Origin of the sequence: Flavivirga aquimarina, assembly GCF_030540835.1 — a bacterium.
Taxonomy (GTDB): Bacteria; Bacteroidota; Bacteroidia; order Flavobacteriales; family Flavobacteriaceae; genus Flavivirga; species Flavivirga aquimarina.
On record NZ_JAUOEK010000101.1, the window covers coordinates 57,672 to 115,342 of the forward strand.

General features: G+C 32.2%; 53 protein-coding genes. 25 read left to right on the plus strand and 28 right to left on the minus strand.

What is annotated here, in order from left to right; genetic code table 11:
- Positions 1–70 precede the first annotated feature (70 nt).
- From Q4Q35_RS08985 to Q4Q35_RS08995, 3 genes are read left to right on the plus strand one after another with little or no spacing between them, the layout of a single operon-like run.
- Entirely contained in the window at positions 71–1,480 is a 1,410-nt protein-coding gene (locus tag Q4Q35_RS08985) for a M20/M25/M40 family metallo-hydrolase (protein ID WP_303277636.1), read from the plus strand.
- Positions 1,481–1,488: 8 nt separating this feature from the next.
- Positions 1,489–1,812 carry a hypothetical protein gene (locus Q4Q35_RS08990; protein WP_303277637.1) on the plus strand — a complete coding sequence of 108 codons (324 nt, stop codon included), beginning with the start codon at positions 1,489–1,491 and terminating at the stop codon, positions 1,810–1,812.
- 1 nt (position 1,813) lies between these two features.
- Complete coding sequence (locus Q4Q35_RS08995; protein ID WP_303277638.1) at positions 1,814–2,371, plus strand: DinB family protein; 558 nt, start codon at positions 1,814–1,816, stop codon at positions 2,369–2,371.
- A gap of 176 nt (positions 2,372–2,547) precedes the next feature.
- Here the strand turns inward: Q4Q35_RS08995 and Q4Q35_RS09000 are convergent, their stop codons facing one another.
- From Q4Q35_RS09000 to Q4Q35_RS09010, 3 genes are all read right to left on the minus strand, one after another.
- Positions 2,548–3,126, minus strand: a complete 579-nt coding sequence (locus tag Q4Q35_RS09000) for a Type 1 glutamine amidotransferase-like domain-containing protein (RefSeq protein WP_303277639.1) — start codon at positions 3,124–3,126, stop codon at positions 2,548–2,550.
- A 333-nt stretch (positions 3,127–3,459) separates the two neighbouring features.
- A complete protein-coding gene (locus Q4Q35_RS09005; protein WP_303277640.1) occupies positions 3,460–3,759 on the minus strand; it encodes a type II toxin-antitoxin system RelE/ParE family toxin in 300 nt (99 codons plus the stop codon).
- Positions 3,752–4,003, minus strand: coding sequence for a type II toxin-antitoxin system ParD family antitoxin (locus Q4Q35_RS09010; RefSeq protein ID WP_303277641.1), 252 nt, complete (start codon positions 4,001–4,003; stop codon positions 3,752–3,754). Before Q4Q35_RS09010 ends, Q4Q35_RS09005 begins: the two co-directional genes overlap by 8 nt.
- Positions 4,004–4,262: 259 nt before the next feature.
- Here Q4Q35_RS09010 and Q4Q35_RS09015 point away from each other — a divergent pair, with 259 nt between their 5' ends.
- Both Q4Q35_RS09015 and Q4Q35_RS09020 read left to right on the plus strand, forming a co-directional pair.
- Complete coding sequence (locus Q4Q35_RS09015; RefSeq protein WP_303277642.1) at positions 4,263–5,474, plus strand: C10 family peptidase; 1,212 nt, start codon at positions 4,263–4,265, stop codon at positions 5,472–5,474.
- Between the two features lie 4 nt (positions 5,475–5,478).
- Positions 5,479–5,958 carry a hypothetical protein gene (locus Q4Q35_RS09020; RefSeq protein ID WP_303277643.1) on the plus strand — a complete coding sequence of 160 codons (480 nt, stop codon included), beginning with the start codon at positions 5,479–5,481 and terminating at the stop codon, positions 5,956–5,958.
- Between the two features lie 49 nt (positions 5,959–6,007).
- On the opposite strand, the gene Q4Q35_RS09025 is transcribed toward Q4Q35_RS09020, so the two are convergent.
- The 3 genes from Q4Q35_RS09025 to lysA form a co-directional block, all read right to left on the minus strand.
- Complete coding sequence (locus Q4Q35_RS09025) at positions 6,008–6,193, minus strand: hypothetical protein (RefSeq protein ID WP_303277644.1); 186 nt, start codon at positions 6,191–6,193, stop codon at positions 6,008–6,010.
- A gap of 84 nt (positions 6,194–6,277) precedes the next feature.
- Positions 6,278–7,465: an acetyltransferase domain-containing protein gene (locus Q4Q35_RS09030; RefSeq protein WP_303277645.1), complete on the minus strand. Its 1,188-nt coding sequence runs from the start codon at positions 7,463–7,465 to the stop codon at positions 6,278–6,280.
- 215 nt (positions 7,466–7,680) lie between these two features.
- Positions 7,681–8,922: a diaminopimelate decarboxylase gene (lysA, locus tag Q4Q35_RS09035; protein WP_303277646.1), complete on the minus strand. Its 1,242-nt coding sequence runs from the start codon at positions 8,920–8,922 to the stop codon at positions 7,681–7,683.
- Positions 8,923–9,121: 199 nt separating this feature from the next.
- On the opposite strand from lysA, the gene sucC reads away from it, so the two are divergent.
- The gene (gene sucC, locus Q4Q35_RS09040; protein WP_303277647.1) at positions 9,122–10,312 is read left to right on the plus strand and encodes an ADP-forming succinate--CoA ligase subunit beta; all 1,191 of its coding nucleotides are present in this window, start codon (positions 9,122–9,124) and stop codon (positions 10,310–10,312) included.
- Between the two features lie 47 nt (positions 10,313–10,359).
- Here the strand turns inward: sucC and Q4Q35_RS09045 are convergent, their stop codons facing one another.
- A complete protein-coding gene (locus Q4Q35_RS09045; RefSeq protein WP_303277648.1) occupies positions 10,360–10,620 on the minus strand; it encodes a DUF1456 family protein in 261 nt (86 codons plus the stop codon).
- Positions 10,621–10,984: 364 nt separating this feature from the next.
- Between Q4Q35_RS09045 and Q4Q35_RS09050 the strand changes: the two genes are divergently transcribed.
- Positions 10,985–11,392 (plus strand): TerB family tellurite resistance protein, encoded by a 408-nt coding sequence (locus tag Q4Q35_RS09050; protein ID WP_303277649.1) that lies wholly within the window; start codon positions 10,985–10,987, stop codon positions 11,390–11,392.
- Between the two features lie 71 nt (positions 11,393–11,463).
- On the opposite strand, the gene uvrB is transcribed toward Q4Q35_RS09050, so the two are convergent.
- From uvrB to Q4Q35_RS09080, 6 genes are all read right to left on the minus strand, one after another.
- Entirely contained in the window at positions 11,464–13,467 is a 2,004-nt protein-coding gene (gene uvrB / locus Q4Q35_RS09055; RefSeq protein ID WP_303277650.1) for an excinuclease ABC subunit UvrB, read from the minus strand.
- Between the two features lie 22 nt (positions 13,468–13,489).
- A complete protein-coding gene (locus tag Q4Q35_RS09060; protein WP_303277651.1) occupies positions 13,490–18,682 on the minus strand; it encodes an FIDD domain-containing protein in 5,193 nt (1,730 codons plus the stop codon).
- A 180-nt stretch (positions 18,683–18,862) separates the two neighbouring features.
- On the minus strand, positions 18,863–23,752 hold the full coding sequence (locus tag Q4Q35_RS09065) for a T9SS type B sorting domain-containing protein (RefSeq protein WP_303277652.1): 4,890 nt from the start codon (positions 23,750–23,752) through the stop codon (positions 18,863–18,865).
- Positions 23,753–23,900: 148 nt separating this feature from the next.
- Positions 23,901–26,654, minus strand: a complete 2,754-nt coding sequence (locus Q4Q35_RS09070; protein ID WP_303277653.1) for a T9SS type B sorting domain-containing protein — start codon at positions 26,652–26,654, stop codon at positions 23,901–23,903.
- 28 nt (positions 26,655–26,682) lie between these two features.
- Positions 26,683–27,516 carry an ABC transporter permease gene (locus Q4Q35_RS09075; protein ID WP_303277654.1) on the minus strand — a complete coding sequence of 278 codons (834 nt, stop codon included), beginning with the start codon at positions 27,514–27,516 and terminating at the stop codon, positions 26,683–26,685.
- Between the two features lie 19 nt (positions 27,517–27,535).
- Positions 27,536–28,432 (minus strand): ABC transporter ATP-binding protein, encoded by an 897-nt coding sequence (locus tag Q4Q35_RS09080; RefSeq protein ID WP_303277655.1) that lies wholly within the window; start codon positions 28,430–28,432, stop codon positions 27,536–27,538.
- A gap of 127 nt (positions 28,433–28,559) precedes the next feature.
- Between Q4Q35_RS09080 and Q4Q35_RS09085 the strand changes: the two genes are divergently transcribed.
- Complete coding sequence (locus Q4Q35_RS09085; protein ID WP_303277656.1) at positions 28,560–29,621, plus strand: hypothetical protein; 1,062 nt, start codon at positions 28,560–28,562, stop codon at positions 29,619–29,621.
- 6 nt (positions 29,622–29,627) lie between these two features.
- On the opposite strand, the gene Q4Q35_RS09090 is transcribed toward Q4Q35_RS09085, so the two are convergent.
- The 6 genes from Q4Q35_RS09090 to Q4Q35_RS09115 all read right to left on the minus strand — a co-directional run bounded on the left by Q4Q35_RS09090 (position 29,628) and on the right by Q4Q35_RS09115 (position 34,476).
- Positions 29,628–30,140 (minus strand): IS1096 element passenger TnpR family protein, encoded by a 513-nt coding sequence (locus Q4Q35_RS09090; RefSeq protein WP_303277657.1) that lies wholly within the window; start codon positions 30,138–30,140, stop codon positions 29,628–29,630.
- A 39-nt stretch (positions 30,141–30,179) separates the two neighbouring features.
- Positions 30,180–31,196 (minus strand): COX15/CtaA family protein, encoded by a 1,017-nt coding sequence (locus Q4Q35_RS09095; protein WP_303277658.1) that lies wholly within the window; start codon positions 31,194–31,196, stop codon positions 30,180–30,182.
- An 84-nt stretch (positions 31,197–31,280) separates the two neighbouring features.
- Positions 31,281–31,733, minus strand: coding sequence for a GNAT family N-acetyltransferase (locus tag Q4Q35_RS09100; RefSeq protein WP_303277659.1), 453 nt, complete (start codon positions 31,731–31,733; stop codon positions 31,281–31,283).
- A gap of 1 nt (position 31,734) precedes the next feature.
- Complete coding sequence (locus Q4Q35_RS09105) at positions 31,735–33,153, minus strand: CCA tRNA nucleotidyltransferase (protein WP_303277660.1); 1,419 nt, start codon at positions 33,151–33,153, stop codon at positions 31,735–31,737.
- Between the two features lie 91 nt (positions 33,154–33,244).
- Positions 33,245–33,805, minus strand: a complete 561-nt coding sequence (locus tag Q4Q35_RS09110) for an L-threonylcarbamoyladenylate synthase (protein ID WP_303277661.1) — start codon at positions 33,803–33,805, stop codon at positions 33,245–33,247.
- Between the two features lie 11 nt (positions 33,806–33,816).
- Entirely contained in the window at positions 33,817–34,476 is a 660-nt protein-coding gene (locus Q4Q35_RS09115; RefSeq protein ID WP_303277662.1) for a class I SAM-dependent methyltransferase, read from the minus strand.
- Between the two features lie 87 nt (positions 34,477–34,563).
- Between Q4Q35_RS09115 and Q4Q35_RS09120 the strand changes: the two genes are divergently transcribed.
- Positions 34,564–35,412 (plus strand): FkbM family methyltransferase, encoded by an 849-nt coding sequence (locus Q4Q35_RS09120; RefSeq protein WP_303277663.1) that lies wholly within the window; start codon positions 34,564–34,566, stop codon positions 35,410–35,412.
- Here the strand turns inward: Q4Q35_RS09120 and Q4Q35_RS09125 are convergent.
- Positions 35,398–36,474 carry a glycosyltransferase family 4 protein gene (locus Q4Q35_RS09125; RefSeq protein ID WP_303277664.1) on the minus strand — a complete coding sequence of 359 codons (1,077 nt, stop codon included), beginning with the start codon at positions 36,472–36,474 and terminating at the stop codon, positions 35,398–35,400. The two genes, Q4Q35_RS09120 and Q4Q35_RS09125, sit on opposite strands and share 15 nt — an antisense overlap.
- Before the next feature lie 84 nt (positions 36,475–36,558).
- On the opposite strand from Q4Q35_RS09125, the gene Q4Q35_RS09130 reads away from it, so the two are divergent.
- Positions 36,559–37,326, plus strand: a complete 768-nt coding sequence (locus tag Q4Q35_RS09130; RefSeq protein WP_303277665.1) for a lipopolysaccharide kinase InaA family protein — start codon at positions 36,559–36,561, stop codon at positions 37,324–37,326.
- Here Q4Q35_RS09130 and Q4Q35_RS09135 read toward each other — a convergent pair.
- From Q4Q35_RS09135 to Q4Q35_RS09145, 3 genes are all read right to left on the minus strand, one after another.
- Entirely contained in the window at positions 37,323–38,078 is a 756-nt protein-coding gene (locus Q4Q35_RS09135) for a glycosyltransferase family 2 protein (protein ID WP_303277666.1), read from the minus strand. The genes Q4Q35_RS09130 and Q4Q35_RS09135 overlap by 4 nt on opposite strands.
- A 99-nt stretch (positions 38,079–38,177) precedes the next feature.
- Positions 38,178–39,221, minus strand: a complete 1,044-nt coding sequence (locus Q4Q35_RS09140) for a glycosyltransferase family 9 protein (RefSeq protein WP_303277667.1) — start codon at positions 39,219–39,221, stop codon at positions 38,178–38,180.
- A gap of 78 nt (positions 39,222–39,299) precedes the next feature.
- The gene (locus tag Q4Q35_RS09145) at positions 39,300–40,115 is read right to left on the minus strand and encodes a 2,3,4,5-tetrahydropyridine-2,6-dicarboxylate N-succinyltransferase (protein ID WP_303277668.1); all 816 of its coding nucleotides are present in this window, start codon (positions 40,113–40,115) and stop codon (positions 39,300–39,302) included.
- A gap of 329 nt (positions 40,116–40,444) precedes the next feature.
- On the opposite strand from Q4Q35_RS09145, the gene Q4Q35_RS09150 reads away from it, so the two are divergent.
- The 7 genes from Q4Q35_RS09150 (at position 40,445) to Q4Q35_RS09180 (ending at position 45,042) form a co-directional block, all read left to right on the plus strand.
- Complete coding sequence (locus Q4Q35_RS09150; protein ID WP_303277669.1) at positions 40,445–40,756, plus strand: hypothetical protein; 312 nt, start codon at positions 40,445–40,447, stop codon at positions 40,754–40,756.
- Between the two features lie 173 nt (positions 40,757–40,929).
- Positions 40,930–41,340, plus strand: coding sequence for a Holliday junction resolvase RuvX (gene ruvX, locus Q4Q35_RS09155; protein WP_303277670.1), 411 nt, complete (start codon positions 40,930–40,932; stop codon positions 41,338–41,340).
- 84 nt (positions 41,341–41,424) lie between these two features.
- On the plus strand, positions 41,425–42,015 hold the full coding sequence (gene def / locus Q4Q35_RS09160) for a peptide deformylase (RefSeq protein ID WP_303277671.1): 591 nt from the start codon (positions 41,425–41,427) through the stop codon (positions 42,013–42,015).
- A 53-nt stretch (positions 42,016–42,068) separates the two neighbouring features.
- Positions 42,069–42,503: a DUF5606 family protein gene (locus Q4Q35_RS09165; RefSeq protein WP_303277672.1), complete on the plus strand. Its 435-nt coding sequence runs from the start codon at positions 42,069–42,071 to the stop codon at positions 42,501–42,503.
- 96 nt (positions 42,504–42,599) lie between these two features.
- Positions 42,600–43,271, plus strand: coding sequence for a Crp/Fnr family transcriptional regulator (locus Q4Q35_RS09170; protein ID WP_303277673.1), 672 nt, complete (start codon positions 42,600–42,602; stop codon positions 43,269–43,271).
- A 74-nt stretch (positions 43,272–43,345) separates the two neighbouring features.
- A complete protein-coding gene (locus Q4Q35_RS09175) occupies positions 43,346–44,239 on the plus strand; it encodes an anti-sigma factor (RefSeq protein ID WP_303277674.1) in 894 nt (297 codons plus the stop codon).
- 242 nt (positions 44,240–44,481) lie between these two features.
- Positions 44,482–45,042, plus strand: a complete 561-nt coding sequence (locus Q4Q35_RS09180; protein WP_303277675.1) for a TlpA family protein disulfide reductase — start codon at positions 44,482–44,484, stop codon at positions 45,040–45,042.
- A 79-nt stretch (positions 45,043–45,121) separates the two neighbouring features.
- On the opposite strand, the gene rho is transcribed toward Q4Q35_RS09180, so the two are convergent.
- Complete coding sequence (rho, locus tag Q4Q35_RS09185) at positions 45,122–46,783, minus strand: transcription termination factor Rho (RefSeq protein WP_303277676.1); 1,662 nt, start codon at positions 46,781–46,783, stop codon at positions 45,122–45,124.
- Between the two features lie 191 nt (positions 46,784–46,974).
- Between rho and Q4Q35_RS09190 the strand changes: the two genes are divergently transcribed.
- A complete protein-coding gene (locus Q4Q35_RS09190; RefSeq protein ID WP_303277677.1) occupies positions 46,975–47,385 on the plus strand; it encodes a DUF4293 domain-containing protein in 411 nt (136 codons plus the stop codon).
- A 181-nt stretch (positions 47,386–47,566) separates the two neighbouring features.
- Here the strand turns inward: Q4Q35_RS09190 and Q4Q35_RS09195 are convergent, their stop codons facing one another.
- A complete protein-coding gene (locus tag Q4Q35_RS09195) occupies positions 47,567–48,061 on the minus strand; it encodes a metallophosphoesterase family protein (RefSeq protein ID WP_303277678.1) in 495 nt (164 codons plus the stop codon).
- Positions 48,062–48,229: 168 nt separating this feature from the next.
- On the opposite strand from Q4Q35_RS09195, the gene truA reads away from it, so the two are divergent.
- Both truA and Q4Q35_RS09205 read left to right on the plus strand, forming a co-directional pair.
- Entirely contained in the window at positions 48,230–48,979 is a 750-nt protein-coding gene (gene truA, locus Q4Q35_RS09200; protein ID WP_303277679.1) for a tRNA pseudouridine(38-40) synthase TruA, read from the plus strand.
- Positions 48,972–50,738 carry an ABC transporter ATP-binding protein gene (locus Q4Q35_RS09205; protein WP_303277680.1) on the plus strand — a complete coding sequence of 589 codons (1,767 nt, stop codon included), beginning with the start codon at positions 48,972–48,974 and terminating at the stop codon, positions 50,736–50,738. The genes truA and Q4Q35_RS09205 overlap by 8 nt, the downstream gene beginning before the upstream one ends.
- Positions 50,739–50,861: 123 nt before the next feature.
- On the opposite strand, the gene Q4Q35_RS09210 is transcribed toward Q4Q35_RS09205, so the two are convergent.
- Genes Q4Q35_RS09210 through folP form a run of 3 tightly spaced genes read right to left on the minus strand, consistent with a single transcriptional unit; the run spans position 50,862 to position 53,175 of the window.
- The gene (locus Q4Q35_RS09210; protein ID WP_303277681.1) at positions 50,862–51,647 is read right to left on the minus strand and encodes a diadenylate cyclase; all 786 of its coding nucleotides are present in this window, start codon (positions 51,645–51,647) and stop codon (positions 50,862–50,864) included.
- Between the two features lie 35 nt (positions 51,648–51,682).
- Positions 51,683–52,348 (minus strand): hypothetical protein, encoded by a 666-nt coding sequence (locus Q4Q35_RS09215; protein ID WP_303277682.1) that lies wholly within the window; start codon positions 52,346–52,348, stop codon positions 51,683–51,685.
- Between the two features lie 2 nt (positions 52,349–52,350).
- Positions 52,351–53,175, minus strand: coding sequence for a dihydropteroate synthase (gene folP, locus Q4Q35_RS09220; protein ID WP_303277683.1), 825 nt, complete (start codon positions 53,173–53,175; stop codon positions 52,351–52,353).
- A 105-nt stretch (positions 53,176–53,280) separates the two neighbouring features.
- Between folP and Q4Q35_RS09225 the strand changes: the two genes are divergently transcribed.
- The 5 genes from Q4Q35_RS09225 (at position 53,281) to tpiA (ending at position 57,615) form a co-directional block, all read left to right on the plus strand.
- Positions 53,281–53,820: a DUF1599 domain-containing protein gene (locus tag Q4Q35_RS09225; RefSeq protein ID WP_303277684.1), complete on the plus strand. Its 540-nt coding sequence runs from the start codon at positions 53,281–53,283 to the stop codon at positions 53,818–53,820.
- Between the two features lie 104 nt (positions 53,821–53,924).
- Entirely contained in the window at positions 53,925–55,238 is a 1,314-nt protein-coding gene (locus Q4Q35_RS09230; RefSeq protein ID WP_303277685.1) for a BT_3928 family protein, read from the plus strand.
- Positions 55,239–55,241: 3 nt separating this feature from the next.
- Positions 55,242–56,318 (plus strand): ABC transporter permease, encoded by a 1,077-nt coding sequence (locus Q4Q35_RS09235; RefSeq protein WP_303277698.1) that lies wholly within the window; start codon positions 55,242–55,244, stop codon positions 56,316–56,318.
- Between the two features lie 16 nt (positions 56,319–56,334).
- On the plus strand, positions 56,335–56,817 hold the full coding sequence (locus Q4Q35_RS09240) for a TlpA family protein disulfide reductase (RefSeq protein WP_303277686.1): 483 nt from the start codon (positions 56,335–56,337) through the stop codon (positions 56,815–56,817).
- Positions 56,818–56,865: 48 nt separating this feature from the next.
- Positions 56,866–57,615 (plus strand): triose-phosphate isomerase, encoded by a 750-nt coding sequence (gene tpiA, locus Q4Q35_RS09245; RefSeq protein WP_303277687.1) that lies wholly within the window; start codon positions 56,866–56,868, stop codon positions 57,613–57,615.
- Positions 57,616–57,671: the final 56 nt, after the last annotated feature.

Below are 57,671 nucleotides of genomic sequence, written 5' to 3' on the forward strand. Positions count from 1 at the left end.
ACGTAATTTTATATTTGAGTAAGACTTATAGTTTCATAGAAGTATTATCTTTAACTTCAAAAAATAACCTATGAGGATTTTAAAGTCTGCCATTCTATTATTTTCGCTTTTATTATTTTTTAATGCTGGTTCTCAAACAGATGAAAACGTTATTAAAGAAATCTACAAACAGTCTTTAACTAACGGAAAGAGCTACGATTGGCTAAATTATTTGTCTAATCAGATAGGCGGACGATTATCTGGCTCTTTAAATGCAGAAAAAGCAGTAGCTTATACTAAAGAAGAACTAGATAAATTAGGATTGGATAAAGTCTGGTTACAACCGGTTATGGTTCCAAAATGGGTACGCGGTTTTAAAGAATATGCTTTTATTGAATCTGAAAAAGGAAAGACTACGACAGTTAATATCTGTGCTTTGGGAGGTTCGGTTGCGACTCCAGCACTTGGTTTAAAAGCACATGTTGTAGAGGTTAAAAATTTCGAAGAATTAGAAACGCTTGGTAAAGAAAACGTAGAAGGTAAAATAGTGTTCTTTAACAGACCTATGCAAGCTGATTTAATTAGCACTTTTCAAGCTTATGGTGGATGTGTCAACCAGCGATACAAAGGAGCTGTTGAAGCTTCAAAGTATGGTGCTGTTGGTGTTATCGTGAGATCTATGAATTTAAGATTAGACGATTTGCCACATACAGGAAGTATGACCTATGATGATTTACCGGTTTCAAAACGTATCCCGTCTGCAGCTATCAGTACTAATGATGCAGACTTGTTAAGTACCATGTTAAAGCTTAACAAATCCACGAAATTTTATTTTAAACAAAACTGTAAACAACTAAAAGATGTTTTGTCCTATAATGTTATTGGACAAATAACAGGAAGTGAATTCCCAAATGAATATATGATAGTTGGCGGCCATTTAGACTCTTGGGATTTAGGTGATGGCTCTCATGATGATGGTGCAGGTGTTGTACAATCCATGGATGTATTGCGTTTATTAAAAGAAACTGGAATAAAACCTAAAAGAAGTATTAGAGTCGTATTATTTATGAATGAAGAGAATGGGTTACGAGGAGGAAAAAAATATGCAGAAGTTGCAAAACAAAAAGGAGAAAATCATGTATTTGCTTTAGAAAGTGATGCAGGTGGATTTACGTCTCGTGGGTTTTCTTTTGATTGTAGTGACGCCAGTTTTAATCAGGTGTTAAGTTGGCAACCGCTTTTTAAACCATATTTAATTCATTATTTTGAAAAAGGCGGTAGTGGAGCAGATGTGGGGCCTCTTAAAACGAATACGAATGTTTTGGCAGGATTAAGGCCGGATTCACAACGCTATTTTGATCACCACCACGCGAGTAGTGATACATTTGATGCAGTAAATAAACGCGAATTAGAATTGGGAGCAGCTACTATGACAGCTTTGGTTTATTTGTTTGATAAATATGGTGTTCCAGTAACAAAGAAAAGCCAATTGAAAAAATAATTAGGAGAATGTGGGAGGAAAAATTAAAAATTTACGACCAGCTTATAAGCAAATGCTCCAAATTTAAAAGAAAAGGAAAAACAATGCCTTATACTTCTGCCAATGGATACATGTTTTCTCTCTTTAATAAAGATTGCGAAATAGGGATTCGATTTTCGAAAGAGGTACAAGAAAAGTATATTAAGGCATTTAACTCATCCATATATAAATCTTACGGAGCCATCATGAAAGGCTACGTATTAATTCCAGAACATATGCTAGAAGATTTAGATAATGTAGCTCATTATTTAAATGAAAGCTACGATTATGTCATGTCACTAGAACCAAAATAAAATGAATAGACTTATCACAATTTTCACCTTATTAGTATCAACATTTGTAATAGCACAATCTGAAAAAGAAGTGTTGCCTTATTACGAAATACCGAGTCATCCAGAAAGTTACACCGCAGGAACAGTAGCTTCTAGAATGGTAGATGGATTGGGGTTTCGTTATTATTGGGCTACAAAAGGTTTGCGTAGTGAAGACTTAGCATATAAACCTGGTGAAACTAGTCGTACCAGTGCAGAGACGGTAGATCATATATTTGGACTTTCAAATTTCATTCTTAATTCAGTATCTGAACAAGGAAAAAAGAAAGATCAAGAAGATCTCTCTTTTGAGGAAAAAAGAAAGCAAACCTTATTGAATTTTAAAAAAGCGTCAGATATTTTAAGAACTATGGATGATGTGTCTCAATTTGATAATGACAGATTCCCATTTTGGAATATTATTAATGGTCCTATAGCAGATGCTTTATGGCATTGTGGACAAGTAGTCATGCTACGTCGTGCTTCTGGTAATCCATTTAATTCTAAAGTAAGTGTTTTTACAGGTAAGGTTAGGGAATAAGTAAAGATTGTTTACAGCAGTTTGTGCAACATTTTAAGCACTTCTATTTTTAACAAGCTAATAAACTTTTACATTCTTGCTCCATCAAGTTTCGTTTTTTATGGGCATGAACACATATATTTTATTAGTTACCTTTTCACAATTATTACGTCTCCATCTCTTAGAGCTTTAAATAATCATTTGTTATCTATACATTTTTGAATTTCTTTTCCTATTGCTTCTGACTCAAAATGGTCAGAATCATAATGTGGCATAAATGAATAATTAAAGACTCCTAATCCCTCATATATAGGTTCATTTATTCCTTTGTATGGAAAATTATTTGAGTCATCAACAATTTCGATTGATTTTAAAGACTCTGATAAAACACAAATTCCAGCACTATAACCTCCATAAAGGAAGTCTTCTCTATTTATTAGTTTTTCGAAAATTTCATCAAATCCACTTAATTTCATAGCCATTCTCAATACAAATGTATTTCCACCACTTACCCAAATTCCTCCTAATGAAGTTAGTTTTATGTTTAGTTCGTCAGTCTTATCGAAGTATTCTTTTAAATCTAATGGTTCAGCTTTGAACCCAATTTTATTTAATAATTCAATTTCTTCTTGTTGGTCTTTGTTAGCTCTTTCGGAGTCTGAACCAACCCAATCTCTTGAATTATTAATATGACCAATTTTATTGTTTTTAGGAATTAATTCCTTTAACTCTTCAATTTTATTACCAAATTTATATGATGACAAGTAGTATTTCATATTTTATTTTTTTCATTATTCTGACTAACGTCCTCCAGAGGAATTAATTTGCCAAGGGAAAATAGATGTTTTTTTTAATATCAAGACCATTGTTTAGTCCATTAATTTTAGGAATTCACTAGGAACGTATAATAATTCTTGGTAGCACCAACTATTTGGACAATCATCATTTAGTTCCGAGTGTTTAGCAATTCTTATCCTTATTGCATCATTACCTTGGTCAGTTCCTGTATAAACTTCTCCAATCTCAAAAGCCCGTTCAATTATTCCAATAAGTAAGAAGATTATTTACAAACGGTTTGTGCAACGATTATCAATATTGGGTATGATTTTTTATTCGGTTATTCTGTTTTTTAGATCCATTCTTCCATGTAAAATCCTTGTTATTTCTACTGGCTTGCTTTCTAAAATTCGATAAAAAATTATGTGGCGATTTGTTTTAAATCCGAATAATTTTGTGGTAATTCCATCATGATTTTTGCCCAAATCGGGGTTATTTGCAATTTCTTGACAATTATCAAGTAGCATATTGTAGTAACTATCCGCTTGCTTTTCAGACCATTGTTCAAAAGTATAGTCCCAAATTCTATTTAAGTCTTCAACTGCTTTGTTAGTCAGTCTATATTCAGCCATTCTTTTTTCGTCTCGCTTTTAATTCTTCAAGATTTTTTTTCGGGTCGAAATCGTGGGCGATTCCACTATCGATTCCTTCTTGAATAGCATTTCTTAAAGCAATGACCTTACTTTCCTCATTTTCTAAAAGTCGTAATCCAGCTCTGATTACTTCGCTGACATTCTTATACCGACCAGCAGAAATTTGGGTATGTACAAATTGGTCAAAATAGTTTCCAAGTGATATGGATGTGTTTTTACTCATTATAGTAGTATTTTCTCAAAAATACCAATAATTGGTAAAATGTCCAAATTTTGGGTTGAGTGATCAAATTACACCAGATGGTCTTGGTTATGAGTATTAATAATTTTAAAAAAATATTACGGAAAACCAAATGTATGTCACAAACTGCCTATAAACCCTAATATTATTGTGGGTTTCCCGAAGTTGATTGTTGTATAGATTGATTAAATTAGTTACATATTAAGTTACTATTACATTATCAAACTAAATATTTAAAACCATGAAAAAACACACAAAACGGTCAGCATTTTTTATCTTAATTTTATTAGTAATATTTTCCTGCTCGAAGGATAATGAACTAAATGAACTAGAAAATTCAAATATTAATTTACAAGAAAACTCAGTAGAACTATCTCAAGTAAAAGAGATCGCAGAAGAAATTTATTTTGCAACTAAAACTAATTCTAGCGCAAGTAAAGGTAATACTGTTAAATCTGAAAAAAGAACTATTGAGGCTATTAATGAAGTTAGGAATGAAAAAGGAAAAACCTCGTTTTATGTGATAAATTATAATGAAGGAGGATATATTCTTTTGTCGGCTGATAAAAGAACCCAACCAATACTTGGATATTCTGAGAGCGGTAAATTTGAGGTTGATGAAGATTCTTATCCTCTTGGATTAAAACTTTGGATGAAAGATGCTAAAAGTCAAATAACTGATATTCAAAATTCTAACATCGAACAATCGGAAAAAGAGAAACAAGCTTGGAAGCAAGTTCAATATGAAATAGCAAGTTCAAGTTCAAGCATATTAGCAAAAGAAGAACCTTTTGAATGTTACGAACATACTGAAACTATTACTGTAGGGCCTCTATTAAGCTCAACCTGGTATCAAACTGGAGCTTTTAATGATGCATTGTCATACATTAATTGTACTGGAGCTAATTTTCAGGTTTTTGCAGGCTGTGTTCCTATTGCTATGGCACAAGTAATGAAATACCATCAATACCCTACTAATTATAATTGGTCATCAATGCCTTTAACCTATGGCACAACTACAACAGCAAATTTCATTGCAGATATTCATGATGCTATAGGTAATGTATATAGCGGTAATCCTATATATGATTGTGATGGAACTGGAGTAAGTGCTTCTGCAAATATGGGCAATGTTTTAAAAACCCAATTCAATTATTCTTCTGCGCTTTGGGCAAATTTTAATTATAACACCGTTAAAAGCAATCTAAATTATAATAGACCTGTTATTTTAAGTGGAGATAATGGCTCAACAGGACATATGTGGGTTTGTGATGGATATCGTCAAACATCTTACTACTTTGCTGATTGTACTGGAGGTACGTTTTATCCCGTTTTTCATATGAATTGGGGTTGGAATGGAGCTTATGATGGCTATTATTCATATAACAATTTTAGCCCTAGTACTACAAACTATAATAATAACAAAAAAATGATTTATAACATAATACCTTAATGTTATGAAAAATTCATTAGTAATTTTAGTAGTTACATTACTTTTTGCGTGTGGCAAATCAAATGAAATGGAAGAACAATATAATTTAGATGTTGGTTTAGAGTTTTCTGTCCTTAATTCTCAAAATGAAGACATATTAAACCCCGAAAACCCCAATCATTTGGATGTAGCAAACATTAAATTGTTATATGTTATCAATGGAGAAAAACAAGAAGTTTATAATCCGAATTTGGATAACCCAAGAAACTTTATGATTTATAAACATGAAAACGAATATAGGATTAAAATAACTCTAAATCATTCTGAAACGTCAGGTAAATCAATTACTTATATTCAGTGGAACGATAGTGATGTTGACACTATAGAGGTTAACATAAACCGAACTCAAAATTCAATATTGCAAGATGAAATTTGGTTAAATGGTAAACAAGTATGGCAACGAGGAGATAATACAATAGATCCTTATTTTGTGTTAAGAAAATAATCTGAAAATGGAAAAGAAGAGGAAAAGTGGATGGAAGAAATTACCATTCCTAAAATTCGATATGAGAATTTAGAGTATAAAATGGGAGTACGGATTTACCATCAATAACTTTTACATTGGTAATTGCAACGATACTGGTATCTATAAGAATGAATTTTTTGACTTGTGGCGTAAAGTTTTGGGCATTTAGAGGAAATGCCATTAGTATAGATAGTACTAAAAATAAAGGCTTCATAATTTTTGAGTTAATCTGGTTTACTAAAGATACAATAAATGATAGTTAAAACAGTAATAAAATGGCACTTGTAATAATCATTAGTTATAAGTAGCTTAACCACCATAAATCCTTATTATTCGCTTTATAAGCCATATATTTTTTAGAAAGTGGGTAAAGTAATAATATAACCCCTGCCCAAATCAAATAAACAGCAAAAAGAGAATACCCATAATTTGTAGCCAAATTTCCTGTACGCCAAGCATCATTATTTAAAATCATTCTTCTCCAATCATCTCCCGTAATGACCAAACCTAACACGGCAGCTGTATGAATAACTAAAACATGAAGGAAGTAATAAAACAAGGGAACCCGACCAAATACCAAAAAGAAGTTAGTTATTTGGTTTTTAACAGTTTCAATAGCATATAAAAAGAGTAATGCCGGACCAATGGTTATTAATAAATAGCTTAATGAGGGTGGATATTTAGTAACATTAAAGAAAGACAAAACTGTTTTAGTATTGGTGTCCTGTACGACCCACGGCACTAAGTCTCCATAAATATTGATGCCTCTTATAATAAAGAATGAAACTATAGCACCAAATCCTAAAACCAGAAGCCACTTTTTTCGAATAGTAATATCAAACTCTTTTTTATATAAGGAACCTAAACAATACCCTAATACCATGAGTCCTATCCAGGGAATTACCGGATATGCAAATGCTACCATAGTGTTGGAGTTGATGGGAATAAAGTTAGATTGATGCAGCAGATACCAAATTATTGATTTAATACTTGTTCCCTGCATCGTTATACCATCTAATAAATTATGACCTGCAACCAGTATAAGCCCAATAACAAGTAATATTTTTTTAGGAATGTATATTAAAAGAGATAGTATTACCATGCTAAAACCAATAGCCCAGATAACTTGCAAACCAATAAAACCATAGGTTAAGTCGAACCACCAAATTAAGTTGTTTAAAAAGATTTCCAGAAAAATTAGCCAAAACCCCCTGGTGAACAAAAACTTAAAAAGCTGAGGTTTTGTTTTTTTACTGCCATATAAAAAAGCAGAAGTACCTGCCAAAAAAACAAATATAGGAGCACAATAATGTGTTATAAAGCGAGTGAAAAATAGAAAAGGAGTTGTCGTTTCTAAATTGGTTGGATTTGTAAAAAAAGAACCATAATGGAAATAATCTCTAACATGGTCTAATGCCATAATAACCATAACGATACCTCTTAATATATCGATGGATTCTATTCGAGTAGATTTTACTTGAGTCAATTTTTTGTTTTAATAAAAGGAAAAGCCTAAATAGATAAAAGGTGTACGCAATGTAACAAATTTATTGTATAAAAACACCTGTTGGTCTATACCGGATAATTGATATTCTTTTACAAAACACCTAAAAAGAAGGGAGACCTGACAGGTTTTTAAAACCTGGCAGGTCTATTATTGAACCAGAAAATTAATTTCTGTAATGTATTTAGATATAACGCCTATTTCGCTAAAGTAGTTTCCTTTTCTTTTTTAACAACAAAATCAACTTCAACTTGATTTTTGATTATATCATCAAAAGTTTCTCTTTTTCTAATTAAATGTGCTTTGTTTTTATACCATAAAACTTCAGCGGGGCGGTATCTGGAATTATAGTTACTAGCCATGGAGAAGCAATAGGCACCGGCATTTTTAAAACATAAAATATCTTCTTCATTAATTTCATTAATACGTCTGTTGTTTCCGAAGGTATCCGTTTCACAGATATAGCCTACTACGGTATAAAAACGCTCACGCCCTTTAGGGTTGGAAATATTTATAATATCGTGGTGCGATCCATAAAACATAGGTCTAACTAAATGATTAAACCCAGAATCTACTTGAGCAAAAACCGTTGAGGTTGTTTGTTTTACAGCGTTTACTTTAGTTAAAAAGTTTCCGGATTCGCTCACTAAAAATTTCCCCGGTTCGAATGCCAAGGTTAAATCCTTTCCATAGTTTTTACAAAATTCGTTGAACCTTGCAGACAGTTTTTTTCCTAATTCTTCTATATTAGTTTCAATATCTCCTTGTTTATAAGGAACTTTAAAGCCAGAGCCAAAATCAATAAAATCTAAATTTTTGAATTGTTTTGCGGTTTCAAATAATATTTCACTGGCATATAAAAAGACTTCAATATCTAAAATATCACTTCCTGTATGCATGTGAATACCATTAATAGTCATTTTAGTATTTTCTACTATACGTAATATGTGTGGTATCTGATGAATAGAAATCCCAAATTTAGAATCGATGTGTCCAACAGATATATTACTATTGCCACCAGCCATAACATGGGGGTTAATACGAATACATACAGGTGTTTTTGGATGTTTTGCTCCAAATTGCTCTAATATTGAAAGGTTATCAATATTAATTTTAACTCCTAATTTAGCAGCTTCTTCAATTTCAGATAAAGAAACGCCATTAGGTGTAAAAATAATCTGTTCAGGTAAAAAACCAGCAGCCAATCCTAGTTGGACTTCTTGAATAGAAACCGTATCAATACCAGACCCTAAGGTGTTTAGGAGTTTTAATATAGATATATTAGATAACGCTTTAACAGCATAGTTAATCTTGAGTTTTTTTACATTTTTAAAGGCATCAGTAAGCCTTTTATATTGATTTTCAATTTTTTCAGCATCGTATACATAAACCGGACTCCCAAAATCTTGTGCAATTTTCAGCAATTGATTTTCTAACATAATTTTCTAATTTTTTTCAAAGATATTTTATTCGGGTAAATAAATAATAAATAAATAAAAAATTATACAAATCAAACAATATGTTAATTATTTAACAATTTAGATTATCACAAAAATGTTGGTAAGTTTTCATTATTAAATATTAGGGTAAGTAATCGCTATTATTTACATTTGCTTTTCTTAAAGGATTATTGGAATTATGAACTTACACGAATATCAAGGTAAAGAAATATTAAGCAGTTTTGGCGTACGTATACAACGAGGTATCGTAGCTCAAAATGCTAATGAAGCAGTTAATGCTGCAAAACAATTAACAAGTGAGACCGGAACAAGCTGGCATGTAATTAAAGCACAAGTTCATGCTGGTGGAAGAGGTAAAGGAGGCGGTGTAAAACTGGCCAAAAATTTGAAAGAGGTAGAAGAAATTGCCGGTCAGATTATTGGAATGAATTTGATTACACCTCAAACATCTGCCGAAGGTAAAAAAGTACATCAGGTTTTGGTTGCTGAAGATGTTTATTATCCCGGAGAAAGTGAAACGGATGAGTTTTATATGTCGGTATTATTAAATAGAGGAACGGGACGTAACATGATTATGTACTCTACAGAAGGTGGTATGGATATTGAAACTGTGGCAGAAGAAACACCACATTTAATATTTACTGAAGAAGTAGATCCTACTGTTGGTTTATTACCATTTCAAGCCAGACGTGTTGCTTTTAATCTTGGTTTATCAGGTTTAGCATTTAAAGAGATGACAAAATTTGTTTCAGCTTTGTATAAGGCATATGTTGAATCCGATTCATCTTTATTTGAAATTAACCCAGTTTTAAAGACAAGTGATAACAAAATCATGGCTGTTGATGCTAAGGTAACGATAGATGATAATGCACTTTACAGACATAAAAACTATATCGATTTGCGTGATGTGCGTGAAGAAAGTGCTATTGAAGTAGAAGCCGGAGAGCTAGGTTTAAACTATGTAGATTTAGATGGTAATGTTGGATGTATGGTAAACGGTGCCGGATTGGCCATGGCTACTATGGATTTAATAAAACAAGCAGGAGGAGAGCCAGCTAACTTTTTAGATGTTGGTGGTACGGCAGATGCAGCGCGTGTAGAAGCTGCTTTTAAAATTATATTAAAAGATCCAGCTGTAAAAGCTATTTTAATAAACATATTTGGAGGTATTGTACGTTGCGATCGTGTAGCACAAGGTGTTATTGATGCTTATAAAAATATGGGTAATATTGAGGTACCTATTATAGTACGTTTACAGGGGACTAATGCAGACATTGCTAAAGAATTAATAGATAATTCTGGTTTAGATGTTATGAGTGCTACTGAGTTTCAAGAAGCTGCAGATAAAGTACAGCAAGTTTTAGCTTAATTCTTGCGAAAGCAGGAATCTAAATATACAAAAGAGCAACGTTCTTATTAATCGTTGCTCTTTTTTTGTGTTTTATTTTCCCCTTTTTTAGGCATAGGCCCTCGTAAATGAATCACAAGTCCATTTAAAAAATTGCGTAAAATTTGATCACCACATTCCATATATTTAGGATGGTCTTCTCTTCTAAAAAATGCACCGAGTTCACTTTTAGAAATTCTGAAGTCGACCAAACTTAAAATTTTCACAATATCATCATCACGAAGTTTTAAAGCAACTCGTAATTTTTTTAAAACATCATTATTTGTCATAAAATTTATTTACTCTTTTTCTACCAAAAACGACTCAATTAATTCATAAGAATATGCCTTTCTAGCGTTTTTAAGCTTTTGTAAAGATACCTTAAATATTGATTTTTGATGATTTGCCGGTAAAATAAGATAAACGAATGTATGTATCTGATAAACAAGATGTTGTGTTTTGTGTTTTTATAAAAACAAGCTTTTTGAAAATGATGAAATACCATTTTATTGGATAAAAAAAAGTGATTATTGATGAAATAAATAAAATTCACGATTAAATACGCCTTGTTTTTCGATAAGTTACATTATATACACGATTATTAAATTACTGTTGTGTGTACCTTTATAATGTAATTAATTAATCCCCTAAGTAATGATTAATAGAGTAGAAAAATTAAGTCTTTTGTCCGAAATGATTGCTTTCGCAAAATATGATAAAGACATAAAAAATATTGAATATAACTTTTTATTAGGTGTCGCAAAACAACTAGAGATAACTCGTGAAGATTTTGACTACTTAATAGAGCACCCTGTTACCTATACACATTTAAAGTCTCATAGTGAACGCATTGTACAGTTTCACAGATTGGTTTTATTAATGAATATAGATCAGGAAAATGAAAACAATACGAAAGGAGCTATAAAATTATATAATTTCGGTTTACGTATGGGACTAAGCCATGAGTCCATTACGAAGGTACTGTATTTAATGGAAAGTTTTCCAAATAAAATAGTACCGCCAGATGTGTTAATTGACATTTTTAAAACACAATATAATTAATGAAAATCTGCTAAGTCTTTATTAAATGTGTTTTAAGACCTCGATTGAGGGGTTATAGAAAAGCTAAAAGTTTAAACTTTTAGCTTTTCTAGTTTATTTTGATAGCTTTTTATTTCGTCACGTAATTTTGCAGCAATAATAAAATCTAAGGCTTTTGCAGCTTCTTCCATTAATTTGCGCTTTTCGCGAATTTTCTTTTCTAATTCTGGTTTTGTTAAATAATCGCTTTCTGGTTCTGCCGCCTTTAATGCCTCTAGTTCGTAACTATAAGTACTTACTGAATTTTTAGACAAAGCATTATCCAGACTTTTATTAAGTGGCTTTGGGGTAATATTGTTTTTGTTATTGTAAGCTATTTGTCTTTCACGTCTGTAATTAGTTTCATCAATAGTCTTTTGCATACTATTGGTTATTTTATCTGCATACATAATAGCTTTGCCATTTAAATTTCTTGCAGCTCTACCTACGGTTTGTGTTAAAGATCGAGTTGAGCGCAAAAAGCCCTCTTTGTCAGCATCTAAAATAGCAACAAGAGATACTTCGGGTAAATCCAAGCCTTCTCTTAAAAGATTCACACCAACTAAAACATCAAATAGTCCTTTGCGTAAGTCCTGCATAATCTCTACGCGTTCTAAAGTATCTACATCACTATGTATATAGCGACAGCGAACTTGTATTCTGTCTAAGTATTTGGTTAACTCTTCTGCCATTCTTTTGGTAAGCGTTGTAACCAATGTACGCTCATCTTTCTCTACTCTCAGTTGTATTTCTTCTATTAAATCATCTATTTGATTTAAACTGGGACGTATTTCAATAATAGGATCTAATAATCCTGTCGGACGAATTACTTGTTCAATATAAACACCATCTGTTTTTTGAAGCTCATAATCGGCAGGTGTGGCACTTACATATATGACCTGATTTTGAATGGCTTCAAATTCTTCAAATTTTAACGGGCGATTATCCATAGCCGCTGGAAGCCTAAAACCATATTCAACCAGGTTTTCTTTCCTGCTTCTATCACCACCATACATGGCATGTACTTGTGAAATAGTTACATGACTTTCATCTACTACCATTAAATAATCATCAGGAAAATAATCCAGTAAGCAGAAGGGACGGGTACCCGGTAATCTGCCATCAAGATAACGTGAATAGTTTTCTATGCCTGAGCAATAGCCTAGTTCACGAATCATTTCTAAATCGAATTCGGTACGTTCTTTAAGCCGTTTGGCTTCTAGGTGTTTACCAATTTCCTTAAAATAATCGTGTTGTTTTACCAGATCTTCCTGAATGTTTTTAATGGCTCCTTGTAATACATCTGGAGAGGTTACAAACATATTTGCAGGGTAGATGGTAAGTTGATCGTATTTTTCAATAACCTGATTGGTTTGAACATTAAAAGATTCGATGTCTTCAATTTCATCTCCAAAAAAGTGAATCCTAAAAGCATCATCGGCATAACTTGGAAAAATGTCCACCGTATCACCTTTTATTCTAAAATTACCGTGCTTAAAATCGGCTTCAGTTCTGGAATAAAGGCTTTGTACTAATTGATGTAATAATTTTGTTCTCGAAATAACCTGATCTCGTTTTAAAGACACCACATTTTTTTGAAACTCAATAGGATTTCCTATACCATAAATACACGAAACCGATGCAATTACCAACACATCGCGACGACCAGAAAGTAAGGAAGATGTAGCACTTAGACGCATCTTCTCAATTTCTTCGTTAATAGATAAATCTTTTTCTATATAAACGCCTGAAACAGGAATGTAAGCTTCCGGTTGATAGTAATCATAATAAGAAACAAAATACTCAACAGCATTATTGGGAAAAAACTGTTTAAACTCCGAGTATAATTGAGCTGCTAGTGTTTTATTATGTGCTAAGACTAAGGTTGGACGTTGCACTTCTTCAATAACATTAGCAACCGTAAAGGTTTTTCCTGAACCTGTTACACCAAGTAATGTTTGATATTTTTCATTAGAAGCAATACCATTAACTAGTTGTTTTATAGCTTCCGGTTGATCTCCGGTAGGGCTAAATTCCGATTCAATTTTAAACTGCATAATACAAAATTACACAATATGATTACCTTTTTAGTGTAAAGTGTCCAGAAAACTCTCTTCCGTCTTCTAAATAAACCCTAAACCAGTAATCATCTGTTGGTAATTGAGTACCATTAAAAGTGCCATCCCAACCAGGTTCTAGAGGACTTATTTGTTTTAAAAGTTTACCATAGCGATCGAAAATTAAAACCACACTATTGGATTGATTTGTAGCACCTATACCTTTGATCTTCCAATAATCATTTACAGAATCACCATTAGGCGTAAAAAATTGGTTGTGTCCGATTACAGCGATATCAAACATTGTGGTAGGACAAACTTTATCTCTTATATGTAAGGTATAAAAACCGGGGGTTACATTATAGAAAATAGGCTCATCTTGAAATACTATAAAAGGAGATTCCTCTTCTTGCAATGCATAGTCGTATTCTCCAAAACCTAATATCGAAGGGTCTATAATACTTACGGTATGATTATAAGAAGGTGCAGATATGTCTATATTTTCATAGGTGATGGTTGCTTGTTCTGATGCATCCACAAATATTTCTCTGGTTCTGGGGCACCCCGTGCCATCTGTTTTAGTTAAAGTAATATAATAAGTACCCGCATTTGATTCTGTTATAGTTCGTTCGTTAGATATTAATTGATTTGTAATAGTTCCATCTAAATTATCCCAATGCCATGTATATGTAAATGTTTCTGTTATGTCTGTTTCTTCAGGTGATAACGTTACAGTAAATGAAGGTTCTGATGAACAAACTATTCGTGGCGTTTCTACTGTAAATTCTGGTAACGGATTTACTGTAAGTTCAATTTCGGTAGGGTCAGAACAAACAGCATTGATAGGGTTTACAACATCTACAGTTATAATTTGATTTTGAGAGTTCAAAGGGTTGGGCAAGGAAGTAGCATCAACTACTGAATTACCATTCTCGTCTATATAATCGTAGTAGATATCCATTGTACCTAACTGCGACCCTAAAATGGTATTTGTAAAGGTAGATGTATCAAAAGGATAGTAGCCATCATCATCTACATCACCCATATCACCATCACATACTATTTGTGGTGCAACTTGATTTGCAATTGGTTGAACATCTACTCTAAAGGTAATAGTGGTTTCATCATAGCATGGACCATCAAGAGCTGCTGTGGTGTTATTAGTAACTCGAGCTGTAATGGTTTGAGATGTTGATAGGAATGTATTTGGAAAGGGGCTTGAAATTAAGTTGCCATCAAAGTCTCTTAATGGGTTTCCAGAAGCATCAAAGTAGGAAACAGAAACATCGGTTAAACTTTGTCCGTTTAATAAATCTGTTTCTAAAGTGGTTGTATTAAAAGAGAATCCGTTAGTAGGATCAGTATCGTTATCACATTCTATAAAAGGGACTATGTCATTGGCTATTGGTAAAGCCTCAACGTTTAGTAGAACATGAGCTCCTAAACCTAAACAATCATTTGAAACAGCACTATCTACTCTTATATATATATATTGTGACCCTGGGTATCCTATATTCCTGTAATTTGTAATATCGGTAATTTCATTAATTTCTGCCAAAGCATCTGCCTCATTTCTATAGTAACGTGGCTGCAAAGCATTTGAAGGAAGAGAGCTTAAAACAATATTTGTTACACTACTAAAATCAAATGTAGCAATTCCGTCTCTATCATCATTGTTCGTGTTATCAAGTCCATTAATGTCCAGAAAGTCATCACATTGATTAAAAGTCTCTAAAAATGTCGACGGAATGGCTGTTGTAGATACGTTTAATTGAATTTCGGAAACCTGTGCACATCCGAAAGATGATTCTACACGTGCCCATACGATATCTGTACTTACAGTTCTATTAATAAACGTTATTGGATCATTAATATAATCTGGACTTGTAGTATCTCCTAAAGTAGCAGCTGCTTGTGTTAAAAAATATGTAAATGTTTCGTTAGAGGCATTTGTAGAAATTTCATTGTTGGCTTCTGTTAGATTAAAAGGACTGAAACCAAGTGTTGTAGGGTCGTCGTTGTCACATTGTACTAATGTTACAGGTGAATTTACAATAGGTAAAGGGTGTACTGTTAATTCGATTTCATCTGAGTAAAAACCACAACTATTACCGGCCAGATTTAAAAATGCTCTATATTGGTATGTATTATAAGAAATCGGTGTATTGGAAATATTTAAATTAACTGTTTGAGTTCCACTGTAAATGGCATCGTCTACAATCGGGTTCCAATTAATACCGTCTGTACTAAGTTCCCATTGAATGGTATCCATAGCTGATGTTGCTATAGATATTGTGGTATTTGAAAATTCGCAAACTTCCGTATCTATAGGCTGAGTTGTTATGGTTATAGTTGCAAAATCCAAATAATCGCTATTGGGAATAGTATACCCATCACTAGTATTTGTAACTAATACTAATCCGGAAGCGTTAATTGTAACGGGGTTATCTCCTCCTAATAAATCATTGCCATTTGCATCAGAAAAGCCGGCCTCTATAACATCGCTACATGTGTCGCCATCGCTGTCTAAATCAATATAACTATATATGGTGTCGTTATCCAGATCATTAGGTGTATAGCCAATAAGATTACTGTCCGATGCAGTTTCAGCAGCATCTGCCCAGCCATTAACACCGTAAGCCGGTCCATCTTCAATACCATCCAGATTTGCATCAAACAGTAAGGTGTTCAATTGTCCGGATTCTATTAAATCATAAATACCGTCATTATCACTGTCTAAATCATAGAAATCAAAAATAGTATCGTTATCAGAATCAAGAGGTGTTACATTAATATCGTAAATATCATCTAGTCCGTTAGCATCTATATCTATACCTGATAGAGCTTCTAGTAAGCCATTATTTTCAATATTATCTGGGATACCATCGTTATCACTATCTAAATCTATTTCATCTTTAACCCCATCTAAATCCGTATCTTTTTTAAAGCAGGTAAGTGATATAATACCATTACTAAATGTAGAAGCTGTGGTTGTATTTGATAACTTATGGATAAAAGAAAATCCATCTACTTGATTGGCGAAAAATTGATACGGGGTATTGCCTAAAGGTGCTGGGTTTATTTTATAATGAATTTCTGATCCTGAAATTTGAGTGACTCCTGTTTCAAAAACGCCATCAAAGTTAGTATCAACCAATAAACGGTTATCTGGGTCGATTAGTGTGATATTTTTATTAGCCGGTAAAATTTTGGCAATAAAAAATTCGCCAGTAGTAGCCACATGTGTTATGGCTGTATCTTCCATAAATTTTACATTCACTGATTCTGTAAAATTCAATGTATATGTGCTTTCTGCATTTGCTGCTGGTTGAACGATGCTTGTAAAGCCACCAGTGGCTGTGCCTGTTATGGTATTTGCTGTATTATTTCCTGAACTATTATTTTGGGTGAATGATGATGAGGTTATTGTAGTATTAGTGGTGTTGTCTTGAAAAAGAAGCCGAGGGGGGAGGCCTTTGTCAGCAATATTTACTGTAACATCACCATTTGATTCTATACAATTAAGAATGCCATCATTATCATTATCTATGTCAATATTATCAATAATACCATCATTATCTGTATCGTCTGGACAGATGCTTACTGGAACTTCTGCAGATTCTAACCTTTCCAAGGTACAGGTTATAACTCCAATCAATTTATATTTTCCGGGAAGTGTTGGTGTTAAAAAAGGGGTACTTATAAACTGGTTTTGGAACCCTGTTCCATCATCGAACCACCATTCAAAACTATCAAAATTTTGAGTATTGGCAGCTTCTAAAGTAATATTAGGAATACAATTTCCCAAGGTTGCGAATTGTGCATCAAAATTAATTTCTGGTGGAGAAGGAAAACCGGAATAAAAACTCCCGGAAGTGGCTGCTCCATTAAAGTTAAAGTAGGCACAATATAATTCATCGCTACTTTCAACTGATATATTTCCTGTAAGCCCGGTAACTTTGTATGTTACATAGTCGGTTTTGCCAGTAACAGTACTGGGGCCAATTGTAGAGAAACTAGATATGGGTGTATTGTTAATGGTTACAGTAGCTCCGGATTTTGTAACGATGGTTACACCTCCGGTGTAATTAGTATTTCCGATATCTTCAATATTGGCTATGTTATCCAGATTCCCTCTGGCTTCGCAGCTTAATGGCGGCACAAAAAACATGCCTTGATTGGCTTCACTGGTTGTTGCTCCTACACCTTGATAAGCAAAGACAGGCGCGGAAGTTTCAACATACATATTACCACTGGTATTAAAGTTATTTCCTTCTATTAGATAGTATTCGCCCGCATTAATTGTTGTTACGGGTGCATTCCCATTTATGCTTATGGTTGTATTGTCTGTATGTGCTACAATTAGAATGTTTTCCCAATCATTATTACCATCTCCTTTAACGAAAATATATTCTGTTCCAACTTTTGATAAGCCCACAATTTGATCTATACCATAATCTCGACCACCGCCGTTATGAAAACTACCATTTGTGGAGCCACAGCTTACCACTATAGGTTTATCGGAGCTTATTAAACAACCTATTAAGCCATCATGGTTAATAACAGAGCTACTACTGTTTGTTGCTATAGTATAGCTTTCGCCTTTATTTAAAGTTGTATTTATGGGTGTGGTTCCAGAATAATTTTTTATAATAATACCAGCAGGAAGGTCACTAAAGGAGACCTGTGTATTATCCTCGGTTGCCATAACTGATGCAAAATTTAAATAATTATCTTGTGGGTTTTCATTTGTATAACTGCCGACTCTAAAAGTAGTTCCCAAGGCTGAAATTCCTTTACTTACTAAAGCTCCAGCTTGAGCAGTAGAACCTGCATTCATTCTTACTGATACATAAATAGGGCTTTCGGCTTCAATAATATAGCCTCTGTTGTTAACGACTACGCTTGTTTGTGATGAAGGGATAAATAATTGCCCGTTTCCAGAACCTATAGAGATTCGTTGTGGGTTTGTATTTGAAACATTACCAGTTATATTACTAGTAGTTGGTTGACCAACAGGCATAATAGTAAATGGAATATTTGTTGTACTTGGTGTTGATATGTAAATATATTGATCTTCTGGATTAGCATTTCCAAATTCTGCACTTGTTAGTGGTGGGATGTAATGTGTTTTATTTAATTGAGAATAACCTTGTGTAGTGATAGTAATTATAAATAATAATAATATTTTTTTATAAAGAATATTAGATTGCATAATCTACAATTGGTTGGGAGGGTTCTAATTGAACTAAATACTTAAAAATATAGTATTTAGTTCAATTAGACCTTAAAAAAACAGGAAGGTTTAAATTTTTTAGATAAAAAAAGTTTAATGGCGATTATTTTAATAAACTATTGTGTATTATCTTACTTTTATGTTAAAACTTTTATGAGATTAACGTTTTAAAGCAAAATGACCTTTAATATTAAAGGCATTGCCATTTTGGATAACATCGGCTGAGAACCAATAATCATCAGAAGGCATATTTTGTCCATTATATGTACCATCCCAACCAATGGACGTATGTGGTAAGGTTTTAATAAGTTTACCATGTCTGTTGTATATATGAACAATGGTTCCTGGTAATAATTCAATACCTACTATATGCCAGGTATCGTAGAAACCATCACTATTTGGCGTGACAAATTTTGGTATATCTATAACCATCACATCTTGCGAAACATCCATACATCCATTTAAATCTCTTACAGTAACGGTATGCAAGCCAAATGTCACATTTTCAAAAATATTAGATGTTTGTGGTTCGCCGTCATCTAATATAAATACATAATTCCCAATATTACTGGTGTCAATATCTACTGTAATACTGTTCGGGTCTGCAAAATCAACTGTTGTTGTAAAGTTTATGGTGGCCGATTGAGAATCGATAACAGAAAAATGATGTGTATATGGACAATCTCCACCTATAATATAGGGTCTGGTAACGGTCACTGAATAATTTCCGATTTCGCTAATATCATTTAATAGTATTTCTGGTGTTGTTTCTCCTGTAGACCATGAATAAGTGTCATCTGGGTTCCCTGTTTCTGCACTAATTACAAGAGGTAGATTATCTATACACAACGGAACCACATCATCAATAGGTATTACTGGTAATGGGTTTATACGAACTGAAAATTGTGTGGTATCAAAGCAGCCTGTATTGTTGTTTTCAATACGAGCATAAATAATTTCACTATCAAATGCGAGGTAATTATTGTCTACCATATTTGTACCTGCTTCAGCATTGGTAGTATCATTATAATAGGTAATAGTATAGTCTGAGGCATTTTGTGTTCCCAAAATACTATTAGTAGTTAATGCTGGTAAATTGAATTCAAACAATCCGTCAAAATTATCATCACATGTAATTAAATCCGGAATTGTGTTTGCAATGGGGTTTGGGTTTATTTGCAGATTGAATGAAGGTGCAATATAACAGCCAGTTGTGTTATCTGAAACTCTTATAAATATAGTATGATTGCTCGATGTATAATTAAATATGTTACTTAATGGTGCTAAGCCGTCATCGGCATCGCTTTGAGAATTGTGATATGATATAGTTACCAAACTAGGATCATCTACAATCATGGTATCTACAGTAGATAAATCGAAAGTATCTGTATCATTATCACAAATAGGGATGGTTCCTATATTATTAGTGGGAGGAGGTAGGTTTATTTCTAATTCTAGTGGTACGACACTAAAACACTCGGTTAAAGTATTTGCCACTTTGATATATACAGTTTTTGCGTTAGAAATAAAATTTGATGGATCTACTATTTCGTTTGTGTTATCTAAACCATCGTTTTGGTTTATGTCATCAAAATTTTCAAAATAGTTTATTATAAGGCTAGTTTGGATTCTATCTAAAATTTCAAAATCGGCTGTTGTTAAATCAAATGTTGTACTCCCATCGTAATCTTCATCGCATAGCGTTAGCGGGGTAGGTATAGTAATATCTGGAGCAGCAAGAATATTTATATTTATTTCTTCAATAACATAGCAAAGTGAGTCGTCACTTTCAATTCTGGTATATATGGTTTGTGGGTTTCTGGTATTAGTATAAGTGAGAGGTAATGCATTATCATTAGCTTCTGCATCTTCTCTGGTGATGTGAAACGTAATATTTAGAACTTCAGGAGGGGTAGGACCCTGTATTTCTAAAATTTTTTCATTTAGATCAAATGTATCTATACCATCATTAGATATGTCATCACATCTAAAAAAAGGATCGGGAATATTGTAAACGGGATCTGGGGATACTTGTAATATAAATGAAGCGATATCAAAACAACTGGCATCAGTTATATTCTCCACGCGCACATAAATGGTTTGAGTTCTGGAATTGTTTCGGTATAGAGCATTTTTATCAATAGGTATTGTGAAAGCTGCATCTTCAAAATAAAAAACTTCTTTACCTATTTGCCCATTTAAAATTTCTGCATCTTTATCAACTAACAAAAAATCTGCTGTACTACCGCCACCTGTTTGACAAATCTGAAAGTTGCTAATAGTTGGGATATCCGGTAAGGTGTTAACAATGACTTCAAGTTCTACAATATTATAACATCCGGAAGTGCTTACAGTGCTTTCTACTCTTATAAAAATGGTTTGAGTTGTAGCATTGAATGTTGTAGGGTTCGTAATGGGATTTGTAAAGCTATCAGCATCATCAAAAGACGTAAAAAAATCTATATCTAATCCAGTTGGTATAGGGCTCCCCACAACTTCAGTAAGTTTATCTTCAAGATTTATAATAGAAAATCCATCTTGGTCATTATCACAAATTAAGTATGGGCTTGGCTGTGTAGCAGGAGGAGCTAAAGTGACCTCAATTTCAAAAGAATTTGTAGTAGCACATCCTGTATCATTATTAGTAATTCGAGCGAAAATAGGCTCTATAGGATTTGTATTTGTGAAAAAATCCGGTAGTTGATTGGACGTGTTATTTTCTGCATCGAAAAAGGTAGGGAAATAGGTCACAGTAAAATCTGTGTTACTATTAGTTACCATATCATCAAGTGAGTGTAGATCAATGCTAACAAAGCCATCATCGTCGGTATCACAATAGGGAATCGGGTTAGCTGGATTGAATTGTAATATCGGGTTTACAAGTAATGTTATTTCGCCTACTTGTGCACAATTTCCATCGTCTAGGCTTACATATAACACTGTAGGGCTGGTAGCTTCATATAATACCCCTTTAGGTATAGGTGCATTGTTATTATCTCTATCGCCTTCTGTTTCATAAAAAGTAACAGTAACCGGATTTGTTAAATCATTGGCAATATGAGTTTCTACGGATGTTAAATTGAATTCTAATGTATCATTATCTATATCATTATTATCGCATAAGGCAAAATCTCCTAGATTTGTACCGGTTAAAAGTAGATTAGTGTGAATTTCAAGAGGAACTATAGAAGCACAGAGCGTTGTATTACTTTCTATTCTTATATATATAGTTTGCTCTTCAAAGTTTATATTTTGATAATTTGTTTCATTTGGAATAGGGTTACTACCCGTATTGGCATCATCGTAACTTTCATGGAATGTTGGTGTTACACCAGCAGGTAAACCACCAACAATATTACTTAAAGCATGTCTTAAATTAAAACTAGCGAATCCATCTAAATCTGTATCACAAGCATCCAGATAGAGTGTTTCTCTATCTACTATGGGGCTTATCGTCATATTTACCGTTAATGTTTCAGATGTGTTTACACAGCCTGTTAACGCGTTTATGACACGAACATAAATGATCTCTGTAGGTGTATTGCTATTAACATAAGGAGAGGGTATCGGGTTATTACCAGTATTAGCATCAGCCTGGCTATCATGATAAGATACTATTAAATTACTTTGACCATTGGTTATTTGACTATCTTTTTGTGTTAAGTCTATGATAGCAAAACCATCTGGAGAATCATCTTCGTCACAAATTTCTAAAGTTGATGGGGCGGTTATATTTGGAATTGGATTTACTACTAAATTAAAAGTAGTATAGGCAAAACAGTTGCTGTCTAAATCGTCTATTCTAACAAAAATAGGTTGAGGATTCACTGTATTAGAGATGGGAGCGGTTATATCATTAACATTAGCTCTGGCATCTGCATCAGAAAGGTGGTATGTATAGGTGTAATTTGAAAAGGGGATGTTATTGATGAGTTCTGTATCTTTAGTTGAAAGGTCAAATGTTTCACTTTCATCACCACTTATATCATCACATAATCCATAATCGCTAATAGGAGTAATAGGTTCTTCTGTATTTAATGACACATTTATTTCATCTTCTTCAGGGCAACTTGTTCCATTTAAATCTACAGTAACAACAACTCTATAAGTACCACTTTGAATGGCATTATATGTAGGGTTTATAGCGCCATTTATTAAGTTATTATCTAAATACCAGGCATAAGTAGCCATAGGGTTTTGTATATCTGCATCTAAAAGTGTTGAGCTTGCACAAGTTTCTATATCATCACCTAAGTCTAAAATTTTAAAACTATCGCCTTCAATAAATACGGCAGAATCAAAAGTCCCATCGTTTTGATCGGCAATAATTATTTTAACATGATATGTAATATTAGGGGTAATAGTTGTTGATGCTGTTAATACGGTGGTGCGTCCAATATAATTAGTATCTCCTATATTGTAACCATCAAAATATTGTTGATTTTGGGGCGCACAGGCAGGAAGTAAATTAGGACGTACATTGTTTGTGTTAACAGGGTCAGATGTTCCCGGCACTAAAGCAATGTTTTGATAAGGCCCTGTACTGCTAGCTTCTCTAATAAGAAAGACAAACCCATCAGAAACTAAACAAGGATTAATACCATCATAGTCTTCTGATGCAAATAAATAGTTAAATTGAACTTGATTTGATATGGATACGATATCGAACTCTATAGATGTTGCGTTTAGGGTATTTGTAATACCTAAAGCAGTTTCCAAATCTGGATCTGTTCCCCAGGTTGTAGAACTTTCACTAAGCGGAGGTGTAATGACACCATTTCCAGCAGAGGTAGCACTACCGGTTGAAAGCATGATACCATTTTCGAAAGGGAAATTTGAGCCGGCACGTTCAAAATACCCATAACTTGGTAGTCCATGCATATTGCCATTAACCGATGAGGTTATATTAGAAATATCCACACAACCATCTACCAGATTATCTTCTATAAGTTGTTGTAAACCTACATTACTATCTACTGTTATTTGCTGAGAAAACATGGCGTTATTACAGCAAATAAGTATAAATAAGAAATAACAAATAAATCTCATGGTCTGTAGGCCTTCTTTTTTTGATTCTTTTAGATCAATATTTATTTAAATAGAATATCGGGTAAATTTTGATCGGAAAGTAGATGTTTTTTGAGTGAAACACAAAAAAACACAACGAAACGCATTTTTATTAGTTTTGAGGTCTTTTTTAGTATTTTAAAGTAAAATGATTCTTAAAAATCCTACCGTCTTGTAACTCAATAGCAAACCAGTAGTCATCAACAGGTAATTTTTCCCCATTGATGGTACCATCCCACCCAATACCAGTAGGACTTATTTGTTTTATTAGTTTACCATATCTGTTAAAAATACGAATTTTGGTTTCTGGTTGAATCATACTTGAAACACCATATATCTGCCAGGTGTCATGTACACCATCATTGTTAGGGGTAAAGAATTTAGGAAAACCTATAACAGACACTTTATAGGGAATGGCTCCACAATTATTTTTTACATCGTTTACGGTTACTGTATAAATACCTGGGGGGACATTTTCAAATATATTGCTTTTTTGGTAAGGATAAACTATAGCATTATTTTGGTCTAGTAACCTGTATTCATAGTCACCTTCACCAGATACGATAACTGTAATCATATTGTTTTGAGAGGCATCAACTACATTAATGTCTTGAATAGTAGCTATGTTAGAAGCTTCAACTGTTATAGTTTTGTTTTTGGTACATCCGTTACTATTAATAACGGTTACATTATAAATATCAGGTTCATTTATTTGAATTTCGTATGTACTTTCACCTGTAGACCAACTATACGTATAATTACTCGGAGAATCATTTAAAATAGTGGCGTTTATATTAATGGTTTCGGGAAAAGTATTTAAACAATAGTAAGTGAGTGCTTCTCTATCTATGTTGGGCAATTCATTAACTCTAAGGGTTATTTCTCCAATGTCAAAACAGGCATTATTATTTTCTACCCTTGCAAAAATTATTTGGTTGTATGGATTGTTTTCGTTTGTATAAGATAAATCTAAATTATTTTCTTCTAAAAGCGCATCATTATAGGTTTCGTAATAAGTTATTGGATACGTAAAGCCATTAATCGCTTGGATATTGGTTGTTATTTCATCTAGATTAAAGGTATTAATACCGTCTTCAGACTCTAGTTCATCACAATCTTCATGAACATAAGGTTGAATATTTTCAAGACTTAAATTCAAAGTTAATACAGACGTGTCGTAACAGTTGGTATCTATATTGTAAACTTCAACATATATGGGACTCGGGTTATCTGCATCATACGTATAATTACTACTATTGGTAATTTCGGAATTTCTAGTACTATCAGTAAAAAACCTTGTGGATAAACCTAAAATGCCACCAGTTAAGGCATTGTTAGCTTGATTTAGATCAAACCTTGTAAAACCACCAGCTATACCATCTTCGTCACATTGGATCAGTTCTGCATCAAATGCTGTTGGGTTTGTATTATAAGTTACCTGAGCTATACCTTCTAATGTTTCTTTACAATCCCCTGTATTTGTGTCGACAAAGACTTTATATGTTCCGGGAACTGAAACTTCCAGATCAAAATCAGATTCAGGTAACGGGACATCGTTTAAAGACCATGTGTAAATAGCTCCAGGAATGTTGTCGGCTTGTAATATATATTTATCTCCGGCACATAATTCTAATCTTGTAGTTATGGCGTTGTTATCTATAATATCTATTTTTTGAGTAAAGAAAGATGTTATAAATGGAGGTAAACCTTGTGTTGAATTACGGGTTAAGCTGATGGCATTATGTTCGTAATCGCATGAAACTCCTAAAATATTAGGTTCATTTATAATGGATAAAAAGGGAGACCCTCTATCGTATGTACTGCTCATGGCTCTATAAATTCTACCATCTGGACCTAATTGTAAGCTGCCTCTATACATTTGCCTGTCATCTATCACAGTTTCAGTATCACTTATATTTGGAGCTGTTAAATCATATTGTAATAAGGATCCATATTGTTTTGTGGGGTCGAAAAAATCCAGATTGGGATCGGTATTAAAATACGCTGAAACGTATAAAACAGTACTGTTTTGTGAAAACTCAACGCCATATGGGGATTGTTTTTTTTCTGGAGGGTCAAAATTAATATTAATTTCTTGTTGGTTGCTAACAATTCCTGTATTTACATCAAAATCATAGAGAAATATACCGTCTGAAGAATTTGCGGACACTAATTTTGTACCATCTGGAGATAGTTTTAAGCAACCTCTTTGATCGGTTACAACAAGATCATTAAATGTAGAAGAGACAGGTACTGTATTTATACCCATATCTGTTATCTCGTATGCATGATATGTGTTTAAAAGGTTATTGGTGGCAGCACCATCTGTAGAGGAGAAGGTAATTACCCAAAGTGCCTGTGTTTCGCAATCTTTTTGAACGGCACTGATTTTTTCGGAACTATTTGGAAGCAAGTTAATATTTTTTGATGTGACATCTCCAAATGTCCCATTTAAGCTCATATCAACTTCAGAATAGTTGAACCCCAGGTCGGGGTCACCATTTGCAGATATGGATGTGTCTACAGTAAAAATATAATATATATTGGGATCTTTAGGTTTTGGAATTACTATGGCAGATTGCGAACTGGAAGGGTCTCCAAACAAACCATTTCCTGTAAGACCATTTGCATTTGGCATGGGTCTGTGTAATCTATCCCATACGGTTACGCCATCTGTATAAAATAATAGGTTGCCATCGCCATCAGAAATAGTAGTACAGCCTTCACGAGTGGTTAACTGGCCATCTGTTAGTTCTGATATGGTTCCATTGGCATTAAAACGAATCCCGGCATAATTGCCAAAATACCAATTAGACGCTTCGTTTTGAGAAAAAGTATTAAAGCTCGTAATAAAACATATTATTAATACGATAATCTTTTTCATAGCATTTGGTAGTATACTACCAAATATATTATAAATCTCGCTTTTTTAATAATCTATACGATAAAAAGATAAATAAGGCAGTCCAACCCAAAACAATAGCAATTTCGTACCAATGCACTGCGTAATCGTATGTCAAGTCTTCTCCTAATTGAGCTGCCAATTCTTTGGCTGCAGATAATCTTGAGCCGGGTTCATCTATTAAATTCCACATAGATTTAAATGGTAAAAATTGATATATTCTATCTGTTTCATCAAAACCTTTGTAGTGACCACTAATTATAAAGTAGCTAATGAATTCTATTAAAAATAAAACAGCCATAGCTGCAACAGCAAAAGCAGAGCGTTTAATTAATACTCCTAAAAATAAACCAAAAGAGAAAAAGCACACCAGCTTTATAAAGAATGCTAACAAAAATTCTAGATCGGTAAAAATGATTGCTGGCTCGGTATAGCTAGAATAGATTAGTCCTAAAACAATTGAAACTAAAAACACAAAAACTGTTGAAATTGCGGCAAAAGAGAGAGCCATGTAGAATTTTGACAATATAAATTCTTTCTTACTTAAACCATCAATTAAGTTTTGTTTTAGTGTTTTATTACTATATTCATTTGCCGTCATAGATACAATGACCATTAAAAGGAAAATTTTAAAAAAAGCAGCGACAAATGTATTGAAATGCCAGATATATGGGAAATTAAAAATTCCTAGCTCGGCTAGGTGAAATTTAATTGAACCAATATCAAATTTTATTGATGCAATAAGAGCAATTGATACTAGTAATAAAAAGTATATTGATATTAAAACTTTGCTTGCTTTATTATGTTTTATTTTTTGAAATTCTATACTTAAAAGTCGTAACATGTGATGCGTTTTGGTTCTATTAGTTGTTGTCTGTTAATTGCAAAAATTGCTCTTCTAAACTTTCTTTGCGTTGTACCAAATGTGTGAGTATAATACCTTTTTCGAATAAGTACTTGTTAAAATCTTCAGATTTCATTGGGGAGTCCAAGAAAGCGGTAACTAAACCATCTTCAACTTTAATATTTTTAAATGAGACATTATTTTCCAATAACGCTACTAATTCATTCTGTTTATTCGTTTTTAATTCAAAAAAACCATGGCTCGAAATCATTTCATCAACACGACCAGAATATAGTTTAACACCTTTACGCAATACAACAACATGTGAGCAAACTTTTTCAACTTCGTCTAATAGATGTGAGGCTAAAAGAATAGTGGTGCCTTTCGCTGCAATTTGTTTTATAATTTCTCTAATTTGATGTATGCCCTGAGGATCTAATCCGTTAGTGGGCTCATCCAAAATTAAAATCTCAGGGTCGTTTAAAAGTGCAGATGCTATGGCTAAACGCTGTTTCATTCCCAACGAATAAGTTTTAAACTTACTGTCTTTTCGCTCTAAAAGCCCAACAATTTCCAGTTTCTCATCAATTTTTGCATAGTCAACACCTTTAATTTTACAAACGAGCTTCAGGTTTTGGGTTGCTGTCATGTACGGATAAAAATTTGGACGTTCTATAATAGCTCCGACCTTTTTTAGAGCATCATGTGTTGTTATATTCCCATCAAACCAATAAAAATCCCCCTGCGTTTTATTTACAACATTTAATACGATTCCTAAGGTGGTTGATTTCCCACTTCCATTGGGGCCTAAAATACCATAAACGTTGCCCTTATTTATAGTGAATGATAAATCTTTTACTGCTGTTAAATACCCGAATTTTTTGGTGAGATTGCTAATTGTTAGTATAGACTCCAAATTTTTACATTTTTTATGCTATTTAGAAACATAGCATTGGTTATTTATTAAAAATATGACGACAGTATGATTACTTTGTTACAGGCTTATAAAATAAAAGCTTTAAATTTGAGTAATTATACTATTTATGGAAGATTTAAAGATATCTAAAAAAAAGCCATCGTTTCCTGTAACGCCCAAGTTACATGATTATCTTTATGAATATAATAGAAATATAAAAATCCCTATTTTTTATGAAGATTTATTACGTTTTCAAGGCTCTGTAGTGGTTTATGATAAAGAGGAAAAAGACACTTTATGGATACGGGTTTTTTATAATGAATTTGAAAGAGAAGAGATTGATTTATCTTTAAAAAAGGTTTATACCATTTTGCATTCTGATGGAAACGAGAATACCATACCTTTTCTTAATGTGGATGCTATTGATTATTGCACGTTTGGAAATTCGAAGCCATTTAGAATTAAAATTCGAAATATTTTAAATGATAATTTCACCTATTTTTATGTGAAAATTGCAGATGCATCTCGAGTTTATGGTTTAGAATTAGAACATATGTTATCGCCTTATAATCTCAATTTTTTAGTTTATAAAAATACATTAATAGAAGAGCATATTGTTGGTATTCCTGGAGATGAATTTGTAAAGAATATGCTTCCTAAATGTGATAAATCTGAAAAAGCTCAAATAGCCAAAGAATTTGTAAAGTTTAATGAACGTTGTATGATTAGGCTTTTAGGTGACATGCGCTCTTATAATTATGTTATTGTACCAACCCACGATTTTGATCATGTTGTTTATAAAATTAGAGCGATAGATTTTGATCAACAATCGTACGAAGGAAAGTTTAATATTTATAGGCCACAATTTTTTAAAGAAAATTTAAAAATGGTAGAATTGGTGTCTAATAGTATACAGAAATTATCTATAGATCAATATAAAACGGAGGAACGTTCTATTTTGGTAAAGCGTTTAAAGAGTTTTCCCGGTAGAGTTGATAAACTATTAGATTGTATGTGTACAGATACCATTTCAAAAGAAGAAAATATAGATTTATTAAAAATGAAAATCTTTGAATTTACTCAAGATGTGAAGTTCAAGCACTCTAAAAATATGGGAGAAATTCTTAGATGTTCTATGGAGTTTTTAACTCGTAATTATGAAAATGTAAATCTGGAAAATTTAAAATAGTCTTAATTAATTCCAATTTTCATCGAAGTCTAAATTGTTATAATCGTCAACATCAATACTATCTTCAAACTCATTGTAATTGTCGTCTGTGTCTGCTTCAAATAATTTTTCGGGAGCTACATCTGGTACTTGACCTTTAACAAACATTAAATTGGGGTAATCAGTACCCTTAGCTTCTTCTACAATTTCAGCTAATTCAACATAAAATGTCCACATACTTAAAAAGTCGTACACATAAATCAGTTTTGGCTGTACCTCGTGTACAACGCTACTAATTTCTGTTTCATTCATTAATCGGGCAGAGTTGTCTTCACTTAAATCGAACAGTGAAATTTCTTCACCTTGATTCCATTGGTCATCACTTAAATAAAACGACGCCATTTCTGTACCATCAAATCCAAAGGATTGAGTGATAATATTATGCAAATCTTCAAGAGTATCACTTTCGCGAATTTCTAAATCACGAAAAATATCCTCTTCGGTATCATTGTCTAAAATAACTCTAAATCTGTAAATCATGATGAAATAGTTATACTACAAAGGTATGTTTTTTTTCGATTATTTGGTAAAACGATGCAATGTAAAAGTCATGGCGCTTAATAAAAAGAAAGCTCCTATTTGATGTGCTACACCTAACCAAACAGGTACTTGTAATAGGATAGTGAATATACCTAATAAAAATTGGATACATAATACGACAAGTAATATCTGTATGCCTTTAGATTGGTACTTTGTAAGCTGTAATTTTTTTGATTTTTTCCAAATTAATAAAATGAATAAAACAATGACATATGCCAACATTCTATGTACAAATTGAATACCACTTTTGCCTTCAATGAAATTTTTGTACCATGGACTTTGCTCAATGTAAACGGTTTGGTGCATAAATTTACCTTCACTCATCATGGGCCAATGGTTATGTATAAAACCGGCATCTAATCCGGCTACAAAAGCACCATATATAATTTGAAGTAGTAAGATAGCAAGGCTTAATCGTATTAAGTTTCTAAAGGATTTATTTATTTGTTTTTTATGCGGAAATATTAAATCTAATGCAACCCAAAAGGTATATGCAAAGGTTATAAATGCTGTTGTTAAATGTGCTGCCAGCCTGTAATGGCTTACATCTGGATTATCAACTAAGCCACTTTTAACCATATACCATCCCAAAAAACCTTGAAATGCACCAAGGCATAGCAAGATAATAGCCTTTTTTGCGGTTGCTTTTGATATCTTTTTTTTAATTAAAAAGTATATAAATGGGATTAAAAATACGAGTCCTATAAACCGACCAATAACACGATGTAGCCATTCCCAGAAATAAATATCTTTAAAATCTTGAAGTGTAAATTGGTTATTTAATTTTTGATATTCGGGGTATTGTTTATATAAATTAAAAGCTTCTTGCCATTCTACGTCATTCATTGGCGGAATAGTACCAGAAATAAGTTTATAGTTAGATATAGATAATCCGGAATGTGTTAATCTTGTAATGCCGCCTACGACTACCATAATAAAAATTAGCAGACATCCGGTAAGTAGCCAATAAATAACTTTTTTATTGTCTTTATTCATCTTTTTGTCTGGTCGAGCGCAGTCGAGACCTTTTCTTTAGTAAAATTAATTAACCTCTCGACTGCGCTCGAGGTGACATTGTATTTAGCCTATCATTTTTTTAAAGCAAAGGCTATTAGTCATATCTTTATACTGTCCGTAATTTGGTATTACTGTATAGTTGTTCTTTTTATAAAATTGTACAGCTTCTACCTGCCTTTTTCCGGTTTCCAACACACATGCTTCGTAGCTTAATTCTTTAGACCAGTTTTCTAATTCTTTTAGAATTATAGTAGCAACACCCTTTCCTCTTGTTTCTGGAAGTGTGTACATACGTTTTACTTCGGTTTCATGCTCTGTATATTTTTTAAAAGCACCACAGCCAACAGGTTTATTATCTATATAAGCAATTACTACATGCTTTAGTACATCAATATTGTTGTATTGATTATAAAACTCATGATCGTCTCCGTCAACAACCTTTAGATAGTCATTTAATAAGTTTACTAAATTGATGAAGTCTTTATTGTCGGAATCTGTTCTAATTAGTTTAATCATGCTACTGAACTATTTTTAATCCTAATCGCTCTCCTTCTTTTATCATTAATTTATAGGCGGCGTTGTATTCATTTGGAATATCTCCTTCTAAAATAGCTTCTTTTATAACATCTTTTATTAAGCCGATTTCACGAGATGGTTTTATATTAAACGTTGCCATAATCTCTTCTCCGGTAATTGGCGGTTGAAAATTTCTAACATGGTCTCGTGCTTCAACTTCGATAATTTTTTCTCGAACTATTTTAAAGTTGTTGTGATATTTATTGAATTTTTTAGGGTTTTTTGTTGTAATGTCTGCTTCACAAAGCGTCATTAAATCGTCAACAAAATCACCAGCATCAAAAACCAAGCGGCGTACGGCAGAATCTGTAACGATATCTTGTGCCAGCACAATAGGGCGTGAACTCATGAATACCATTTTCTGTACAAATTTCATTTTATCATTTAATGGCATTTTTAGCCTTTTAAATAAATGATAGACCATTTTAGAGCCTTCAAATTCATGCCCGTGAAATGTCCAACCTACTTTTTTGCTAAACTTTTTTGTTGGTGCTTTGCCTATATCATGTAGTAAGGCTGCCCAACGTAACCAAAGGTTATCGGTGTTTTTTGCGATGTTATCAACGACTTCCAAGGTGTGATAAAAATTATCTTTATGTCGCTGACCTTCAACTTCGTCAATACCTTTTAATGCTGTTAGTTCCGGCATTATATAATTTAATAACCCGGTTTTTTCCAGTAGAAGAAATCCAATAGACGGCTTTTTACTTTCTAGAATTTTATTTAATTCTGTTACAATGCGCTCTTTGGTTATAATTTTGATACGATGGCTGTTTTTGGTAATAGCGTTTAGCGATTCACTTTCAATTGTAAAGTTTAATTGCGTAGCAAAACGTATGGCACGCATCATACGTAGCGGATCATCGCTATATGTAATATCTGGTGCTAAAGGTGTGCGAATAATTTGTTTTTCTAAATCTTTAATGCCATTAAATGGATCTAATAAATCACCAAAATTAGATTCGTTTAAGTTTAAAGCTAAAGCATTTATGGTAAAATCACGACGGTTTTGGTCATCTTCTAAAGTGCCAGTCGTTACTATAGGGTTTCTGCTATCTTTATTATAGGACTCTTTGCGAGCTCCTACGAACTCGATTTCGATATCATCATGTCGAAGCATGGCTGTGCCATACGTTTTAAAGACCTGTACTTTAGGTTTGTTTGGAAGGTTTTTGGCAACCTGTTTTGCAAGTTCAATACCATTACCAACGGCAACGACATCAATATCTTTTGCATGACCTCGTTTTAATATAAAATCACGTACAAAACCACCAATAACAAAACTGTCTAAATTTAATTCTTTAGCAGATTGCGATATAATTTTAAAAATATTATGCTGTAATGCCTTTTTGTAATTCATATTTTAATTGCCACGAAACGAATACACGAATTAGTTTTATAATACAATTACTTTTATGGTCTATAAATTTTCGTGTATTAGTGGCTAAATTTCACGTTCTTATAACTCTAACAATACCACTGTTACTCAATTTAATAATTGAAGATGGTTTGTTACAGATTTTTTCGCGATGCAAATTTACAACATAGTCTACACCTTTTATAACCTCTTGAGATATTTCTTTAAATGATTTGGGAGTTGGTTGTCCGCTTATATTTGCTGATGTTGAAACGATGGCAGTATTAAGTTTTCTTGTGAGCTGATAACAAAACTCATCATCCGGAATTCTAATCGCTATAGAACCGTCATCAGCAATTAAGTTAGGAGCTAAATTTTGAGCTTCATCATAGATAATGGTTGTAGGTTTTTCAGAAATATCAATAATATTTAAAGCTACTTCAGGAATTTTTTTCACGTACTTTTTTAACATTCTATCATCTGCAACCAAACATATTAAAGCCTTACTGTCCTCACGCTGTTTTAGTTCATATATTTTTTTAACTGCTTCTTCATTAGTTGCATCGCAACCAATGCCCCAAACTGTATCTGTAGGGTAGAGTACGAGTCCGCCGTCTTTTATTACTTGTATAGCGTTATTTATTTCTTTTTGCATGCCTAAGGCACTTAATTTTTTACTAATAGAATTTGGTAAGCATCAATTAAAACTTTCCAATTCTTCTTACGCATATATTCCACAACTGTTTTCCCTTTTCCACCACCAGGTAATCCACAATCATCTATTAATACTATAGAGTTATCGTGTAATTTATCTTCAATAATTTGAAATTCTTTTAAATGATGTTCCTGACTTTTAACTTGAATTTCTTTATCTGTTTTTGAATAATCGTAGCTATCTAAATATAAAAAATCGACAGTCTCATTAAAGTTTTTAAGAAATTCTAAAGAGTCATTCAAATGTACTGTTATGGTGTCATTTAAATCTTGTCTATTAACTTCATCTTGAGCACCTTTTACCGATTCTTCACTAATATCGACAGAATGCATTTTAGCATTATTTTGCTTTGCCCATTTGCCAAAAACAAACGTTGCTGCCCCATCTCCTTTAGTATTTTTTAATCCTTCTCTTGAAGTACCTGTTTCAATAATCATTTTAACATGCCTTTCGTCAAGTAATTTTAATGTTTTAGCAAATGTTATTCTTCGCCTTCTAAAATTATATTTAAAGGGCATAAAAGGGTATAACGATTTATGTTTTATAAATTTTAATGTAAAGTGTATTGTTGGAGGCAAAAGTAGAGCGATTGTCAGTATTTTAAATACCATATTGTAAGTTTTTTGTGTAAAAGGTTAGTTGTCAATATCTTATAAAATAATTTTTATATTTTAGCCAAAATTAATTAAAATATATAAATGGGGAAACAACTAAAGTACATGTTTTTAAAGTTAAAATCTTTTTTAAGGAAAAAAATTCTAGGTAAATATGCCATTGGAGTGTTATATGAAACGAAGAATGGAAATATTGCTGCACCTATAGAAGACCTTATGGTAGGTAAAAAACTTGGCTGCTATGGTGAGTATAATATGTCTGAGATTAATACCATAAAAGATTTTATAAAGCCAACGGATACCATTTATATAGTTGGAGTACATTGGGGTACTTTACTTATACCGCTTTCTAAATATTGTGAAAAAGTTGTAGGGTATGAAGCGAATCCAAAAACGTTTTTTTTTTTAGAAACCAATTTATTAATTAATAAAATAAGTAATGTTTTATTATTTAATAATGCAGCAGGGGATACTTCTAAAAAAATGAAATTTTATACAAGTATCATTAATTCAGGCGGTAGTAAAATAAAGCCTAAAATTGATAAACAAATGTATGTTTATGATGATCCTGATACTATTGAGGTTGATATGGTCGCTATTGATGAACATTCAAAAACTAATAATTTAAATGAGGCGCAGGGTATAATCATGGATATTGAAGGGGCAGAATATTATGCTTTGCAGGGTATGACAAGTGTACTAAAAGCAAGCAGGTTCTTATATATTGAATATGTACCCCATCATTTAGAAAATGTATCATGCACTAGTAATGAGGACTTCTTTAGTTTAATACTCCCTCATTATAATACTGCGAGATTTATGAATGATAGATCCAAATTTTTTGATATTACGAATGATAGTGACATGTTTTTGTCTTATATAAATACATTAAAAGATGCAGGAAAATCAGATGATATATTATTTACCAACTAGTATGTCTCTATAAACTTTTATATATTCTAATGCTGCAGTATCCCAGTTAAAACTTTTAGCATGATTTATATAGTTTTGTGATAAGATGTCTTTATTTTTATTGAAAGTATTTAAGCCATTTTCTAAAACTTCTGCCATGTATTTAGGATCATAATGATCCCAATAAAAAGCATGTTTCCCTCCAATTTCGGGAAGCGAGGTGTTATTAGATAAAAATGCAGGTTTACCAAAACGCATAGCTTCGATTGGTGGAATACCAAAGCCTTCTCGTAATGATGGGAAAACAAATGCATCACAATTTTGTAAATAGTACTGTTTATCTAATTCGGATATTTTACCAGTAATTAAAACACGATTTTCTAGCCCTAATTCTTTTATTGTACTCTGCAGTGTATTGTTAGCATAAGTGGTATTATTGTTCCCCGATAGTATTAAATCGTATTCAGGCAAACATTTTAGCATTTGCACTAATACATGAAAATTTTTACGTTCTGTAAATTCTCCAATGCTAAACAAAAAAGGCCGTTTCGATATTTGTTTTGGAGTATAATTCTGAGGGATTTTAATATCTATGATTGGATTACCATTATAGATAACATATTCGGGAACATCTGGAACTTTAAAATATTTATGAGTTGAAGCTTTTGCATAATTTGATATATAGGTAATGGCATGACTTCTGTTTAGTTTTTCTTGAAAACGTACATTGCGTTCATGCGACATATCGCTAGATTGTTCTTCAATAAAATTAACATCATGTACGGTTAAAAGATATGGTATGTCATGGTAAGGCTCAATTTTAATATTTTGATTAAGACAATGCCATACATCATATTTTTTTCTAATTCTAAACAGTTTATGCCTGCTAAGGGTATGGTATTTTCTATACTTAAAGTATGAGCTGAATTCAGATTTTAAAAGTTGTGTGTTTTTTGCATGAAGTGTCATTTTAAAATCTTCAATATTAGCATTGTAAAGTCCTTTTATTAAATGATAGTTGAATTGACCAAATCCAAAATGTAGATTTTTGATGTTATGAGATTCTAAAAATATATGCTTCATAATTCTTTTTGGCAAAGTAATAAATTGCTATAATATATTGATGCAATTATTTAAAAAGATAAAAAGTAATTGTAATATTGCTCTATGAAGCATTCGGAAATTAGAGCGGAATTTCAAAGTCACAAATTGGTGCTTGATGATTTTATTACAAACTTTGAAACTAAGGGAGAGCCTTTTGGAAATCAAGATAGAAATTCATTAAAACTATTTAAGCTAGAGGATAAGATAATTAACGTTAAATCCTTTAGAATACCCAATATTGTAAACCAAATTACTTATAAATTTTTTAGAAAAAGTAAAGCACAACGCTCCTACGAATATGCTAACAAGCTTAAGGAGTTATATATTGGTACACCAGAACCAATTGCTTATTACGAATACAAAACCCCTTTTCTGTTTAAAAAAAGCTATTATATAAGTGAGCAGATAGATTGCGATTTAACGTATAGGGAATTAACAACAGATTTTGATTATCCAGATCACGAAAACATACTTAGAGCTTTTACCAGATTTACTTTCGATTTGCATGAAAAAGGTATTCATTTTTTAGACCATTCACCGGGAAATACTTTGATAAAGAAAACGGATAATGGTTATGATTTCTTTTTAGTTGATTTAAACCGTATGGAGTTTAAAAATTTAGATTTTGAAACGAGGATTAAAAATTTTGCCAAATTGACGATTCATAAATCTATGATAGAAGTTATGAGTGATGAGTATGCCAAATGTACTGGTGAAGCTTATGATGCGATATTCAATTTAATGTGGAAAGAAACGGAAGATTTCCAACATAAATACCACAGAAAAAGACGCCTTAAAAAGAAATTAAAGTTCTGGAAAAAGTATAATTAACTGTTTTTTTGAAGTCTATAAAGCTTAATATACTTTAAAAAAGTAACGTTAAAAGTTTGTACGCAAATAACCAAACCATTTAGACCATCTAAAAACCCCAATCTTAAAAAGTAGGCTTTAAAAAAAGCCCATGAAGGGTTAAATAATATTTTCCAAATAGAAGACCTTTTTCCGGCATCGAAATAAGCTTTTGCAGCAATACTGGAAAAGTTTTCAACCTTTAGGCTATGTTCACTATAATCTCTGTAAATCCAATGCAATAGATCACCTTTAAGCTTTCCTGCTTTTAAACCTTTTTTTAGTGTGTACCTATCATGTGGGTTGATACCTTTCCACTCACCATTGCCTTTTTTAAACAATCGTAGCTTTTTATCCGGATACCAATCAGAATGTTTAATCCATTGCCCACAATAGTTATTTAACCTGTTGCAATAATAGCCATCAAAAACCCAATGCTCTTTTACTTTTAAAATAGATTCTTTAAGTGTGTCAGACAGTGCTTCATCCCCATCTAGCGATAAAATATAATCGTATTTAGCTTGAGAAATAGCATAATTTTTCTGTTCTATATAACCTTCAAATTTATTTTGAATTAATACAACATTGTGAGCTTTGCATATTTCAAGAGTTTTGTCTGTAGAAAAAGAATCGACTACAACAATTTCATCAACAACACCGACCAACGATTTTAAACACTTTTCTAAATGTTCTTCTTCATTAAATGTAATGATGACTCCAGAAATTTTAATCATGCTCTTTAATTTGATTCTTTAGCAGTTTTCCAGCAAAACTAGGATATTATTGATTTACAAAAAACTTTTCGAATGTCTAGATTTAATTTTAAACAGAAATTATTTTAAAAACGCTTTTAGTTTATTTGTAAAAAGCTCTGGTTTAAACATTTCATATAATGTTGCTGCTTTATTTTTTAATGTCTTCTCAGCCTTGGTATATAACTCAGGCTTGTAATCCTTTAAATGAACACCCACATTATTGTCATTTTCAAAAAGGCTCCAGGTTGCTTTATCTATCCATGGTGAAAATATAGCAAAGGTTTTAATGTTTAAGGCTTTAGCCATATTAATAGCACCGCCTTCATTACCAATTAAAGCGTCACAATGGTATGTAACAGCTAAAAATGCTCTTAAATTTTCACCAAACACATTAAAGAAAATATTATTTTGAGTTTCCGGATTGCATAAATTAAATATAGAACGGGCTTCAGTTTCCTGATTTGGTATATAATTAAATAATATTTGTCCGGAGGTTTCCTCGACTATAGTTTCAATAACTTTAGCCATATAGTTAAAAGGATAGGTTTTTTTAGCACCGCTTCCCAACACACTTACCATATATAATGGTCTGTTAAAATCTATCTGGTTATTTTCTAAAAAGAGTCTGCTGTCGGCAATTTCCTTTTCAGTTACGTATATTTTTGGCTTTATAAATGCTGTTTTTATACCTAAAGGAGCTAGTAATTGCATCCTATTAAATATTGCTAATCCAGTTTTACCATCATTACTTTTAACTCTTTTTATATTGTGGTGATATATATAGGTTGTATAATACTTGTGATATGAAATTTTGGTTTTTGCTTCAGAGAACAGACTTATTAAGTTACTGGACAATTTAGAATATACATCAATAACAACATCATACTGTTTATTTCTTACAGATTTAGCAAGTCTTAAAAGTTTAACCTTACTACTTTTAGTCTCTTTAGTAAATAAGATGAAGTTATTAATGTTAGGATTGTTTTCTACAACCGCTATGGTATGTTCGTTAATTAAATAATCTAATTGTGCTTTTGGAAATTTTTGGCGAAGCGCTTCAAACAGAATACCGCTTGTAAGCACATCGCCAATCATTTGTTGTTGTATGATTAAGATTTTCAAAATTTACAACTTCGATTTTTTACATGTTTTTGTAAATGAGCAAGTATTGCCCACCACAACTGTATACTGCTAACTTATTTAAACAGCTACATTATGCTCTCTTAAGGCATCGTTGAGCGACGTTTTTTTGTTAGTGCTTTCTTTACGTTTTCCAATAATTAAAGCACAAGGTACATTATAACTTCCAGAAGGGAACTCTTTGGCATAACTACCAGGTATTACTACAGAACGAGCTGGAACTTTACCTTTATATTCAACAGGTTCATCACCAGTTACATCAATAATCTTTGTACTCATTGTTAAAACAACTCCAGCACCTAAAACAGCTTCCGTTTCAACACGAACACCTTCAACAACGATACATCTAGACCCAATAAAAGCGTTATCTTCTATAATTACAGGAGCTGCTTGTAAAGGTTCTAAAACACCACCAATACCAACACCACCAGATAAATGTACGCCTTTACCTATTTGTGCACAACTACCAACAGTGGCCCAAGTATCAACCATAGTACCTTCATCTACATACGCACCTATGTTTACATAACTAGGCATTAAAATAGTACCACTGGAAATATAGGCACCATGTCTTGCAACAGCATGAGGTACTACACGAATCCCTTTTTCTGCATAACCACTTTTTAGTGGGATTTTGTCATGAAATTCTAGCGGCCCAGCTTCTATGGTTTCCATTTTCTGAATTGGAAAATATAACACAACGGCTTTTTTTACCCATTCGTTAACCTGCCAACCACCTGTAATTGGTTCGGCTACTCTCAATGCTCCTTTATCTAATAAATCTATAACCTTTCTTATCGTAGAGGTCGTTTTTTCATCTTTTAAAAGATCTCTATTTTCCCATGCTTCCTCTATGATTTGTTGTAATTCTATCATTGATATTTAATTTTTGGGCAAATATACTAGGTATCATTTAAAAAATAGAATCAAAAAGCTATTATATCAATTATAAAGACTTCTAATTTTTTGTCGGTTGACACTAGGTTTAATAAAAATGAGCTTCGGTTTTCCCTTTGAAATAAAAAAATAAATCGATGAAATGCATTTTTTGTGTATTTCACCTTGTTAATCATGCTTTTAATCTGTTCGTCGATGAAAATTTGTAGCTCCACTACTAATCGAAAATACGGTAGTTTATAACTATTTTTTTGTGTTAAAGGCTTATTCCGGATATATATTTGGAACATCAAGCAATGATAAACAGAATGAAAACAAATTTTTACATATTATTAATTTTATTACTTTCCTTTTCTTACGGAGATGCGCAAAGCAAAACTGAAGTTATAGAAAACGAAGCTAATAAAGTTGTTTTAAATTCTGTAAATGATGATGTTACTGTTGCAACTGATAATTTAGTAGAAACTGTAAAAGAAAGTGATACATTGTTAATTGGTGCGGATGAATTAAGAGCTTCTATTGCACGTACAAGTGATATTAGAAACTATTTAAATCATGTAAGAAATGTTGAGAATATAAAATTGTTATTTCCAAAAATAAACAAACGCATTAAATCTTAATATATAAGGTTTTGAATATTAGTAAAAGGTTAAACTATTGAAAGAAGACTGTCTGAAAAGGCGGTCTTTTTTTATCTGTTATAGTTCGAGTATATAAAAGAAAAGCGTGCTTTATTACAGTAAATTCAAATTGTAAATGATATTATTAAACTACTTTTGCATAAAATAGGTATATGGCTCGTATTTTAGCAATAGATTTTGGTACAAAAAGAACAGGTTTAGCTGTAACAGATGTGTTACAAATTATAGCCTCAGGCCTTACTACAGTTAATACTAATGAATTAATTAAGTTTTTAAAAGAGTATACTAATAAAGAACAGGTAGAATTGTTTTTAGTAGGAGAGCCAAAGCAAATGGATAATACCGCTTCTGAAAGCGAAAAGTATATTCTTCCATTTATAAATAATTTAAAAAAAGAATTTCCGAGTATTCCAATACAAAGAGTTGATGAGCGATTTACTTCTAAAATGGCTTTTCAAACCATGATTGATAGCGGGTTAAAAAAGAATCAGCGAAAAAATAAAGCACTAATTGATGAAATAAGTGCTACTCTTATTCTACAAAGTTATTTATATTCTAAATAGTCTAAACTTAATTAAGAACGCATTTAATATAAATACTACTAATAAATTATACTATTTTTGCAACCATAAAATACTAAGTGAATAATGATTTTACCAATAGTAGCCTATGGCGATCCGGTATTAAAAAAGAAAGGAACAGACATCACTAAAGCGTATCCGAATCTAGATACTCTTTTAGAAAATATGTTTGAAACTATGTATAATGCTTATGGAGTTGGTTTGGCGGCACCTCAAATAGGATTACCTATTAGACTGTTTTTAGTTGATACTGCACCTTTTGCTGAAGATAAAGATTTTACTGCCGAAGAACAAGACGTATTAAAAAATTTCAAGCGTGTTTTTATTAATGCCAAAATAGTTAAAGAAGAAGGAGATGAATGGGCTTTTAATGAAGGATGTTTGAGCATTCCAGATGTTAGAGAAGATGTCTTTAGGCAACCAAAAGTAACTATTGATTATGTTGATGAAAATTTTAAGGCACATACAGAGACTTTCGAAGGATTAATAGCCAGAGTCATTCAGCATGAATACGATCATATTGAAGGCATTTTATTTACAGATAAACTATCCAGTTTAAAAAAACGTTTAATAAAAGGAAGGCTAGCTAACATATCTAAAGGCAAAATAAATGTCGATTATAGAATGCGTTTTCCTAATCAAAAAAAGAAACGATAATATTTGCAAGAAATCAATAAACAATTGATATTTGCCCCTTTCAATAAATAATTATGAGTTTAGATAAAGTACTGTCAATAGGAGGAAGACCGGGATTATATAAATTAATAACACAAACACGAGGTGGTTTCGTTGCCGAATCTTTAATAGATAATAAACGTGTATCTGTAAGTGTTCAAAATAACGTTAGTATTTTAAGTGAAATAGCAATTTATACATTAACAGAAGAAATACCATTAAAGCAGGTTTTTGAAACTATTAAGAAAAAAGAAAATGGACAACCATGTTCTGTTAAACCCAAAGACAGTAAAGATAAATTAGAAGAATATTTCTTTGATGTGTTGCCGGATTATGATGAAGACAGGGTATACGCGAGCGATATTAAAAAAGTTGTACAATGGTATAATTTATTGCAGAAACACAATATGCTGGATTTTTTAGATTCTGAGGAAGAAAAAGAGAGTGTCACATCGGATGAAGAAGAATAAAATTTAACACCTCCAGATTGGAGGTTTTTTTATGCCTTTTTGTAAGTCTTATAAGTATTTGCCGACTGTAGATAAGATAACAAAAAGAATAAAGTAATGAAATCACTTTGGTTTTTTGATGATGTCAATCTTTTCAAGGTGCTTTGTCCCCACAAATTTAAAGCCTACAAAGCAAATCACGATTTTGATGCCTACAAAAAGAAAGACTATATATACTTTGAAGAAGATTCTGCAAACAAAGTGTATCTTATAGAAAAAGGTAAAGTTAAAATAGGCTATTACAGTGAAGATGGAGATGAAGTTGTTAAAGCTATTTTAACACGTGGAGAGCTATTTGGCGAAACAGCTATTCTTGGAGAGTCTAAGCGCGAAGAATTTGCGCAATCAATTGATAATACTACAAGTATCTGTCCTATAGGAGTGAATACAATGCATGATTTAATGCGAAATAATCAAACCTTTAGCTTTAAAATATATAAAGTAATCGGTTTTAAATTAAAAAAATTAGAAAGGCGGTTACAATTATTACTATTTAAAGATACCAAAACACGTCTTGTAGAGTTTTTAAATGAGTTATGTGCAGACTATGGGTATGATTGTGAAAAAACAGGAGATAAAGTAATTCATCATCCTTATACGCAAAAAGATATCGCTTCTTTAATAGGGACTTCCAGACCTACGTTAAATATACTTTTAAACGAATTAAAGGAAGAAAAAGTCATACAATTCACCAGAAAAGAAATAAGAATTCATAAAAATATTGCTTAATGTTAGATAGCTAACATTTTATAAAATTAACGTGCTTTATTTTTGAAGTATTAAAAACTTTAAAAAAAAACACAATGATTAAGAAAATGTTTATAGCTGCAATATTAGCAATTGGATTATTAGCTAGTTCTTGTAGTAATGATGACGATAATACACCATCAACAGCTAGTTTAACTTTAGAGTTGGATGGGTTAGAAGCTTTAGGCGACGATTACGTTTATGAAGGCTGGATAATAGTAGATGGATCTCCGGTTTCAACAGGAATCTTTACTTCGGTTACTTTTCCTCAATCTTTTACAGTAGATGCTCAACAATTAGAAGATGCAACAACATTTGTGTTATCGATTGAACCAGCAGGAGAAACAGGAACGGCAGCGGCTACGCCTGCAGATACAAAAATTTTAGTAGGTGATTTTTCGGGAGATAGAGCTCCTGTTAATACGGCTATAGTGGGTGATTTTAGTGGTTCTTGGGGAATATCTTTTTTAAGAACTCCAACAGATGAAGTACCAGGGAGTGCTAATAATGGTAATGACGAAAATGGTATTTGGTTTGGAACTCCAGAAGCAACAGGGCCTCCAACAGTAGGCTTAGGTTTACCTGTGTTACCTGCCGGTTGGAAATATGAAGGTTGGGTAGTAGTAGATGGTGTTGGACCATTAACAACAGGAACATTTACCAGCTTTGATACAGTAGATGATTCCAATGATTTTAGTGGAACAGAAAATAATGCAGGACCTCCAGTACCTGGAGAGGATTTCTTTAATAATGCGCCTGCAGGATTTACATTCCCATTAGATGTAAGAGGACGTACGGCTGTTATTTCTGTAGAACCAGATCCAGATAACTCTCCTGATCCTTTTACTCTAAAACCTTTAGTAGGTACTGTAGGGCAAGATACAGCTCCAGCGACTCATGATCTTATATATAGTTCTGAGTCTTTCCCCACAGGATGGGCTATTAGATAAGTAATTAATTTTATACTTTTGTTAGATTAAGGCATAGTTTCGACATAGAAGCTATGCCTTTTAATTTTGAATTTATCTTAACTTTTGTTTTTAACCGAAAAAGAGTTGAAATTTGTTTAGATTAAATACCTTTTGAAAGACATAGTATCACTATGTATAAAAAAATAATAAAAATATGGGCGAATTTTAGTCATTCCTGTTTATTAGTAGTAGGTTTTAGGAAATAGAAAAAGTCAAGGTATATGTTAAAAAGAAAAAAAATCAGCTTAAAAAATATTGCATTTTTAATTATCATTGTAATATTAATTATCCCTCAAACACGACAGCCCATACAAGTATTTTTGCACAAAGGATTAGCACTTTTTAGTCCATCTATAATTAGTAATGAGAAACAGCCAAGCTTGGTGCATTATAATTGGAAACTTAAAGACGAACAAAGTGTATTTAATTTTGAAGCAATAAAGGGTAAAGTTGTTTTAGTGAATTTTTGGGCTACTTGGTGTCCACCATGCATAGCAGAAATGCCCAGTATGCAAGCATTATATAATGATTATAAAGATCATGTTGCATTTGTTTTCGTTTCTAATGAAGATTATACGGTAATCAATCCGTTTTTAAATAAAAATAAATACACTTTTAAAGTATATAACCCTTTAACTAAGTATCCGGAATCTTTTGATGTTATTAGTATTCCCCGAACTTTTTTAATAGATAAACAAGGTCATATTGTAATTGATAAAACCGGAGCTGCAAATTGGAATAGCGATACGGTTAGAAAAACTATAGACAATTTGTTAAAGTAGTGAAATTGAAAAAGCCTTGACAATAACTTATCAAGGCTTTCGAATTTAGTTTAATTTAGTTGTTAGTTTAGTTTAAGTTTTAACCATTCATGGAGATTAAAAACTCTTCATTATTTCTGGTTTGTTTAAAGCGTTCGTTAATAAATTCCATAGCTTCAACCGGGTTCATGTCTGCAAGATATTTACGCATTACCCACATACGTTGAATGGTGTTTTCATCTAGAAGTATATCGTCACGACGTGTACTAGATGATGTAAGATCGATAGCCGGGAATATTCTACGGTTGGATATTTTTCTATCTAATTGTAGCTCCATATTACCAGTTCCTTTAAATTCTTCAAAGATAACTTCGTCCATTTTAGAACCAGTTTCTGTTAATGCTGTAGCAATAATAGTTAAAGAACCACCATTTTCGATATTTCTGGCTGCACCAAAGAAACGTTTTGGTTTGTGTAACGCATTAGCATCAACACCACCACTTAAGATTTTACCAGAGGCTGGTTGAACGGTATTATAAGCTCTTGCTAAACGTGTTATAGAATCTAAAAGGATTACAACATCATGTCCACATTCAACTAATCTTTTAGCTTTTTCTAATACGATATTTGCAATTTTTACATGCTCATGAGCTTCCTTATCGAAAGTTGAAGCAATAACTTCACCACGTACATTACGTTGCATATCTGTTACCTCTTCAGGACGCTCATCAATTAGTAAAATCATTTGATATACTTCAGGATGATTTGCTGCTATAGCATTTGCTACATCCTTTAATAGCATAGTTTTTCCTGTTTTAGGCTGTGATACAATCATACCACGTTGTCCTTTTCCTATTGGAGAGAACAAATCCATTATTCTGGTAGAAATAGTACTCTGCTTTTCAGCTAAAGTAAATTTTTCTTGTGGAAATAATGGTGTTAAATGCTCGAAAGAAACTCTGTCTCTAACAACGTTAGGATTTTGCCCATTAATTTTACTTACCTTAATTAATGGAAAGTATTTTTCGCCTTCCTTTGGAGGTCTTACGTGACCAAGAACAGTATCTCCAGTTTTTAAACCGAATAATCTAATTTGAGATTGTGAAACATAAATATCATCTGGTGATGATAAATAGTTATAATCTGATGAACGCAAAAAACCATAACCATCTTGCATGATATCCAAGACACCTTCACTTTCTATAATTGCATCAAATTCAAAATCTGGTTCTCTATAGCGGTTTCTACCATCTTTATTTCCAGTTTCAACATTCCCGTTTTTTTGATTTCGGTGCTGATTTTTTTGTTGATTATTATCTCGCCTTTGATGAGGCTTATGTTGATTATCGTTTTGGTTTCTTTGCTTTGGATTGTTATCCTGTTTTTGCTCTTCTTTATTCTGTTTATCAGCAGGAGGGTTAGGAGCGTTAATCTTTTCTGTCTTTTCTGTAACTTTAGCCGTTTCAACTTTTTTATCTGTCGGAGCTTTTTCTACGTTTTTAACAGGTGTGTTTTTAACAGGTTTTTGAACACGTTGCCTTGGTTTTCTCGCCGCAGGCTTGTTTTCGGTTTTATTTTCTACAGCTTTGGTAGCTGGTTCAACAACAGCTTTAATTGCTTTTGGATCAGCAGCTTGTTGGTCTAGTATTTGGTAAACTAAATCTAATTTTTTTAATGAACGATATTTGGGAACGTTCAATTTTTTAGCGATCTCTTGTAAGTCAGAGAGTTTCTTTTCTTTTAGTTGTGAAATTTCAAACATTTATGTTTAATTGAATATGTATTGTATAAATTTTGAGTAATTCTGAAAAATGATTTCTTATTCTGAAGAATTAACCGCTTGTAATAGCGGTTGTTGAGAATTATTAGTGCAATTATACAACTTTATTTTAATTTTTAAAGGTATTTTTATAAAAGAAACTGTTATTTTTGCTTTCCAGTTTAGAAAATTATATGCTACAACGTATTCAAACCATATATCTTTTAATAGCAGCAGGGGTTTCTGCCGGTCTAATTTTTATTTTCCATTTATGGATAACAAATGATAATATTAGTGTATTTGCTAAAGATGACATGTTATATTTCGGCTTGTTTTTAAGTTCTGCAGTATTATCGTTAGTAGCCATTTTTATGTATAAAAATAGGAAGTCTCAATTTGTTTTGGGACGACTTAACATCATATTAAACTTTATTTTACTAGGATTTTTTGTATATCAATCTCTAAACATATCTGGAGAAACGGCGGTTTCTGAGAAAGGTATTGGGATGCTTCTTCCTATTGTTTCTATCGTGTTTTTGGCATTAGCCAATAAGGCCATCAAAAAGGATGAAGATCTTGTAAAATCTGTAGATCGATTGCGATAAACCTAACATCTTAGTAGTATTAGTGCGTTAAAACCCAAAGTGAAAGCTTTGGGTTTTTTTATAAGCCTCCCTTAATCCCTCTAAAGGAAAGGGCTATCTCATTGTTCTGACATATAATATTTCACTCATATGTTTTATAGAGTTGAGTATTTCCCTCCTTTGGAGGGATTAAGGGAGGCTTTTAACGTTTATTAAATTCGATAACTTCTAAATTGTCAATCTTGCTACCATCTATAGTAAAACGAAGCATTGTACGTATTTTATGAAAACCATGTTTGCCAACCGCGCCGGGGTTCATGTGCAATAATTGTAATTTTTTGTCGGGCATAACTTTTAATATATGTGAGTGACCGCAAATAAAAAGTTTAGGAGGGTTTTTCCTTATTTCATCACGAACCCTCATGTTATAAGCATTTGGGTAGCCACCAATATGCGTTATCCAAACATCGACACCTTCACACATAAAACGATTATTTTCAGGAAACTCCACTCTTATTTTGCTGTCATCAATATTACCATAAACAGCACGTAAGGGCTTTAGCTTTTTTATAGCATCCGTTACTTCTAAGTCACCAATATCACCTGCATGCCAAACTTCATCTGCCTGTTTTACATATTTTAAAATGTCGTTATCAATATAACTATGCGTATCAGAGAGTAATAATATTTTTTTCATATTTAGTTTTAAAAATCTTTTAATATATAATTAAGATTACTGTGTTCGCAGTAATAACAAAACTATCTATCTTTGCATGCCATATATTGTTTAAGTTTTCTATAAAGATTTTATAATTGAGAATTTAAACACTGTATAGTATATATTTAACAAAAGTATTAAATAGGATTGAGGTATTTTATAGAACTTTCTTATAATGGTAAAGCATATCACGGTTGGCAAAATCAACCAAAAGATATATCTGTACAAGAAGTTGTTGAAAAAGCGTTAACCATGCTTTTAAAGGAAACAGTTTCTATAATGGGGGCAGGAAGAACAGATACAGGTGTACATGCCTTGCAGATGTTTGCACATTTTGATACAGATGTTATTATTAATGGAACCGATTTAGCTTTTAAGTTAAATGCTTTTTTACCAAAAGATATAGCTATACATACTATTTTTAAAGTAAAAAACACGGCACATGCTCGTTTTGATGCCATAAGCAGAACTTATTTATATAGAATAGCACTTAAAAAAGATGTGTTTTCGTTTGATAATAGTTTTTATGTTAAGCAAGATTTGAATTTTGAGAGAATGAATGAGGCATCAGGAATTTTATTTGAGTATAAAGATTTTCAATGCTTTTCAAAAAGTAATACCGATGTAAAAACGTATTATTGTAATATAATGAAAGCAACATGGACACTCGAAAATAATGAGCTTCATTTTGTAATTAAAGCCGATAGATTTTTACGTAATATGGTACGTGCTATTGTAGGTACTATAATTAATATTGGTTTAGGTAAAATAGCTGTTGAGGATATGCATACCATTATAAAGTCTAAAAATAGGAGTGAAGCAGGGTTTTCGGTACCGGCGCATGGGTTATATTTAACAGAAGTAGAATACTCTAACGATATAAAGATAGATGAGTGAAAAACAAGAGAAAATATTTGACGTTACTTTATTTAAGCGTCTTTTTCAATATATAAAACCTTATAAACTTGTTTTTTTAGGGTTGTTGCTTTTGGTGATTTTATTGGCCATTTTTAGTGCTGCGACACCTCGTGTAACTCAGTTTGCTATAGATGATAGTATAACGGGAGACAACTCTAAAGGCTTCCTTATTTATATTGTGATCTTGTTAGTCATTTTAATTTTACAAACAGTATTTCAATTAGCATTTATTTATTATGCAGCTTGGTTAGGCCAAAGCCTAGTTGTAGATGTACGAATAAAATTGTTCGATCACTTGTTGCGTTTTAAAATGAAGTATTATGATAATTCTTCAGTCGGTGTACTTATTACCAGAGCGGTAACCGATATGGAACGTATAGCCGATATTTTTGGTCAGGGTTTATTTATGATCTTTAGAGATTTACTTACCATGGCAGTGGTTTTCGGAATTATGGTTTTTACCAATTGGCGATTAAGTTTAATCGTATTTATTATGTTGCCTATATTATTGTATGCCACACGTATTTTTCAAAAGTATATGAAGAAGGCTTTTGAAGAAGTTAGAACAGAAGTGTCTAATTTAAACTCTTTTGTGCAGGAACGGTTAACAGGGATGAAAATTCTACAATTATTTACCCGTGAAGCTATCGAATATGAAAATTTTAAAAAAATAAATGAAAGACATAAAAAAGGCTGGCTTAAAACGGTTTGGTACAACTCTATTTTTTTCCCTTTAGCAGATTTATCATCGTCTGTTACCATTGGTTTAGTAGCTTGGTATGGTGGCTTAAATGTCGTGTTGGAAGGCAAGGTAACCGAAGGTGTGTTAGTAGCATTTATCATGTATATTCCTATGCTATTTAGACCATTGCGTCAAATAGCAGATAAATTTAATACATTACAAATGGGTATGGTAGCAGCTACCAGAGTGTTTAATGTTTTAGATACGACTTCTCAAATTGATGACACAGGAACTCATGTGGCAGAGCATTTTAAAGGAAATATAAAATTTGATAACGTTTATTTTAGTTATGTAGAAGATGAAGAAGTTTTAAAAGGAATTTCTTTTGATGTGAATGTAGGTGAAACCGTAGCTATAGTAGGAGCAACAGGAGCAGGTAAATCTACCATTATTAATTTATTGAATCGTTTTTATGAAATTAAAGATGGTGTTATTTATGTAGATGATATTGATATTAGACAAGTAACTTTAGCATCTTTACGAACCCAAATAGCAGTCGTGTTACAAGATGTATTTTTATTTGCCGATACTATTTTAAATAATATTACATTAAACCATCCGGAGATTACCGAAGCACAAGTTCGGCAAGCAGCAAAAGATATTGGGATTCACGATTTTATAATGAGTTTACCAAACGATTATAATTATAATGTAAAAGAAAGAGGTGTTATGTTGTCCTCTGGTCAGCGTCAACTCATATCGTTTTTAAGAGCTTATGTTACAGACCCTAGTATATTGGTGCTTGATGAAGCAACATCTTCTGTCGATTCATATTCGGAACAACTTATTCAAAATGCTACAGACAAAATCACTAAAGGCAGAACCTCTATTGTAATTGCACATCGGTTAGCAACAGTTAAAAAAGCTGATAAAATTATAGTCATGGATGCAGGTAATATTGTAGAGCAGGGAACTCATGAGGAGTTACTTAAAAAAGAAAACGGGTATTATAAAAACTTATACGAAGTACAGTTTTTACAGGAAGAGACTATTTAGTTTTTCTGTATTTGCAATTTCTATGTTTTCGCTCTTATGTTATTTAAAGTGCGATTGTAATGAATAATTACTGTAACTAAAACACTAAAGATTAATAGGTTTTAATATAATACTCTTATAGCATTAAGATAGATCTTCTGTGATCATTGCATTAAGTTGTTTTGTGTCTTCAAAAACCACAAACTCCCCATCTTTAAAATAAGAAATATGACCTGTTTCTTCACTTACAACAAGTGCTAATGCATCTGTCTTTTCGGTCACTCCAATAGCAGCTCTATGACGAAGTCCAAAGCGTTGCGGAACATGTTTTTCGTTATTTACAGGAAGAATAACCCGCGTGGCTTTTACAATATTGTTATTAACTATAATGGCACCATCGTGTAACGGACTGTTTTTAAAAAATATACTTTCAATAATAGGTTGAGTCACTTTTATATTCATTTCATCGCCCGAAGATGACAAAAAATCCAGATTGTTATTCCTTTCAAAAACGATTAAGGCACCGGTTTTAGACATAGACATTTTGCTACAAGCCGAAATAACAGCATGTATATCCGTTTCGTCGTTAGTTTCGGTTTTTAAAAACTTAAGCTGTTTTAAAAACTTACGTCGCCTGTTAAAATTGGTAGAACCTACCATTAATAAAAATTTCCGAATTTCCGGTTGAAAAACAACAATTAAAGCAATAATTCCCACTTTCATAAAACCACCAAAAATACCTGTGAGAAGTTCCATGTTTAGAAAATCGGTCAATCTCCAAACTAAATATATAATAATGATTCCAATAAAAATATTGATGGCTACAGTGCCTTTTACGAGTTTGTAAACATAGTAGAGTAGAAGTGCTACTAAAATAACGTCTATAACATCGACTACGGTAAATTTTAAAAGGTCATTAAATATTTCCAAGAGGTATGGGTTTTGGTAAATTTAAGAAAATATGGTTAATTAAAAATGAATTCGTCGTCTGCTATTAAAACATCTTTTAAATTTAGATCCGATAATTCCGATTTGAACGTTATATAGTCTTGAAATGTCAGTTTTTTTTCAAAAGAGCAATAAAATATGTCTTTTTTGTTACTTAGAGTTAATGAGTCTCTGAGCGTAATGATAACTGATTCTTTTTCCGCATTGAAAATTTTATTGTCATGAGTTACAATAGTTATACTATCTAAACTAAAAACTAATAAATTATTATGGTTAAGATCAGAATCAACATTAAGCCCTTCCTTTTGATGATAGACCACATCCGTAAACTCAATAAACCCTAAATTCTTTTTGCTCGTATCATTACAAGTAAAATAGTTTTTTGCGGCTTTGTTTTTATGACTGGAATTCAGCTTTTTGTCTTGTAGATATTTAATATGAGGAATCACCTGTTTTAGTGTTAAACGTTTATCAACATTAACTAGCCAATTGGTTGTACTAATTAAATTTTTTCTATTCAGTTCAATGCTATCAGGTTTAGTTTCATCATAAAATAAATAAGCAGGAGATACATCGTTTATTTCAGTTATTTTAGAATGACTTATTTCCGGAAGTTGAATTACTTTTTCCTTTCCACAAGAAAGAATAATTAATAATGTCCCAAGAGCTAACAGGTACTTCATTTTTACGCTTTTAAAGATTCAACCAGTTTAATACATTCCATAGCTTCTTTTACATCATGAACCCTTAAAATAGCAGCATTTTTTTGCAAAGCAATAGTGTTTAAAACACTAGTGCCATTAAGAGCTTCTTTAGGCGAGGTCTCTAAAGTTTTATAGATCATAGATTTTCTTGAAATACCGGCTAATATGGGTTTTTCTATTATATTAAAACGTTCAAGTTTATTAAGCAACTCGTAATTCTGTTCTAAAGTTTTAGAAAATCCAAATCCCGGGTCTATAATAACATCGACGATTCCTAATTGTTTTGCAGCGGCAATACGTTCAGAAAAATAAAAGAGCACCTCTTTAATAATATCATCATAATCAGTTTGTTGTTGCATGGTTTGTGGTGTACCTCGCATGTGCATCATACTATATGGCACATGTAAATCGGCAACAGTTTGCAACATATTACTATCTAGTTGTCCTGCAGAAATATCATTAATTAACGCTGCTCCAGCTTCTATGCATTGCTTTGTAATTTGACTTCTAAACGTATCGATAGACAGTAAAGCATTAGGGAATTCTTTTAAAATGATATTAACAATAGGCAAGATTCTTTTTAATTCATCTACTTCACTAACATGGTCTGCGTTAGGACGCGAACTGTAGGCACCAACATCAATAAAAGTAGCTCCTTCGTTGAGCATCGTCTCCACATGCTTTAATATATCATTCTCATTTTTATGACGACCTCCATCGTAAAACGAATCTGGAGTTATATTTAGAATCCCCATCACTTTTGGTGTAGTTAAATCGATGAGTTTGCCTTTGCAGTTTATTGTCATTTATACCTTTTTGTATGGTGTTTGTACTTAGTTTAAAACTTTAAACCTGAAACTTTGATGGTTAAACTTTTTTATGCGAAATTTACGCAAAATACATTTTAATTCATGCAAGATACTTCAAAACAATATGATGCCGTAATTGATACGTGTAAAAGTTTATTTATTAAAAAAATGTCGGATTATGGAAGTGCATGGCGCATATTGCGTTTACCATCACTTACCGATCAAATTTTTATTAAAGCACAACGTATTAGAGGGCTTCAGCAAAATGATGTAAGAAAGGTAGATGAAGGTGAGATAAGTGAATTTATTGGTATTATAAACTACTGTATTATGGCATTAATTCAGTTAGAAAAAGGCGTGGTAGAACAACCAGATTTATCTACAGAGGCAGCTACCGAGTTATATAAAAAACAGGTAGCTATTACAAAAAAACTAATGCAAGATAAGAACCATGATTATGGAGAGGCGTGGCGTGATATACGGGTGAGTAGTTTAACCGATTTAATTTTACAAAAATTATTGCGAGTTAAACAAATTGAAGATAATGCGGGAAAAACTTTAGTAAGTGAAGGGATTGATGCTAATTATCAAGATATGATTAATTATGCAATTTTTGCATTAATTCATTTAAATGAAAAATAAATGTTATTTCTGCACCGTCACTGAGTGGAGTCGAAGTGCAGTAAGAATCCATATATAAGTTTCAATTAATAAGATTCCCGTTTTCACGGGAATGACAAAAAGTTATGAAATTATTAGTAAGTATATCAAGAGTATTTGTTGGTGTTTTATTTATCATTTCTGGATTGATAAAACTAAACGACCCCTTGGGGTTTTCATATAAATTACAGGAATATTTTAGTGCAGATGTTTTAAATATCACTTTTTTAGAGCCGTATGCATTAATAGTTTCGGTTTTAGTGGTTGTTTTTGAAGTCGTTTTAGGCGTGTTTTTACTCATTGGTTACAAACCAAAATTTACTATTTGGAGTTTGTTGGGAATGATTGTGTTTTTTACATTTTTAACATTCTATTCGGCTTATTTTGATAAAGTAAAAGATTGTGGCTGTTTTGGTGATGCTTTAAAATTAACACCATGGGAAAGCTTCACAAAAGATTTGGTTTTACTGTTTTTTATATTGATTTTATTTTTTGGTATAAAATATATAAAGCCACTGTTTAATAAATTAATGACAACAGTTATTGCTCTATTAGGTTTTATATGTAGTTTTTGGTTTGGATATCATGTGTTAGAACACCTGCCTGTTAAAGATTTTAGAGCTTATAAAATTGGAGCGAATATTCAAGAAGGTATGAGTATTCCTGAAGATGCAGCTAAACCTGTTGTAGAATACAGTTGGAAATTTAATGTAGGTGGCCAAGAAAAAGTTTTAACTACGAATGGTTCATACCCATCTGTTGAAGGTGATTTTGTAAGTGTAGACACGAAAGTGATTCAAGAAGGATATCAACCTTCTATCTACGATTTTTCAATAGAAAGTGACGATGAAGATTTAACAGAACAGTTTTTAGAAGAAGAAAACCTTATAGTTGTAGTCTCATATAGTTTGGAAAAAATTGAAAGATACGGTGCTATGAAATTAAAAGCCCTGTCGGAAGAAGCTATAAAAAAAGGTTATAAAGTAATTGGATTAACCGCTTCGGGCGAAGAAGCCAAACAGCGTATTAAGGAAGCTTATGGTATTGATTTTGAATTTTATTTGTGTGATGAAAAAGCACTTAAAACAGTAGTACGTTCTAATCCTGGGGTTTTAGAAATAGATAGTGGTACGATAAAACAAAAAGTACACTGGAATGATATTGAAGACTTAGAGTTACCAAAAGTAGAAAGAAAACCAGAACCAGAAGTCGTAGAGGAAGTCATTGCTTATTTTATAAATGGAGAATTATCAACAGAAGAGGATTTGGATGCTTTAGAAGAATCGAAGATTGAAAGCATTAATGTTATAAAGGATTCTTTACGACTAAATCCATTAAATACTCAAAATGATACCATTTATACCAGTATTATTGAAGTCACGTTAAAACCTAATAACTAACAACTGATAAGCTATTTACTAAATAAAATCACCTATGCCTTACTCACCTTATTTGGAGTAGTAACTGTTATTTTCTTTTTATTCAATGTACTTCCCGGTGACCCTGCTCAAATGATGATGGGGCAGAATGAAGATAGTGAGCAACTTAAATTAGTAAAACAAAAGTATGGATTCGATAAACCTCTGTCTACACAGTATTTTTACTATTTAAATGATCTGTCGCCTATATCATTTCATTCAAAAAATAAAGAAGACTATACTTTTTTAAAAACCGATACCTATACAGGCGTCAAGTTATTTTCAATAGGTAGTACAACAACAGTTCTTAAATTTCCTTATTTAAGAGAATCGTTTACCAAGCAAGGCAAAAAAGTAACAGAAGTTTTAGGAGAAACGTTACCAAATACATTTGTATTAGCCGTTTCTGCCATTATAATAGCCATGCTTTTAGGCATCTCTTTAGGAATAGTTTCAGCCTTATATAAAGACAGGTGGTTAGATAAAACCATTCAAATTTTTAGCACGTTAGGAATGAGTGTTCCCTCATTTTTTAGTGCCATATTATTCGCCTGGTTTTTTGGGTATGTGTTACACAAATACACCAATTTAGAAATGACAGGCAGTCTTTATGAACTTGATGATTTTGGAGAAGCCATGCATATAAAATGGAAGAATTTAATACTACCAGCCATAGTATTAGGGATACGTCCGTTAGCAGTAGTTATTCAACTTATGCGAAATTCATTATTAGAAGTATTCAATCAAGATTATATTCGTACAGCCAGAGCAAAGGGTTTAAGCGAATTTCAAATTATAAAAAGACATGCTATTAAAAATGCTATGAATCCGGTAGTTACAGCTATATCAGGTTGGTTTGCATCTATGTTGGCTGGTGCTGTTTTTGTGGAGTATATTTTTGGGTGGAATGGCTTAGGAAAAGAGATTGTAAATGCTCTAAATACTTTAGATTTACCGGTTATAATGGGAGCTGTTTTGGTAATAGCAACACTGTTTGTAATGATTAACATTTTTGTCGACTTAATTTATGTTTGGTTAGACCCAAAAGTTAAATTACAATAAAATGGACATGAAAAAAATGAACGTACTTTTAATATTATTAATTAGTTTTTTTAGTTGTAATACAGAAACTCCAACAAAATTCTCTGAAAAAGCACTAGATGATACCTTTATTTCATTTGAAGGCGAAGAAATTGCATTTAAAAATATTTTAGAAAAGCATAAAGGAAAAACGATTGTTATAGATATTTGGGCATCATGGTGTGGAGATTGTATTAAAGGGATGCCAAAAGTAAAGAAGTTACAATCTGAATATAAAGATGTGGTTTATGTTTTTTTATCTTTAGATAGAGGTGAATCAGCTTGGAAACGAGGGATAGAAAAATATCAAGTAAAAGGAGCGCATTATTATATGCCTAAAGGTAAAGATTGTGACTTTGCGGATTTTGTAAATATTAGCTGGATTCCTAGATATATGGTGATAAATGAAGCTAGCGAAATCGTTGTATTTAATGTTATTGAAGCTGATGACGAAAAACTTATAGAAGCTATTAAAAAATAAGTATTTTAGCGGCGTTTATATAATTAAAAACCGAAAAGGAATCATTTTATGAGAAAAAATATAGTAGCAGGAAACTGGAAGATGAATAACGATTTGGCACAAACAGAATTGTTATTAACCGATTTGAAAAATCAAAACCAAACCTCGAATGCAGAAGTTATGGTAGCACCTACCTTTACTAATTTATATCATGCTTCTGAAGCTTTAAAAACTGCTAATATTGAAGTTGTTGCACAAAACATGCATTTTGCAGAAAATGGTGCTTATACAGGTGAGATAAATGCAAGTATGTTAAAAAGTGTAGGCGTAGAAACAGTGATTTTAGGACATAGCGAACGTCGCGAATATTTTAACGAAACAGATGAGTTACTTGCTAAAAAAGTGGATGCGGCTTTGGCAAATAATATGCGTGTTATTTTCTGTTTTGGAGAAGAGTTGGCCGACAGAAAATCTGGAAACCATGAAAACATTGTAGAAAGTCAAATTAAAAATGCCTTGTTTCATTTAGAAGCATCAGCATTTAACCATATTGTATTGGCTTACGAACCTGTTTGGGCGATTGGTACAGGTGAAACGGCTAGTCCAGAACAAGCACAGGATATGCATGCGTTTATTAGAAAAACATTGGCAGATACATACGGAAATGATGTAGCAGATTCAGTTTCTATACTTTATGGAGGTAGTGTAAAGCCGGCTAACGCACAAGAAATTTTCTCTAAGCCAGACGTAGATGGTGGTTTAATAGGAGGAGCATCACTTAAAGCCGAAGATTTTTTCGCTATAGTTAATGCATTTTAATCATAAAAAAAAGTTTAGTAGTTTTTGCTAAACTATAATATACTATAAAGTAAGAG

Excerpts from the sequence above, each read along its gene's own strand:
- Q4Q35_RS09170 (WP_303277673.1), top strand. The coding sequence starts at position 42,600 with ATGAAATCACTTTGGTTTTTTGATGATGTCAATCTTTTCAAGGTGCTT.
- Q4Q35_RS09215 (WP_303277682.1), bottom strand. The coding sequence starts at position 52,348 with ATGAAGTACCTGTTAGCTCTTGGGACATTATTAATTATTCTTTCTTGT.
- Q4Q35_RS09110 (WP_303277661.1), bottom strand. The coding sequence starts at position 33,805 with ATGCAAAAAGAAATAAATAACGCTATACAAGTAATAAAAGACGGCGGA.
- Q4Q35_RS09165 (WP_303277672.1), top strand. The coding sequence starts at position 42,069 with ATGAGTTTAGATAAAGTACTGTCAATAGGAGGAAGACCGGGATTATAT.
- Q4Q35_RS09225 (WP_303277684.1), top strand. The coding sequence starts at position 53,281 with ATGCAAGATACTTCAAAACAATATGATGCCGTAATTGATACGTGTAAA.
- Q4Q35_RS09070 (WP_303277653.1), bottom strand. The coding sequence starts at position 26,654 with ATGAAAAAGATTATCGTATTAATAATATGTTTTATTACGAGCTTTAAT.
- Q4Q35_RS09240 (WP_303277686.1), top strand. The coding sequence starts at position 56,335 with ATGAACGTACTTTTAATATTATTAATTAGTTTTTTTAGTTGTAATACA.
- Q4Q35_RS09085 (WP_303277656.1), top strand. The coding sequence starts at position 28,560 with ATGGAAGATTTAAAGATATCTAAAAAAAAGCCATCGTTTCCTGTAACG.
- Q4Q35_RS09000 (WP_303277639.1), bottom strand. The coding sequence starts at position 3,126 with ATGAAATACTACTTGTCATCATATAAATTTGGTAATAAAATTGAAGAG.
- Q4Q35_RS09180 (WP_303277675.1), top strand. The coding sequence starts at position 44,482 with ATGTTAAAAAGAAAAAAAATCAGCTTAAAAAATATTGCATTTTTAATT.
- Q4Q35_RS09175 (WP_303277674.1), top strand. The coding sequence starts at position 43,346 with ATGATTAAGAAAATGTTTATAGCTGCAATATTAGCAATTGGATTATTA.
- Q4Q35_RS09010 (WP_303277641.1), bottom strand. The coding sequence starts at position 4,003 with ATGAGTAAAAACACATCCATATCACTTGGAAACTATTTTGACCAATTT.
- Q4Q35_RS09195 (WP_303277678.1), bottom strand. The coding sequence starts at position 48,061 with ATGAAAAAAATATTATTACTCTCTGATACGCATAGTTATATTGATAAC.
- folP (WP_303277683.1), bottom strand. The coding sequence starts at position 53,175 with ATGACAATAAACTGCAAAGGCAAACTCATCGATTTAACTACACCAAAA.
- def (WP_303277671.1), top strand. The coding sequence starts at position 41,425 with ATGATTTTACCAATAGTAGCCTATGGCGATCCGGTATTAAAAAAGAAA.
- Q4Q35_RS09130 (WP_303277665.1), top strand. The coding sequence starts at position 36,559 with ATGAAGCATTCGGAAATTAGAGCGGAATTTCAAAGTCACAAATTGGTG.
- Q4Q35_RS09190 (WP_303277677.1), top strand. The coding sequence starts at position 46,975 with ATGCTACAACGTATTCAAACCATATATCTTTTAATAGCAGCAGGGGTT.
- Q4Q35_RS09015 (WP_303277642.1), top strand. The coding sequence starts at position 4,263 with ATGAAAAAACACACAAAACGGTCAGCATTTTTTATCTTAATTTTATTA.
- Q4Q35_RS09060 (WP_303277651.1), bottom strand. The coding sequence starts at position 18,682 with ATGCAATCTAATATTCTTTATAAAAAAATATTATTATTATTTATAATT.
- uvrB (WP_303277650.1), bottom strand. The coding sequence starts at position 13,467 with ATGCAGTTTAAAATTGAATCGGAATTTAGCCCTACCGGAGATCAACCG.
- Q4Q35_RS08995 (WP_303277638.1), top strand. The coding sequence starts at position 1,814 with ATGAATAGACTTATCACAATTTTCACCTTATTAGTATCAACATTTGTA.
- Q4Q35_RS09100 (WP_303277659.1), bottom strand. The coding sequence starts at position 31,733 with ATGATTAAACTAATTAGAACAGATTCCGACAATAAAGACTTCATCAAT.
- Q4Q35_RS09145 (WP_303277668.1), bottom strand. The coding sequence starts at position 40,115 with ATGATAGAATTACAACAAATCATAGAGGAAGCATGGGAAAATAGAGAT.
- Q4Q35_RS09205 (WP_303277680.1), top strand. The coding sequence starts at position 48,972 with ATGAGTGAAAAACAAGAGAAAATATTTGACGTTACTTTATTTAAGCGT.
- Q4Q35_RS09065 (WP_303277652.1), bottom strand. The coding sequence starts at position 23,752 with ATGAGATTTATTTGTTATTTCTTATTTATACTTATTTGCTGTAATAAC.
- Q4Q35_RS09125 (WP_303277664.1), bottom strand. The coding sequence starts at position 36,474 with ATGAAGCATATATTTTTAGAATCTCATAACATCAAAAATCTACATTTT.
- Q4Q35_RS09120 (WP_303277663.1), top strand. The coding sequence starts at position 34,564 with ATGGGGAAACAACTAAAGTACATGTTTTTAAAGTTAAAATCTTTTTTA.
- Q4Q35_RS09025 (WP_303277644.1), bottom strand. The coding sequence starts at position 6,193 with ATGAAGCCTTTATTTTTAGTACTATCTATACTAATGGCATTTCCTCTA.
- Q4Q35_RS09045 (WP_303277648.1), bottom strand. The coding sequence starts at position 10,620 with ATGACAAATAATGATGTTTTAAAAAAATTACGAGTTGCTTTAAAACTT.
- lysA (WP_303277646.1), bottom strand. The coding sequence starts at position 8,922 with ATGTTAGAAAATCAATTGCTGAAAATTGCACAAGATTTTGGGAGTCCG.
- Q4Q35_RS09230 (WP_303277685.1), top strand. The coding sequence starts at position 53,925 with ATGAAATTATTAGTAAGTATATCAAGAGTATTTGTTGGTGTTTTATTT.
- Q4Q35_RS09150 (WP_303277669.1), top strand. The coding sequence starts at position 40,445 with ATGAAAACAAATTTTTACATATTATTAATTTTATTACTTTCCTTTTCT.
- rho (WP_303277676.1), bottom strand. The coding sequence starts at position 46,783 with ATGTTTGAAATTTCACAACTAAAAGAAAAGAAACTCTCTGACTTACAA.
- Q4Q35_RS08990 (WP_303277637.1), top strand. The coding sequence starts at position 1,489 with ATGTGGGAGGAAAAATTAAAAATTTACGACCAGCTTATAAGCAAATGC.
- Q4Q35_RS09090 (WP_303277657.1), bottom strand. The coding sequence starts at position 30,140 with ATGATTTACAGATTTAGAGTTATTTTAGACAATGATACCGAAGAGGAT.
- Q4Q35_RS09095 (WP_303277658.1), bottom strand. The coding sequence starts at position 31,196 with ATGAATAAAGACAATAAAAAAGTTATTTATTGGCTACTTACCGGATGT.
- Q4Q35_RS09075 (WP_303277654.1), bottom strand. The coding sequence starts at position 27,516 with ATGTTACGACTTTTAAGTATAGAATTTCAAAAAATAAAACATAATAAA.
- Q4Q35_RS08985 (WP_303277636.1), top strand. The coding sequence starts at position 71 with ATGAGGATTTTAAAGTCTGCCATTCTATTATTTTCGCTTTTATTATTT.
- Q4Q35_RS09115 (WP_303277662.1), bottom strand. The coding sequence starts at position 34,476 with ATGGTATTTAAAATACTGACAATCGCTCTACTTTTGCCTCCAACAATA.
- Q4Q35_RS09005 (WP_303277640.1), bottom strand. The coding sequence starts at position 3,759 with ATGGCTGAATATAGACTGACTAACAAAGCAGTTGAAGACTTAAATAGA.
- ruvX (WP_303277670.1), top strand. The coding sequence starts at position 40,930 with ATGGCTCGTATTTTAGCAATAGATTTTGGTACAAAAAGAACAGGTTTA.
- Q4Q35_RS09020 (WP_303277643.1), top strand. The coding sequence starts at position 5,479 with ATGAAAAATTCATTAGTAATTTTAGTAGTTACATTACTTTTTGCGTGT.
- Q4Q35_RS09105 (WP_303277660.1), bottom strand. The coding sequence starts at position 33,153 with ATGAATTACAAAAAGGCATTACAGCATAATATTTTTAAAATTATATCG.
- tpiA (WP_303277687.1), top strand. The coding sequence starts at position 56,866 with ATGAGAAAAAATATAGTAGCAGGAAACTGGAAGATGAATAACGATTTG.
- Q4Q35_RS09135 (WP_303277666.1), bottom strand. The coding sequence starts at position 38,078 with ATGATTAAAATTTCTGGAGTCATCATTACATTTAATGAAGAAGAACAT.
- Q4Q35_RS09050 (WP_303277649.1), top strand. The coding sequence starts at position 10,985 with ATGATTAATAGAGTAGAAAAATTAAGTCTTTTGTCCGAAATGATTGCT.
- sucC (WP_303277647.1), top strand. The coding sequence starts at position 9,122 with ATGAACTTACACGAATATCAAGGTAAAGAAATATTAAGCAGTTTTGGC.